Origin of the sequence: Marinobacter sp. (genome assembly GCF_040882185.1) — a bacterium.
GTDB lineage: Bacteria > Pseudomonadota > Gammaproteobacteria > Pseudomonadales > Oleiphilaceae > Marinobacter.
Window position 1 is genome coordinate 173015 of the sequence record NZ_JBBEBW010000032.1, and the last position, 55741, is coordinate 228755.

Here is a 55741-nt window from a genome sequence, read left to right on the forward strand (position 1 = left end):
ACTCACAAGCCTGACCGATGACGATGGGGCCGGCACCCAGGATAAGAACGCTTTTGATGTCGGTACGCTTTGGCATTTCGTTGTAAACCTGTCAGCAAACTATAAATTCATGCAGCGCATAACGCGGCTGTGGAATGGTGGAAGACCCGCAATCAGGCCGCTCGCTCTTCCATCAGTCGGACAAACTCGTCAAACAGGGGCGCGACGTCGTGGGGCCCCGGGCTTGCTTCCGGATGGCCCTGGAAACTGAAGGCGGGCTTGTCCTTACGCCGGATGCCCTGCAGGGTGCCATCAAACAGTGACTTGTAGGTAGCTTCCAGATTGTCTGGCAAGCTGGTTTCGTCCACTGCAAAGCCGTGGTTCTGACTGGTGATCATTACTTCACCAGTGGCGAGGTTCTGAACCGGATGGTTGGCACCGTGATGTCCATGTCCCATCTTGAGCGTTTTGCCACCACTCGCCAGGGCTAATAGCTGATGGCCGAGACAGATACCAAACACAGGAATTTCGGTTTCGAGCACTTCCTTGATTGCCTGGATGGCGTAATCGCATGGCTCCGGATCACCGGGCCCGTTCGACAGGAAGATACCGTCCGGCGACATCGCCAGAACATCTGCTGCAGGCGTCGTGGCTGGAACAATGGTGACGTCGCAGCCGCGGGATGCAAGCATGCGCAAGATATTGAACTTGATACCGTAATCCCAGGCCACCACTTTGAAGCGCGTTTGTTGCCCAAGGCCATAGCCGGAATCCAGATCCCATTCGGTCTGGTCCCATTTCCATACCCTGTTCGCACTGACTTCTTTTGCCAGATCCATGCCTTTGAGGCCCGGAAAATCCTTAGCTAATTCGAGCGCCCGCTCGGCTGTCGCGCCTGCCCCCGCCACAATGGCACCACTCTGGGAACCCTTGTCCCGCAGAATGCGGGTCAACCGACGAGTATCAATATCGGCGATGCCGACAACATTGGCATCACGCAGGTATTGATCAAGCGTACTGGTGGAGCGCCAGCTGCTGGCCAACAACGGCAGATCCCGAATAACCAGACCAGCGGCCTGGATACGATCAGACTCGACGTCTTCCTCGTTAACTCCGGTGTTGCCGATGTGGGGATAGGTCAGGGTAACGATCTGGCGCGAATAGGATGGGTCGGTCAGGATTTCCTGATACCCGGTCATGGCAGTATTGAAGACAACCTCGCCGCTGGTTTCTCCGTCAGCGCCTATGGCGATACCGTAAAACAGGCTGCCGTCTGCGAGTGCAAGGATTGCTGGTGTGCTCAAGGCTTGTATCCTCATCGAGTGGCGTATCGTCAGTTCCGAATCGAGCCCCGCAAAACAGCGGACTCCAACGTCACGAACAGGAACGCAAGCGCAAATTCAGGTCGCAAAAAAGCGAGAGGGGTACTGAAACCTCTCTCGCTTCTTCGATGCTAGCTTTTCAGGCTACGCTTGGTGCAGTTAAACCGCCTTATTGTAGGAAAATGGGCGGTCTGTGTCCACGGCTAATGTCCTGTTCAACAACAGGGCTACTTCAGCGAAAGCACATCCTGCATGTCGTAGAGGCCTGCCGGCTTGTCTGCCAGCCACTGAGCGGCGCGCACCGCACCTTTGGCGAAGGTCATCCGACTGCTTGCCTTGTGGGTGATTTCAATCCGCTCACCGATACCTGCAAACAGCACGGTATGATCACCGACAACATCCCCGGCCCGGACAGTTTCAAAACCTATTTCCGTTCGCGAACGCTCGCCGGTGAAGCCCTCACGACCATAAACCGCACAGGTCTTGAGGTCCCGGCCTAGCGCATCTGCAACAACCTCTCCCATGCGAACCGCCGTGCCGGAAGGCGCATCTTTTTTGTGGCGGTGATGGGTTTCGATGATTTCAACATCGTAATCGTCACCCAGGGCTTCGGCCGCTGTTTTTAACAGATTCAGCGCGACATTGACTCCGACACTCATATTAGGAGCAAACACAACCGGAACGGTCTCACTTGCGGCCCCAAGCTGAAGCTTTTCAGACTCGGTCAGGCCGGTGGTGCCAATCACCATCTGCTTACCATGCTCTTGGCAGAAGGAGAGATTCTCCAGAGTCAGGTCCGGGAACGTAAAATCGATGAGAACATCAAAATCGTCGACCGCTTCAGAAAGCTTGCCAACCAGTGCCACTCCGAGCCTACCCACACCGGCCACTTCCCCTGCGTCGGCGCCAATCAATGAGCTGTCCGGATTTACGATGGCAGCTCCCAGGGTAACGTCAGTTGCATCCTGAACCGCTTCTATCAGGACTTTGCCCATGCGACCTGCAGCTCCGGTTATCGCTACCCTCATGTTGACCATCCTCAGAACTTCATTTCATCGAAAAAACTTTTAACACCTTCAAACCAGGAAGTCTTCTTGGGCCCATGCTGGCTACCATTTCCGTCATCCAGCGTTTCCTGGAATTCCCCGAGCAATTCTTTCTGGCGCTTGGTCAGATTTACAGGCGTTTCCACCATAACCCGACACAACAAATCGCCCGCCGGGCCACCGCGCACTGGCGCTACACCTTTATTTCTCAGGCGGAAAAGCTTTCCGGTCTGGGTCTCTGTCGGTATCTTCAGCTTGACCCGGCCATCGAGTGTGGGCACTTCAAGCTCACCGCCCAGAGCGGCATCTACAATGCTGATCGGCACTTCACAGTACAGATTTCGACCATCCCGGGTGAATATGGAGTGCTCACGTACCGCGACTTGCACATAAAGATCCCCAGCCGGGCCACCCTCTACGCCCATTTCGCCTTCACCTGTGAGCCGAATACGATCACCTGTGTCGACGCCCGGCGGCACTTTTACAGAAAGCGTTTTCTGTTCCTCGATCCGGCCAGCGCCGCGACAGACCTTACAGGGATTCTTGATGATCTGGCCGGAACCCCGACAGGTCGGACAGGCCTGCTGGACCGTGAAGAAACCCTGCTGCATCCGCACCTGCCCCATACCATTACAGGTACTGCAGCTCTCCGGACGGGAGCCCTTCTCCGCTCCGGAGCCATCACAGGTATTGCACTCAACATGACCCGGCACGCGAATCTTGACGGTGGTTCCCTTGACGGCCTCTTCCAGATCGAGCTCCAGAGTATAGCGAAGATCCGCTCCGCGGGTCGTACGCCCACGACCGCCGCCGCCAAAGATATCACCGAACACATCACCAAAAATGTCCGAGAAACTACCCCCGGCTCCACCGAAACCTCCAGCGCCACCGGCCTGGCCATCCACACCCGCATGGCCGAACTGGTCATAGGCGCCGCGCTTCGAAGAATCCGAGAGCACCTCGTAAGCCTCACTGGCTTCCTTGAACTTGTTTACGGCGTCCACGTCGTCGGGATTTCGGTCCGGGTGATACTTCATTGCAAGCTTACGATACGCTCGCTTTACTTCCTTCTCATCCGCATCCCGGGCTACACCCAGAATTTCGTAGTAATCGCGCTTGGCCATGCTATAAACCCTGTTTTTTTGTGCCGGCAGCGGGGAGCCGGAACATCATCATTCTGATTCGAAGACGAAGCAGGGTTTCCCTGCCTCACTGGATCCCCTGCGGGCATCCTTTAAAACGCGGAAAACGCGGGGAGGACTCCCCGCGTTTTTCCAGACTGACAACCGCCTCGTTTAGCGCTTGTCTTCGTCTTTTACTTCTTCGAACTCAGCATCAACGGCGTCGTCTTTAGTCTCAGCCTGTTCCGCACCCTGGCCCTCAGCACTTTGTGCCTGCTCGGCCTGGTCCGCGTACATTTTCTGAGCCATTTCAGAGGACGCTTCAGTGAGCTTCTGAGTCTTGGCTTCGATAGCTTCCTTGTCGGTGCCAGTCAAAGCTTCTTCCAGGTCCTTGATCGCCGCTTCAATTGTTTCCCTCTCTTCCGCACTGACTTTGTCACCCGCTTCGGTCAGCGTCTTACGAACGCTGTGGACCATAGCGTCGCCCTGGTTGCGAACAGTGACCAACTCTTCGAATTTACGGTCTTCATCCGCATTCGCCTCAGCATCGCGAACCATTTTCTCGATCTCTTCATCATTGAGACCAGAAGATGCCTTGATGACAATCGACTGCTCTTTGCCAGTTGCCTTGTCTTTTGCAGACACGTTCAGGATACCGTTGGCATCAATATCGAAGGTGACTTCGATCTGCGGAACCCCACGGGAAGCTGGCGGAATATCGGCCAGGTCAAAGCGCCCCAGAGATTTATTCTGGGTAGCTTGCTTACGCTCACCCTGCACTACGTGGATGGTGACCGCAGTCTGATTATCATCAGCAGTAGAGAAAGTCTGCGACTTCTTGGTCGGAATCGTGGTGTTCTTTTCGATTAGCGGGGTTGCAACACCACCCATGGTCTCGATACCCAGGGTCAATGGTGTCACGTCCAGCAGCAGAACATCCTTGACGTCACCTGAAAGCACAGCGGCCTGAATTGCAGCACCTACTGCTACGGCTTCATCAGGGTTAACGTCTTTACGGGCTTCCTTACCGAAGAAGGCTTTTACCTTTTCCTGCACCATCGGCATCCGCGTTTGGCCGCCGACCAGAATCACTTCCTCAATTTCGCTGTTCTTCATGCCAGCGTCTTCCAGCGCCACCTTACAAGGCGCCAGGCTACGTTCGACCAGCTCTTCAACCAGTGATTCAAGCTTGGCACGGGTCAGCTTAACATTCATGTGCTTCGGACCGCTGGCATCAGCTGTGACATACGGCAGATTGACGTCGGTTTGCTGGCTGCTTGAAAGCTCGATTTTCGCCTTTTCAGCCGCTTCCTTCAGACGCTGCATTGCCAGGGAATCACCACGCAGATCGATCCCACTGTCTTTCTTGAACTGGTCGGCGAGGTATTCGATGATTTTCATATCGAAGTCTTCGCCACCCAGGAAGGTGTCGCCATTCGTGGCCAACACTTCAAACTGGTGCTCGCCATCGACATCGGCGATTTCGATAATCGAAATATCGAAGGTACCACCGCCCAGGTCATAGACAGCCACTGTTCGATCACCGCTCTTCTTGTCCATACCGTAGGCAAGGGCAGCAGCGGTAGGCTCGTTGATGATGCGCTTCACATCCAGCCCGGCGATCCGACCAGCGTCTTTGGTGGCCTGACGCTGGCTGTCGTTGAAGTAAGCAGGAACGGTAATGACCGCTTCCGTCACTTTCTCGCCCAGATAATCTTCTGCTGTCTTCTTCATCTTCTTGAGAATTTCAGCAGACACCTGCGGCGGCGCCATTTTCTCGCCCTTCACCTCAACCCACGCATCGCCATTATCAGCCTTGGATATCTTGTAAGGCACCATCTTGATATCTTTTTGCACAACGCTGTCTTCAAAACGACGGCCGATAAGACGCTTGATGGCATAAAGTGTGTTGTGAGGGTTGGTCACCGCCTGACGCTTGGCTGATTGCCCGACCAGTATCTCGCCATCTTCGGTATAAGCAACAATGGACGGCGTGGTACGATCACCTTCCGCGTTTTCAATAACTTTGACCTTGTCTCCATCCATGATGGCAACACAGGAGTTGGTTGTACCCAGGTCAATACCGATAATCTTGCTCATTGATTCACTCCAATTCGTTGTTCAATCTGGTTTTGGGCTTACGATTTATTCTGTTCAGCTTGTGCGCCGTTTAGTGCATATATTGGCGCCGCATTTGGCTTTTCAAGCCTGCTCATCGATTTTTGGTGCATCCTGAGCCTTTGCGACCACTACCATTGCTGGTCGTACCAGCCGCTCATTCAGGGTGTAACCCTTCTGAACTACGGCTACTACACTGTTGGGCTCAGCATTGGGTGAAGGCACCATGGACATGGCTTCGTGCAACTGGGGATCAAACGGCTCTCCGACCGGATCAATCTGAGCAACATTGAATTTCCTGAGACTGTTCATGAACAGATTGAGCGTCATCTCAGCGCCTTCACGGATCGTTGCGACCAACTCGCTGTCCACTTCCTTGCCTTCTGTATTTTCAACAGCTTTCTCGAGACTGTCGGCAACCGGCAATAGCTCCTTGACGAACTTCTCGACTGCAAATTTATGCGCCTTCTCAACGTCGATCTCGGCCCGGCGACGCACATTCTGCATTTCGGCATGAGTCCGGAGCATCTGTTCCTGATACTCCTGCACCTGACCTCGCAGAGCCTCAACTTCGTCTTTCGTCAGCTCAGTCGGCTCTTCCTGTTGCCCGGGCTGCTGCTTGGGCGACTGTTCGGGCTGGTCCACTGGCTGTTCGTTGATGGCGTCTCTCAGCTCTTTCTCCGGATCGTCGTGGCGATTTTCGTCCGCGCTCATGAATTACTCCTGCTCAAATCATGTTGAACCGGCGACCGCCGGCCATCTTTAATAACTTGGTGTCGGATATGGGGCCGGTTAGTCCGGTTTCAACCTCATACAAATCACAAAGCGATGATTTGCAAACATGGAAAACACTGTATATATTCACATATACTGTACGTAAAAACAGTGCTGTTACTAAAACGACGAGCACGATGCACACCGAAGGAGAACGGCATGCTCACACAACTGACGGTATCCAACTACGCCATCGCAGAACGGGTCGAACTGCAGTTCAGTGGAGGCATGACGGCTCTCACCGGCGAAACCGGCGCGGGTAAATCCATAGTGCTGGACGCGCTGGGGTTGGTGATGGGTGGTCGCGCGGATGCTGGCGCGGTGCGGCACGGGGCCAAACGAGCTGACATTACGGCCAGTTTTGATGTCACCCATATTCCTGAGGCCATCGGCTGGTTGTGTCAGAACGATCTTGATGATGATGCCCACTGCATTCTTCGTCGTGTGATCAGCAAAGACGGTCGCTCGCGCGCCTACATTAATGGTCAGCCCTGCCCGCTTAGTCACTTGCGGGAACTGGGCAGCAACTTGATGGACATACATAGCCAACATCAGCACCAGTCACTGCTTCAGAAAGACACGCACCGCAAGCTGCTTGATGAATTCGCCGGAGCTGAGGCCCTGGCGCCAGCTGTTAAAGCCGCCTGGAAAGACTGGCACAAGACCCGTAGCCGCCTCACCCAACGCCAGCACAATGCCGATGAAGCCGAAGCGCGATTACAATTGCTCCGGTACCAGGTTGAAGAACTTGATCGCCTTGCGCTTGAAGTAGATGAACAAACCCGTCTCGAAGAAGAACAGGCCCAACTAAGTCATGCTAATGATGTACTGCAACGGAGCCAGCAGGCGGCCCTGCTCTGCACCGAAGATGAAACCAATGCCGCCCACATGGTCAGGCAGGCGCTGACCCAACTGGAGCAGTTGCCGGTAGAGGTAGCCGCCTTGTCAGAAACCCTTCAGATGCTGAATGAAGCCTACATTCAATTAACTGAAGCGGGTGACAACCTCCGCCATTTTATCGAAGACTATGATGCCGACCCCCAACGCCTCGCAGATGTGGAGGAGCGTTTGAGTGCGATCTACCAGATGGCCCGGAAGCATCGTATTCATCCCGAGGAATTGCCTGAACTTCACCAACACCTGTCAGAGGAGCTTGCTTCGCTTGACCAGGGTGAGGGTAGCATCGAAAAACTGGAAGAAGAGCTGGCGGGGCAGCTCGATGCCTATCGTGAATTGGCCAATGAACTATCAGCTCTTCGACATAGCGCGGCTGGTGAACTTGACCAAAAAATAGCGGCTGAACTGGTTCAGCTAAACATGCCAGCTGTTCAGTTTATCACTCATCTGAACACGCAGACGGATGCCGATCCTTCACCCCAGGGCTACGAGGATATCGAGTTTCTGGTCAGCGCTAACCCCGGCCAACCAGCAAGACCGCTCGCCAAGGTAGCCTCGGGTGGCGAACTTTCGCGCATCAGCCTGGCCATTCAGGTTGTGGTGGCACAAACATCTACCACCCCGACCCTGGTATTTGATGAAGTGGACGTGGGCATTGGCGGCGGCACAGCCGAAGTCGTGGGTCGGCTGCTGCGTACCTTGGGGTCAGGCGGCCAAGTGCTTTGCGTCACCCACCTACCGCAAGTCGCAGCCCAGTGTCATCAGCACCTGTTTGTCAGCAAGTTTACGGAAAAAGATGCCACGTTCTCCAAAATCGAAACTCTGGATGACACTGGTCGCATAACGGAAGTTGCCAGGATGCTGGGCGGCGTAGACATGACTGAGCAAACCATTGCCCATGCCCAGGAAATGTTTAGCAAGGGCCAGGCAACCCATCACTAAACGATTCGATTTCACTTTCCCCTCTCGACCCTGAGAGATTTTCGGGTAGGCCTTCGGGCCTACCCTTTTTTTGGTGGTTTTTATAACGCTGATACAGGCAGGGCTCAGGACTTTCGGGGCTTAACGTAAAGAATCAGGCTGTGGTCAACAATCTCAAAGCCGTGCTCTTCTGCAATTTTCTGTTGACGCTCTTCAATCACCGGATCACAGAATTCCACGACTTTCCCGGTCTGCATGCACACCATATGGTCGTGGTGATCATCACCCGCCATCTCAAATACCGCGTGCCCACCTTCGAAATTGTGACGAAGAACCAGTCCTGCCGCCTCAAATTGAGTCAACACCCGGTAAACAGTGGCCAGACCAACATCGTCACCCTGCTCCAGAAGCCTCTTGTAGACATCTTCGGCACTGAGGTGATGATTATCGGAGTTTTCCAGAATATTGAAAATCTTCACCCTGGGCAGCGTTACCTTCAGACCTACCTTGCGTAATTCGACGTTTTCAGATGACATGATGCTATTCGCTCTTTGGTGTACCCTTGGCTTCCGGTATCATAGCGATCACTAAAGCCGGTTAACCCGTGTCACACCTGCCCTTGGCAGGCGATTCAAAGATAGAGGATTTTCCCCACTGATGCAAAAGCTTGCGACACTTCTGCTTACCGCCATTGTTCTCGCTGGCTGCTCCTTCCCTGGCGTATATAAAATCAATGTGCAACAAGGCACTATCCTGTCTGAGGACGAGCTCACCCAGCTCGAAAAAGGCATGACACGGCAGCAGGTTCGGTCAGTACTGGGATCGCCTATTATGCTGAATCCGGTCGACCCGAGCCGTGAGTACTACACGTACACGTTCCAACGGAGTGGTGGTGAAATCAAAGAACAACAGGTGATCGTTTACTATGAGAACGATACCTTCATCAATTACGAAGCCCAACTGCTTGAAGAGACGCCCGCCTACTGAGAAGCGTCAGGCTTTTTTCTTGCTCGGTTTAAACGCGCCTGCTTGGGGTCAATCTTCAGCGGCCGATAAAGCTCTACCCGGTCGCCGTCCCTGAGCTCATGGGCTTTCGGGGCCTTTACCACTTTGCCAAAAATGCCCATATCCACGGTCTCAAGATCAATTTCAGGGAAAACCGAAACAATACCGGATTGCATCGCAGCCTCGAATGCGGTGGCTCCCTCATGAACCTCCACTCTGAGTATCTGCTGTTTCTCCGGTTTTGCGTAAGCCACTTCGACTAGCATTGCTTTTCACCTGCCCGAAAACGTTACTTATACAGTTCATCTGCACGGCGACAGAAAGCATCTACCATGGTATTTGCCGCTTGGCTAAATACCGGGCCAAAAGTCATCCGTGAAAGTGCACCGGAAAACTCAAACTCCAACTGCAATATTACCTTGCAGGCGTCATCCGCCAACGAGTGAAAATGCCAGGTTCCCCGAAGGCTCTGAAAGGGCCCATCAACAAGTTTCATTTTGATCGTCTTCGGAGCCATGAGCTGGTTCTTGGTAGTCAGCCGCTGCCGAATGCCGCCACGGGCAACTTCGAGCGAAGCGGTAATTTCAGAGTCATCCTGTTGATGAACCTCGGTAGAGGCGCACCACGGCAGGAACTCCGGGTAACGGGGAATATCATTTACCAGCGCATACATCCGCTCGGCGGAGTGCATGACCAATGCACTTTTATCAATCTGATGGGCCATAGAGGGCTGGTTTTCCTGTACAAGGGCAATATAAGAGCAGCGAGCGTTCATTATCACACGCTATGGTAGAGCAATTCATCCCCCGGTTCTGTTTCACCCCGGTCACCATTCCGATCCATTTGGGGCGACAAAGGAGGTAAGTCCGGCACCAGGGGAACCGGCACGGGCGGCTGTGGCAAGCCTGGGATTATAGGCTCCAGCGACGGCATAGCGGGAGGAGCATCCTTGTCGAGAGAGGAGTCCGATGAACCACGCTCGGAGGAACCGCACCAGAAAGCCGTCTTATTCTCTTCGCACATCGCCCTAAAAGACGATACGCCATAGGAGGCACCGATATAGACAATCACCAGAGGCAATATCAGTCGAATCACCCAGAACCAGACTGCTGATAGCAGTGCAGGAGTTTTCCCGATCAGCGAAAGAGCGTTAGCCCTTCCCAACTGCCAACCCACAAACAGCGCAATAGCGATACTGACCAAAGGAATCAACAGACCGCTAGCCAGCAGTTCCACCCAGCGAAAAATGGTGCCTCCAGCCCAAGTGAGATCTGACCAGATATTAAACGAGTAAAGGGTCCCAAGCCCCGCCAGCCATGCCAACACACCCATCAGAAACGCTGACCAACCTCTGGGCGCCCCTATCCATTCCTGAAACCAGCCAATAACCGGCTCCAGTAAGGCAAGAGTCGACGTCCAGGCGACCAGCAAAACAGCAACGAACATGACCGTAGCCACGAATTGCCCAAAAAGAACATTCGAAAGGCTGCCCGGAAGTGCCAGAAACACCAACCCGAACCCCTGCCCCGTCTCGTCGGCACCGCCCTGGAATACCAACGCGTAGATAACGAGACCGGCCATAATCGCGATCAACGTATCCATAAGGACCACCGCGATTACGGAGCGCTTGAGTGGGGCGTCAGAAGGCATATAGGAGCCAAAGACCACCCATACGCCCATACCTAGCCCCAGCGTATAGAAGGCATGTGCCAAAGCCATCTGGAGACTGTTCCAGCTCAACTGGCCGGACCGCAGACCGAGCATATGATCAGCCGCCAGACTAAGCTCGCCATAAAAATAGCTATATACCAGCAATGCAAGCAACAGCATGAAGAACGTCGGCATAATCACCCGGAACGCGCGCTCTAACCCATCCGTCACCCCCTGCATCGAGACCACGATAACCAGTACAAGGAACAGCACATGCCATGCCATGAAATCCCGGTATTGCGACGGATTTTCCACCAGGTCTGAGAGAATCAGACTGATTTCGGCATCGGACGCACCCACGAAAAACCCCAGCGCACCGAAAAATACATACGCAAGACAGATGCCGCCTATGACAGCAGTAAAGGACAACACCAGAAAACCGGAGAGAATGCTGAACCGGCCCGCCCACATCCAGCACCGGGAAGCCTGGGTAGAACGAATAAGGCCATCAAGTGACAGCACTAACCCATGGCGGGCGCTTCGGCCCAGAGCAGTTTCCGTCAGCATCAGCGGGAGGGTAACCAGCAGCAGGCATGCAATGTACATCAACACGAACCAACCGCCGCCATTGGCGCTGGCCAGATACGGAAACTTCCAAAGATTACTGAGGCCAACCGTGGCACCGGTGGCCGCCCAGAAAAACGTCGAGCGCCTGGTCCAGGAACCGATCACCGTATTGTAGGGAGTAGGCATCCAACATCCTGAGTCTTTAGAAGATGACATTGTAGCCGAAAGGGGCGGACGCGTTAATTAACCTGTATAGCCGATTTCGTGACCACGCCGGTAGTACTGCGCTACAATGCGCGGCTTTCACACGGCCAATTTACGAATCCCCTCGGGATTCCGCAACTCCAGATCAGGCATCCATGAGTAAAAAGAAACCGGGCGCGTCCAGCGGCACCATTGCCCTGAACAAAAAAGCCAAACACGAATATCACATCGAAGAGCGCTTTGAAGCGGGCGTGGTATTGCTTGGCTGGGAAGTTAAATCCCTGCGCGCTGGCAAAGGGCAACTGACCGATGCCTATATACTGCTGAAAGACGGTGAAGCTTTTCTGCTGGGCGCGCATTTCATGCCATTGACCACCGCATCGACTCATGTCATCGCAGACCCCACCCGCACCCGAAAACTGTTGCTCCATGCCCGGGAACTGGGACGTCTGATCGGCCAGGTGAACCAGACCGGCCATACCTGCATTCCGCTGGCGCTCTATTGGAAAAAAAACAAAGTTAAATGCGAGATTGCCCTGGTAAAAGGCAAGAAGCAATTCGACAAGAGAGCCACTGAGAAAGAACGCGACTGGAACCGCCAGAAGCAGCGCATCATGCGTGACGCAAACGCCACCGGCTGAAATCTGTAGCGAATACGGCCTCTTTCCCGCTCCCGCTGTCAGGCCTATACTGATCTGCTTGGGTGGGGGCGCGTTTTCCTGCCGTAGCCGACTCGTCAAAACGCACGGCTCACCCTCTCGCACATGGACAGAAGAGAGGGCCTGATGATTTCACCAAACCCTGAATCGCTCAAATACACCAAAATGTCTGCCGTTGATCGATCATGGCTTCGAATGGAATGCACTGAAAATCCGATGATGATTTCGGCGGTGCTGATTTTCGAGCAGCCCATCGCGATGTCGCGATTGCGCCAGGTGCTTGGTGAACGCTTTCTGAGATTCCGGCGCTTCCGCCAGCGAATCTACCAGAAAGGCGACAAAGTCCACTGGCAAGACGACCCGCTGTTTGATCTCGACAACCATGTTCACCGTGTCGCCTTGCCGGGCAAAGCTAACAAACAGAGCCTCCAGCGCCTCACCAGCGATCTCAACAGTACGCCACTGGACTTCAACCATCCGCTCTGGCAGATCCACTACATTGACAATTATGAGGGCGGCTGCGCATTGCTGGTCCGTATCCATCACTGCATTGCCGACGGTATATCCCTGGTCCGTGTAATGCTTTCCCTGACGGATAGCAGCCCGGAGGCCAGTGATGCGCGAGTATTCAGACTGCCATCCCTGACACCACCGGTGATCAATAAGAGCTCCTCGCTCCAGCGGGCGGTCTCACAGGTATCTGACCTGAGTCGCACAGCCTTGGGCCAGTTGGCTCTGCTCGGTCAATCCATCCGGAAAGACGCCCGCTACCCCATAAAACTGGCAGACACTGCTGGCAAGATCGCGATGGAATGTTTCAAGCTGTTATTCCTCCCCAGCGAACCACAAACCGGCCTGACCTTGCCCTTATCCGGGCGTAAGCGCGTCGCCTGGGCCGACCCGCTGAGCCTGGCGGAAGTCAAAGTGTGCGCGCGAGCCCTGAAAGGAACAGTGAACGACGTTCTGATGGCCTGCGCCACCGGTGCACTCCACAAACACTTCAAGGAGACCGGCGAGACAATACCGGAGAGTGGCTTACGGGTAGCGGTGCCCTTCAATCTTCGATCCTTGCGCCAGCCCATCGAAACCCTCGGCAACCAGTTTGGCCTTGTATTGCTAACGTTACCCGTGGATGTGGACTGCCCCCTGATGCGATTCCGCCAGGTTCAGGAGCACATGAACCGCCTCAAACGCTCTTATCAAGCACAGGTAACATACAGTCTGCTTGACCTTTTCGGACGGGGCCCCGACATACTTGAACGCAGGGCGCTCAAACTACTCAGCCAGAAAGCCTCGGCGGTACTGACCAACGTGCCCGGTCCCAAGAAACCCGTCTATCTGGCGGGAGCCAGACTCAAACAGCCAATGTTCTGGGTGCCCCAAACCGGCAGCATCGGTATCGGTATGAGCATCTTCAGCTACGCCGGCACAGTGCAGTTCGGCATGACCATCGACAAAAACATCAAGGCCAACCCCGACGAACTCATGGTTTATTTCCGGGAAAGCTTCCATGACCTCCAGGACCGGGCGCTACAGCACCAGCAGCAAAACCGCCAGCAGGCTAAAGAAAATACCGGCCAAGCCTCCATTTTATAGGTGTAAGACGCAGGCTTCAGCCAAAAACAAAGCGGGTTATCCCTTGAAGTGAACGCAACCGGACGCATATACTGCAGCTAAGGGGACGACATGGCTTCGACGCTGGTTGCAAACCCTTGGGTGCATGTCGAGATGGCAGCCAATCTCGTTAATCCAAAGCTGCAAACAAATAGTCGCAAACGACGAAAACTACGCACTAGCAGCGTAAGCTGCTAGTCGTCCTGACCGAGGCGCCTGTAACTCGGAAGCTACATCTCAGGACGTCATCGCTTACAGGCTGCTTCGCTATCCAGAGTTCACTGGCTAGCGACTAAGATTTAAAGAACTCGCCTCTTACACCCTGACCTTCGGGTCGTTTGAGGTTAAATCAATAGAAGGAAGCTAAGCATGTAGATCTTAAGGCAGAGTACTGGCGGACGCGGGTTCAATTCCCGCCGTCTCCACCAACCAAGAGTTTCAGGAGGTCCAGCGAGATCCACTGAAACGCCCTAAAGCCCCGGAAACGGGGCTTTTTTATGCCTACCTAATCCATATTGATCCATTGGCATCCACGTTCACTTGTGGGTAACACCGTGGCCAGCGTAATTCGTTGCTCATACAGAGCCTCCAGCACAGTGCCCACGTAGCTCTTGCCAAAGACTCTAACCGGCTCCTTGAAGCGAAAGTGGGTATCGCCGGAGCTTTCCTGTTCAGGCGCCAGCAGATTTCCCGCAAATCGATTCGCTGCCACTTCGTTGGTGCTATGACTATGGAACTCGTCTCCGTCGACAAGGCTCTCGCGGTGAGGTAGCAGGTAGATGCCCCAGCTCATGCATCATTGTGAAGGCCTGCGCACCTTCGGATTGCTGTTTCTTGATGATGACCGGAAAGCTGTCATTGATTCTTTTCTTCAAACGGCGGCCACTGCCGGGCTGCATGCACAATACGCAGCACGCGTACAATATTGCCAGTCAGGTCATAAACCAGAATATAGTTCTGATGCGCAACCAACTCGCGTGTGTCTGCCACGCGCCCCGCCCGACCAAGATCCGGATGATCGACCAGGTGTGCAACTTTCTCTGAAAATAACTCATCCAGGACCAACGCGGCGGAAGGATTATCAGCCTCAATGAAATCATAAATATCGTCGCGGTCTTGTATTGCCTCCGGCGTCCAGAACAATTCCATCACTCAGAGGTTTCAGAACGACGTCGCGTCGCTGCTCGACGGGCCGCAAATCTGGCTTCTACCTCGGCGGCTGGCACCAGGTTGCCAGCATTCGCTGAATCCAGGCCAGCTTGTACCTGGCGGCGAAACCAGGCGTCATGTTCAGCCACTTCTTGCTGTTGTTGTATAAACTCACGCATGAAGTCTCGAAGCAGCTGAGCCCCACTACGGTCCCGGGATTTGGCGGCCTGGGTAAACTGGCTTTTCAAAGCATCATCGACACGGAAGGTAAACGTGGCTTCACTCATGGTTCATCCTCATGTGTTACAACATTAGTGCAAAGTAACACCTTGGTTGTTTTCCGTCCACTACTTCCATAAAGTTGCAAGGGCGCTTAGCTACGTTGATAGGTTCTGATCATGCACCATAATCCTTTGCGCATACCCAAAAAGGAGTTGCAATGCCTGGCCCGGACTTCACCGAAGTTGAGCGCTCCTTTATTCAATGAACTGAAGCAAGAAGGCTGGGATTACATTGAGGACGCTCTGGATTCCCCTTCCGTCACCCATCGCGAGACCTTTGCCCAGGTCATCAAGGAGCCTCTGCTTCGTCGCCGGCTACAGACATAATGCTGGCTGCTGTCCAGTTGCAAGTTGGCCTGATACAGGTCGCGTGGAGTTTTTCGAATTCGCGCTGAAACTGCAGAAAATAAAGATACCGATACCTTTATCTACGCACCCAACTGTCCCAATCGGGCAGCCTCCACGATTTCAATCCAGTAACCATCCACATCCTTGATGAAGGCTACGTCGCGCATTTTGCCCTGCTCCGGGCGCTTCACATAGGTTAGGTTATTGGCATCAAACCAGGCGATGGCGGCATCTAGGTCAGGTACCGAGAAGCAAATGTGACCAAAACCCTGCGGTTGGGCATTGCCGTCGTGGTAGGCAAAATTGTCCTCGGTCTCGGTTCCCCAGTTGTGGGTAAACTCGAGAATCCCGGTCTGGCTGAAGGTCCAGACGGTTCGGTCGCTTTGGGCTTCAGGGACGTTCTGATCTGGCTGTACTTTGGTGAGGAAATAAAGTGAGAACTGCATCTCTTCGAAATCGAGCCGGCGCAGTACGGTCATGCCCATCACGTGGGTGTAGAACGCCAGGGATTTCTCAGGGTCTTTAATGCGGAGCATTGTGTGATTGAGGCGAAACCCCTCCGACTCTTTGGTGGGTGTTTGAACCCCGGGGTAATTCTCACCAGTGAAGCCCATGATTTAAGTCCTCTATTGTTTGGCAATGTGATTCGAAGTAACGAGTTAGACTGTCCCCTGCTTGAGCATCTGGCCCATCTTTTCGGCCTGTCTCAACGCCAGCGCCACAATGGTCAACGTTGGGTTTTCCGCCGCCGAGGTGGTGAACTGGCTACCGTCGGAAATGAACAGGTTGGCAATGTCGTGGCTCTGGCCAACACCGTTACAGACTCCGTCCGGTGCCTTCTCGCTCATACGGCAGGAACCGAGATTATGGGTTGATGGGTACGGAGGCGTGCGAATAGTCTCCAGCGCATCAACGGCGTTATAGATCGCTTCGCCTCGTTCAAACGCGTGTTCACGCATGGCGATATCGTTCTCGTGATCATCATAGTGCACGTTGGCCACGGGCATACCGAAGGCATCATTGATATCAGTATTCAGCGTGATGCGGTTGGTTTCACGAGGCATGTCCTCCCCCACCAGCCACATACCGGCCATATGATCGTACTGATCCATGGCGTGGGTGAAATCACGCCCCCAAGCACCAGGGTTCAGGAACGCGGCCATGAACGGCAGCCCCAGCGAGAGGGTTTCTATCTCGTAGCCACCGACAAATCCACGGGCTGGATTATGATGGGCCTCATCCTGAATGATCCCGGCCATGGTGGTACCACGGTACATATGGACCGGTTTCTCGAAGGTAGCGTATACGGAGCCTGTCATATGCCGCATATAGTTGCGTCCAACCTGACCGGAACTGTTTGCAAGACCGTCCGGAAACATGCCCGAGGCGGAGTTCAGAAGCAGTCTGGGCGTCTCGATGGAGTTGCCTGCAACGGCCACCACCCGGGCTTTCTGGCGCTGCTCCTTGCCCTCCTTGTCGAAATAGACCACGGCGGTCACCCGACCTTCGTTGTTGTGTTCAATCCGGGCAACGTGGGATTCGGGGCGCAGCTCCATATGCCCGGTCGCAATGCCTTCCGGTAGTTCGGTATAGAGCGTTGACCACTTGGCACCAAAACGGCAACCCTGGAAGCAGAACCCTCGTTGCTGGCAAGCCAGTCGGCCATCGCGGGGCTGGCTGTTTATCGCCATATGGCCAGTGTTACAGCTATAGCCCAGCTTCTCGGCACCGGCATGCATTACCTTGAAGTTGTTGTTGCCAGCTAAGCCACCGATGTCGTTGGTACGGGTTACTCCCATCCGGTTTTCGGCATTGGCGTAGTATGGTGCCAGCTCATCGTAACTGATCGGCCAGTCCAGCAGATTGGCGCCCTTCACGGCACCGTAAGTGGTCAGCGCCTTGAATTCATAGGGCTGCAATCTCAAGCTCGCTCCCGCCCAGTGGATGGTGGTTCCGCCCACCGCTTTCACGATCCAGGCGGGCAGACCGGCGAAGTCTTTGGCGAGGCGGAAGCTACCGGAAGTAGTGCGCGGATCAAGCCAGGCGAGCTGGCCAAAGGAGGCCCACTCATCGGCCAGAAAGTCAGCGGTCGTGTGCAACGCGCCAGCTTCCAGAACCACAGTATTGATGCCCTGTTGAGCGAGGCCGTTTGCCAGGGTTCCGCCGCCGGCGCCAGATCCGATGACAACCACAACGCTGTCGTCATCGTGAGAAAAGGTCTTTTGTTGTTCGGTCAGTGACATGGGTCTCTCCAGACTGCATTTTTATAAGAGTTATTGATGAGAGTGGCCGGAATTCAGGTAGGTTTGATTCCGCTATCTACTGCGCTCGGATTCGGTAACCAATCGAGATCATCGAACCCTGCGTGCAGGTAGCCGCCGTCACCCGCCGCACCTTCGTAACCGAAATGTGCGAATGCCAACTCGTTGTTATAAAGCGATACCACCGCAGTGCTCCGAATGGTTCCGAAGAACGGGGTTCCGACCATGGATTCCACGTGGCGGAATTGTTCACCGACTTCGAGCCCGGCCCAGTTGCCTCCGGCACGGCGGTTCAGTTCTTCCACACCCTCTGATAACAGCGCGTGAACGGCGCGATCAGCCGATGCTTTATCCAGATCCCGGACCACAAAAGCGTAAACGGCATCCTCCAATGAGTCGTGGGGGAAGATGTGCCGGGTAACCTTGAGAATGGTTTCGCCCTCGGCGGTGGTAAGACTGTTCAGGGGCATGGACCAGGCCCTGGACGGGGCCAGTAAGGCTATCGCGCCATTGCTGAAAGCCAGGGTACCGATAAGGACGTTTCTGCTGTTTCTGAGAAAACTTCTACGGGATAGTGACATGTGCACTCCTGCAAGGCCTGCGCAAGTCTGTCTGCACATCTTGACGGCTTCAGCCCTGATTTGTTGTTGTGGTTGTGGCGTTTTCTTCTGGAGTGATTTCAGAGTAGACAGGGACAACCAACGCCGGGTAGGAAAATTTTTGGTTTTCTTAATTCCAATAAATGGAATACTGATACAGTTGAATGGGTCTACGTTTGAGGGTCCACGTTTGGGGGTCTACGTTTGGAGAGCTACCATGCACGATCGTTTCCGACTACTGAAGATTTTTGCCACCACGGCCCAATGCACCAGCTTCAGAGACGCGGCTTTCCAGCTGGGGACCTCTCCACAGACCATCAGTCGAGCTGTAAAAGAGCTTGAGGACCAACTTGGCGAGCTGCTGTTCCACCGCAGTACCCGGCAGATACAGATCACACAGTTTGGTGCGCGGTTCCTGCAGGAGGCGAACAGTCCGATTGCTGAGCTGGAAATGCTCTTCGAACACTCACGACCTTCCAGAGCCGAACTTTACGCCGGGAGGGTTGGCATAACCGCGCCCCATTCCGTGGGGCGCAGTCACGTCCTGCCCCTGATCGAACCGCTCATCCGTGAGGCACCTGAATGCCTCATAGACCTTCGACTTGAAGATGAGGTGACGGACACCGTCGGTGCGCAGATCGACATCGGCATCCGTGTCGGCGCACTTCGGGATAATCGTTTTGTTGCCCGTCAGGCGGCCCAGGTGCCTCTGATGGTGGTGGCAACCCCAGAATTGGTCCGCCAGGTTGGCGAGCCCCGATTAGTCGCAGATCTTATCCGTAAACCGGTTTCTGGCCGGGTGGACCGGAACTCCGGGAGAATCTGGCCCTGGCGGTTTAATGGCTTTACCCACGCACCGCCATCGCCCCGCTTTGTTTCCGATGACCCGGAAACAGAATTCCAAGCGGTTCTTAACGGCTGGGTGTTTGGTCAGATTGCGGCCTTCCTCGTCATTCCCTACATCCGCGAAGGACTGCTTGTTCCGGTTCTGCGACAGTTCGAGCCGCCCCCGCTGCCATTGTATGTTTACCGGCCACAGCGCGGGCCGGTTCCTCCCAGAGTCAGAAAGGTGTTCGACACCCTCACAGAGAGCTTCGCTGACGAGGAGCGATTCCCCACCCGGGTGTGATTAGCTCAGAAAGCTGCCAACGCTGGCGCATGGCATATTCACTCTTTGAAATAGACCACCTGATGGGTCGTTGCCAGCAGCGTGCCGTCATTGCTCCACACTTCAGCGCTCTGATCAGAGAAGCCTTTGCCAAAGTGGTTGGCCCAGGCAACACCCAGTATGTGGTCGGTGCCCACGGCAGCCAGTTGCTGCTGATCGGCATGAAAATAGGTGGTCAGGGAGACAGTGCCAATGGGTACCAGCTTCGGGCGACGGATGTAGATGCGGGGGAAGAACGCATCACACAGCGCCGCGAGGGATACGAAATCCAACGGACGGGGCGGTTCGTCGCGCATCCATAGGCGGCTTTGAGACGGTTCATTTTTGTTGGGCTCCCCAAACAACTCGCCGTCAATAAATCGCATGTCATAGTTGCGAGTCCACGGGGGACGCCCTGCCTTCTCAAAAAACGTCAGGTCGGATGCCAGCGGCACCTCCGGCAGGTTTGCTTCTGTCGACGTCCAGGTTTCACGGCGGCGAGCCGTCACTGCGGTAGCGAAAGCCACGACCTCACCTTCCTGCATCATCTCCACCCACCAGTGCTGGCTGCTCCGGTTGGTCCGCAAGGGCCTGGCACGGACCTCGAAATTGCCATCAGCGACTGGAGCCGCGAAGTTCACTGTGAGTGCGAGCGGCTCACCAAGAAGCTGCTGATGACATAACACGGCCTTGAGAAGGGTCGCCCCGGTAGTACCACCAAACGGACCCACCATATTGGCGTAGGCGGAACTGGTCGCCCCCTGCCAGACCCCTTGTTCCAGCGGTTTCAAGTTGACTGATTGATCCAGCGGGTGAACGGATGCTTCGTTATTTGTCATGACTGCCTCGTTACCGAATTGTCTGCCGACGAGTAACCGGACTCACGTCCGGTATTCGACCTTGACGATTATAGTTGCATATACAATACTTGTAACTACAAATACTACGCGGAGGCTTCCATGAAGGTCAAACATCCGGAATCCGAAAGGCCTGAAACCGACAAGCCAAAGCCCAAGGGTTGCACCAACTATCGCATAAGACAGTTAATGCGCCAGGTGTCGCAACATTACGATACCGAGCTGGCCCGGGCGGGGCTTAAAGGCACCCAGTACGCGCTGATGGGGCATCTTATCCAATTGGGTCCCGTGCGTCCCGGCGAACTGGCGAAGGTGTTGAAGATGGATGCCTCCACGCTAACGCGCAACCTCAGACCCCTACTGGATGCCGGCTGGCTCACCCAGGCTCCCGGACCGGATCGCCGCAGCCAGACAGTATGCATTACCGACGCCGGCCGCGAGAAATGGGCCGAAGCAAAAGCACACTGGAAGCGGGCCCAGCGGCATATTAACGACATACTTGGCCAGGAAAGGGTCGTAGCGCTGCATACATTGATCGATGAATCCCTGGATCTGCTCCAACCCCATGAGCCGGGAGCGCCACACTTATGACAGCCCCTGCCCGTGCAGCTCCCGCACCCGCCATGACCCGAACCGAGCAAATGCTGAACCGACCGGCGCTGCCGCTGATTCTGACCATGGCCGCGCCAAATGCCGTCGCCTTCCTCGTCCAGGGTACAGTGAGCATGACCGAGGTCTGGTTTATCGGTCATCTGGGTACCGAAGCCCTGGCGGCCATCGCCCTGATGTTTCCGGCACTGATGCTCATGCAGATGCTCTCCAACGGAGCCATCGGTGGTGCCCTCAGTAGTTCCGTGGCGCGAGCCCTGGGTCGTGATCGCAAGGACCAGGCCGAGGCATTGATCTGGCATGGATTGGTGATTGCCCTGGCCGCAGGTACTTTGTTCTGGCTGATCTGGTGGTTCGGCGGCCCCGCCCTTTTGCAACAGTTAGACGTTGCCCCCTTGGTCAAAACAGAAGCCATTCTTTATGGTCACATCCTGTTTGCCGGCGGTATGACGTTGTGGTTGATGGGGACTGTCGCTGCGATTTATCGGGGCATGGGGGAAATGCGATCTCCGGCAGTGGTGATGGTACTGGGCTCTTTTGTGCAGATACCACTTTCTGGAGCGTTGATTCTGGGTTGGGCCGGGTTGCCAAAGCTGGGGGTTGCCGGCGCTGCGGTATCGGTGGTGCTTAGCATGGGGCTGACGGCCCTGGTGCTTATTGGCGGACTGGTTCGCGGTCGCCAGATATTGCAACTCCGGCGCTCGGCCTTCCAGTTACAAAAGGCACTCTTTGCGGACATTTTTCGGGTGGGTGCTTTGTCATCCCTGTCTCCGGTGCTGACGGTTCTGGCCATCGCCACGGTGAACGTGATAGTCAGCAGCTTCGGAGCCACCGCCCTGGCGGGCTACGGCATTGCGGCTCGCCTGGAGTTTCTGTTGATTCCACTGGTATTCGGCATTGGTGCAGCCATGACCGCCATTATTGGAACCAATGTGGGCGCTGGCCGTATCGCCCGGGCAGAACAGGTGGGTTGGACCGGAGGTGCGCTCGCTGCAGGGCTAACCGGCAGCATAGGCCTGGTACTCGCCCTGGCCCCTCATCTCTGGGCTGGCCTGTTTACCGACGACCCGGAAACCTTCGCAGCCGGTGCAAGATTCCTGCAGATTGTCGGTCCGTTCTTCCTGTTCCAGGGGTTGGGGCTGGCGCTTTATTTCGGTTCTCAGGGCGCTGGCGAAATCCGGTGGCCGATCTTTGCAGCGCTGGTCCGATTCGTGGTGGCTATTGGCGGAGCCTCATTGGCCGCCTATGGGTTCGGTTATGGGCTGGATATGGTCTACGCCTGCATCGCAGCCGGCATGCTGCTGTTCGGGGTCATTACCGCTGGTGCCATCCGGCTCGGGGCGTGGCGATCACCAGGCCCCAGGGCTCTTGCGGCCAATGAGCATTAAGTCAGGTCCGGGGATTGCCACCTACCCGATTTACCCTCTGACCAACTTCAAAACCCGATCCAGCATCGGATCCCGCCCCTCTTCCCGACCTTTTCTGCCCAGAAACTGCAACCGGATATGCGGGGGGATGCCGACGTCTTCGTATATCTGGCCGTCGTACGACCGGTAGATTTCGTTGGACAGGGTGAGGTGCCAACCATTCGGGAGGTGTCGCTCCAGCGTGTCGGAGAGTATGCCCTGGGTGGGCTCCCCGATCAGGGTCAGGCGTGGGTGCTGGAGTAACGCCAGCACAAAGATTTCGGCAGCGCTGGCCGTGAGCTCGCTGGTCAGAACGTACAGATTTCCCCGGTACGTTTCGGCGTTGGGTGGGGTAACGTGTATTTTTTGCTGGCCTGTGAAACCGTTTCCGTGGCGTGCGGATTTACTGAATGCGAGTCGCTTTCTATCCATCAGATGGGAGGCAAAGCGCAAAGCCACTCCGTCGTACCCACCGCCATTGCCCCGGATATCAACCACAAGGTTAGGCAGATCGCCGAGCTCTGCCAGCACAGTTTTCATGACCGCCGCCGTAACCTTGAGATCATCCGCGGGGTGACCTATCTTGCCGCTTTGTCCCGCCATGGCACGGATGTTCAGGTAACCAGTGGTGGCGCTGAGCTGACCCCAGTCAACCGTGTGATTGGCGCCATGACGAACACCTCCCCCGAGATAATCGTCCTGAATGAGATCGTGAAGCCGCTCCCTGAGTTCGCCGAGATAATTCGCAATTCCACGGTCATCGTGGGCGCCTTCCAGCTCTGACTCCAAGCGTTTGTAGAGCGCTGGCCGTGCACCCGCGCTGTAATGTCCCCAGGGGGTATACAGGCGAATATGACCGTCTCGGAGCGGGCGCAGCATGGCCGCCATATTGGCGAACAGGGTTTCCCGTGGACAGCTAGGGTCTATGCGGGGACGGAACGTATGGTATGACTGGTCCCATACAACGCCTTTGAGCTCAAAGAGCGCATAGTGTTCAGCGAATGTGTGCCAGAAGAGGTCGAAGTTGTACTCGGGATCGTTACTCTCCTTATTACGCTCATCAAAAGCGGTAGGCGGGAGCGCCTTCAAACGACGAAAACCTATTCGTGTCACACCCGTCGCACGATGTGCGCTGAATGACTGCTTTCGGGGTGATATCTGCACATCTTCAAAATACAGCGCGAGCTCCGCCTGGGTACCAGAATAGAGCTTCCGGCAACTGACAGCGGTCTCTTCAAAAAATACGTAGCGCCCACCCTCGATGAGCAGGATTTTCCCATACCCCTGTGATCGCCACACGCCTTGAAGCTGACTGAAACTTTCAGCAGCTTTGGTCGCTTCGTTCGGGTTTGCGAATGTCATAAATCAGTCACCCCGCGCCACTACGCTCAAAAGCTGCACACGCCCTCTGATTAGCATAGCATCCGGTTTTCAAAGCGCCTTATCCTCGCTGCCACCCGGGGCCAGCATTGCCGTTATGTAACTGCTTCTGCCGTGCGGCATGGGACCGCTTAATGATAACTTTACGGGTGTCACTGCGTTGACCACGTAAACTCGGAATTGAGCAGGAACTGGCCATGAGCACTTCGAACGACCTGACAAATATGGAACAGTTACTTGACCGTATCCGGAGTTCTGCGGAAGACAGGGACCGGGTATCCGTAGGTGACATTCTCGACGCCGTCGGCAAACGGTCTTTTGGGCCGATAGTTCTCGTGGCTGGGCTTATTACGCTGGCACCGCTGATTGGAGATATACCCGGGATCCCTACCCTGCTTGGCCTGGTGGTTGTGCTCACCCTGGGGCAACTGATGTTTCGTCGGCGTCATATTTGGTTACCAAACTGGATAACCGCTCGCAACATCCAGCGTGACAAGCTCACCAAAGGCCTGGACTGGCTCCATAAACCCGCTCGCAAACTGGATAAGCTCACCCGGCCACGCCTAATATTCCTGGTGGAAGGCCCGGGGCTCTACGTGATGGCCGCTCTGTGTATGGCTGTCGCGCTGGCCATGCCCGCGATGGAAGTGATCCCATTCAGTGCCAATGGCGGTGGCCTTGCGCTGATGGCATTCGGCCTGGCTATTATCTCGGGCGATGGTCTCGTAGCGCTCATCGCGACTATCGTCACGGCGGGTACCGGCTGGGTGATATTCAGCAACCTACTCGGTTGAGGCTTTCTTCTCTGACGTACCTTCCAGACGAAGTTCACTCAAAAACACACTTTGTGCCGCTGGCAGATCAGACACAAAAAGGCCCAGCCGGCTAAGGTTTGCCATATCCATCAGGCGGTCCGCAGGGGCTGACTCGATTGCGGACAACTCAATCCGGTAGATATTCCGGCCCGGGTCCACCAGGAGCCTGATATTGAAACGGTCATCGAAGGCATTGTCACTACGATCATGCACTGTGTCGTTTACGCGGAGCGTCATCTCGATCGGCGCGGTATCAGGATTATGGAGCTCAAAGACCAATTGCTGGTATCCCCGCCAATCTCGCGGCATGTTGTTGAGAAAGGCTCCTGAGTACTTCCCGGTCCCCAGTCTAACTTCCAGGCTTTGACCGGAGTTTCCCCCGAACGCAGGCATCCGGGCTACATCACCACTCCAGTAGTGAGTTGGCTGGGGCTGGTTAATATCAAAAACCACCGGTAGTTGTCGGGCCATCTGGTACCGTTGAAAACCGACTTCGGCGACGGGAACCACCTGAAACACCAATAACGTTGTGACGACTACCCTCAGGGGCCAAAGTGCAGCCGTTGGGGGCCACCTCCCCCGCCCTTGGGTCGGCCTGCGCCAAACCATAACCAGCCAGGCGCCAATCATATTGCGAAGTACGTCCTGCCAATCGAGATCCCGGCCTAGCCCATTTTGCACCAGTTCGATGACAGCACCTGTCAACAGGATGGCAGCACTCAGCCCCAACCACTGGCGCCAGCCGCCCACACCAAAGACAACCTGCCATGTCAGAACCGCCAGGCCAAAAAAAATCAAATGCCCAAGATTCCAGACTGAGCGATGTAATGGGCTCGAGGCCCAGTCCGGTCCGCCGATAAAAAACAACGGGAACAACACGCATAATGCCAAACCGAGAACAATCGGATTGTTTGCAAACCTGAATGTCATTAATGAAGCTTCCTAAAAAAACCCCAAACCGAGGTTTGGGGTTTTTGATCGTTCCGGAATGCCCAACTCACTCATCGAGGGAATCAACACCCGAACTTGCCTGAAGCTCCATCGGCGGCACCCGGTCGGCCCCCCAGCTACGGTACACGTGGCCTATAACCCGCTGGAGTTCGTCCTCCGTAACGATTGCCAGTTCGCCACGTTCAAGAGGGTCAAAGTGAAATATGTAAAGCCTCGAGGCGAACTGCTCAAAGGGCAAGGATGCCTCACCGAACCTCTCACCGTAACCCGAGGTACTGACCACCACGTCATCCCCCCAATTCTGACCACTGTCGTTATTCGGGTTGAAGAAGTACACCCGCATTACCTCCTGGGGGTCCAGGGATACGCGCAAGACAGTGATCGCGTGCCAGCCGATAAACCGTGCAGCGCTATCAGTTACCGCAATACCCGCAGGCTGCGGGTGGATCAGCGGTTGATTACCGTTGTAGTAAGGGTGATAGCTGGCATAGAAATGGCGCAGGAAATCCTCAAGGCCATCCAGTTGCCCGGTGGCAACATCCACGTTGATCCTGAATCCACGTCCCGACCACCAACCGTGGAATTCCGGATTCACCCAGCGGTGGGGGTCCCCTTCCCGGCCAATACATCGGCGACCCATCTCGGCATAGATGCGATCCAGATGTGGCACAACGAGCAGGGAGACCGGGTCCAGATCTATAGGCAGATTCGCCGCCACGCCTGAAAGGCTCTCCCTGGACGAGATTGGCTGTCCCTCAAAATGGATGATGATCTCATCGTCCCGGGCGGCCCAGACCACCATCTGTAACAGATAATCCGGATCGTTATAGGCCCACATCGACATCGCCCGCGCTGACTGACAGGTAGGGTTGTTGCCCTGCCCCACGCCCAGCGGCTGACCCAGCATACACAACACCCCTTCCATCAGGCGCGCACGGGGCGAAGGGTTATCTCCGTAGGCCAGGTTCAACCGCTCACAGGAATAATCAGATAGCGGCAAAGCCACTTGCCGCCAGAGTGCTGGAGCCACCGGCGGCTGATAAAGAATGCCCCGTTCCAACATAAGCGCCAGACCGTATATGCCCTGAGCTGTACGGGGGTGAATACTTTCCTCGACAATCGCCTGAACCAGGTCGTCGTAGCACAACAGGCAATCGCGACCCGTGCTTGAAAGTCCAAGCGCCTCAGCAAGCAAGTGAGTGCTGTGCCCCAGCAAATGCCGGATCAGGACCGCATGGTAAGGCGACACCAGGCCAGTATCATGCATGGCTCGGGCGAAACCGGTGGCTTCATACTGGAGAGCTCCAGCATCCATGGATTCAAGACGTTCACGATAAAGGTCGACACCGGGATCTTCGCGGCACGCCTGAGTAGTACCGTACAAGCTGCTGATCAGGCGGTCGGCGCCCTGTCCGCTGGAACCCAGTTCAATATCCGGATTAGCCCGACAGACTGCTATCTGGGTGACCATCTGTTTGATGCTGTCGACCTGAATCGGCCGCTGCTGAAGGATACGCCAGATCTCGTCGATCAGCTGGTCGATAACATGTTCATAACCGATTCGTTCTGCCAGATGCTTGACGAGCGATTGGCTAAGCGTTGCCAGACGACCCTGAATCTCACGGGCTTCCTCGCTGGGAGTACCAAATAAGAGCTCAAGGTTGATGGCCAGCACTTGGGTCAGGTAATGGTGCGCCTGCTCCACCGACATGGAAGGATGCTCGTAATCGCCCATAGCAATTGCGAGCAGTCGCAATTCGCTGACTGCCTCTATCACAACGGTGTCAGCCTGAGGGCTTTTCAGGGAAAAGGGTGTGAGTGAAGGCACCAGAAACTGGGGATTTGCCCAGTCGGAGCCCTGAAAAATTCCGGACTCTTCGAACTGTCGGGCGCGCTGCTCGATTAACGAGCAGCCACCCTCTTGCATCAAAACGCGCTTGGTTGCTTGAAATACGCGGCCCACTTTCATGGGTTTGGCAAAATCCGGCGCTTCCGCCAGCGACTGCAAGGCCTCATCCAATCGTTTGGATAGGCTTTCCAGCTTGCCGGTATCAGCGCTACTATTAGCCTCTGAGTAACTCAAGCTGACTCCTCGTATCGGGTTGCGGCAACGACGAACTGCTTACCGCTGCCCTTTATTATACATAGAAATCGAGGTCTTCCTGACGCTTAAGCAAGTCGCGCATCACATGAGGCTCCTCACCGAAGAAGTATATCAAACCCCAGTGCGTACCAAATGCTGTTCGCTTGGTTACCGTCTCTTCAACCGGCGGTGTCAGTTCATGGGACTCGAAGTATTCATGATCTTCGGTCTCCGCTGGAATTTCCAGCTTACTGACGACCCGACGACGAGGATAGACCCCGAAACAGCCAGCAACCCCTTTGGCGTCGACCACTTCTTTCGGGAAGAAATTGGTGATTTCTTCCTCTGTAGTCTTTGGATCGAATGCCATGATCATACCTTGATAGGCGTTAAACCCATAGGCACGCTCTAACAGCTCAAACACCTTGAACCCGGGCGGACGATAAGCCACCTCACCAAAGTACATTTCACCATCGCTGGTGACAAAGTATTCTGGATGAATAAAGCCAAACTCAATATCAAAGGTCTTGATCAGCTTCTCGATCTGCCGGGTGATAGCCTCCCGGTATTGTTCGAGTTCGGGCGTCGCCGGTACAAAGACCGAATAGCCGAGAGTGACATACTCGGAGATATTGAGGAACCGGATTTTGCCATTGTGAACCCAGGCTTCAACCGCAAACTCCCAACCATCAAGATGCGACTCCATCAACACCGGAAATTCTTCTTCCGGAATGCTATCGACTTCATCCGGGGTGCGAATAACCCGGTGACCAAGGCAGCCAGCTTTATCGAAGGCCTTGAGGTGAATCGGATCGTTCGGGTCACCATCCAGCTTAAGTAGGGTCTGATTGACTCGCTTCAGGAACCGGATCACGTCACCCTTGTCGTGCGCTTCCTCAAAAATACCGACCCGGATACCGCCCAGTTGAGCTCGACGCTTCATGAGCGCCTTGTCGCGAAGCAACATGGCCTGACCGAAAAGACGAGGGTTATCCATCAACACCGAGTTGATGGCGCCAGCCCACTCAACGGTCTCCTCGAACAGCGGAATCGACACATCCACACCCATATCCTGCAGGGTTTGGGCAATCTCCATTGAGCGGTCGTTCAGGCGTTCAAAATTCCAGGGCACGTAGGGAATATCATGCTCTTTGCAATAGGTCTCAGCCCAGTCCGGCGCCACAACCACATAGCGTCGATCAAACCGTTCAGCTGCCTCAACAGCATTCAGACTCCAACCCAAAAGTGCGACATAACCTTTGTTCGGATCCCGGTTTACAGTCTCTCGCTTAGCCATTCAAAGTACCTCTTGCTGCGACATGTTTCGTTACAAAGGTACACGTTTCTGCCCTGTATTAGAAATCCAAAACCTGGGCCTGGACCATGGAAAAGCCCTGAAAGCCATGCAGCATCAGAGCTATAGCAACAACCAAACAAATTCGTTTAGCGACTAGTTTGAGCTGCTAACTGGTCCTACCAGTGAGTCCTAAAGTGCTCAGAGTTCGCGCTCGAATATCTCTCAGCAAGGCTTCGTCGTCCACAAGGGACTTGCCATAGGATGGCACCATGGTTTTCATTCGCTCCTGCCAGGCGGAATCTTTCATGCGCTCAGGGAAGCACCGTTCGATTACGTCAATCATGGCATGAGCTGCGGTGGAGGCACCGGGAGAAGCGCCCAGAAGAGCGGCGAGCGTGCCGTCTTTCGCGGCGACAATTTCAGTACCAAACTCAAGCTTGCCATCCCCATCGGGGCCTTCCTTGATAATCTGCACCCGCTGACCCGCGGTCTGTAGCTTCCAGTCCTTTTCGTCAGCGTCGGGATAAAAGTTTTTCAGAGCGTCAACGCGGTCTTCGTGGGACTGAAAAACCTCACCAATCAGATAACGCGTCAGGTCCATGTTGCTCTTGCCTGCAGACATCATCGAGCGCAGGTTATTGGTCTTGACCGAGCCAAATAAATCGAACATCGAACCCTGTTTCAAGAAGCGGGTAGTAAAACCGGCGTAAGGACCAAACAGCAATGCCGGCTTACCATTGATAATCCGCGTATCCAGGTGAGGGACGGACATCGGCGGCGCGCCTACTGGCGCCTTACCGTAAACCTTGGAGCGGTGTTGTTTAACAATCTCAGGTTTCTGACATACCAGCCACTGGCCGCTAACCGGGAACCCTCCGTAACCATGGGACTCGTCGATACCGGATTTCTGTAACAATGGCAGAGCGCCACCGCCGGCACCAAGGAATACGAAGCCAGCTTCCAGTTTTGTGGTCACCCCGGACTTCTCATCCCGCACCCTGACCTTCCAGCGACCGTTATCTCGCTGGGCTATGGAGCGTACCGGGTGGCCCAGCATTAACTCGAAGTTGGGCTTGCTTTGCAGGTATTCCACCATGCTCCGGGTCAGGGAACCAAAATCCACGTCGGAACCGTGTTCAACCCTGGTAGCGGCAACCGGTTGCATCGGGTCCCGGTGATTAACCACCAGCGGCATCCATTCTTTCAATTGCTCCGGCGAGTCAGAGAAGCTCATCTCGCGGAACAGGTGATGGGCGCTGAGCTTTTCGTAACGCTTACGCAGAAACTCGACGTTATCCTCGCCCCAGACAAAACTCTGATGAGGCGTCTGGTTGATAAATGATGAAGGCTTAGGCAGCATGCCCTGCTCCACCATGTACGACCATAATTGCAGCGACACTTCGAACGACGCGTTGATCGTCAGCGCCCGCTGGATCTCGACATCACCTTCCTCGGTTTCGGGGGTGTAGTTGAGCTCACAGTAACCAGCATGCCCGGTGCCTGCGTTGTTCCATCCATCGGTGCTCTCATGGGCAACGTGATCAAGACGTTCTACCATGATGATGTCCAGGGACGGATCGAGCTGCCTGAGCATCGTGCCGAGGGTGGCGCTCATGACGCCACCGCCGACCAGCACTATATCTGCTTGTCTAGCGGACATTAGTTTCTCACTTTAGCAAGTTGGAAATCGGGCCGATTATCCCGCTTTTCTTTCGATTAATAAAATGCCTTTAACATATGAATGAAAGCCGGACAGTTAAACCGCAACCACACTAGTGTCCCGACCGGCTAATGGGTTAATCAACTGAGCCGCTGGAGTTATAGCGACGAGTAGCCTCCCAAGCCTTACTTTCGCAAACTACCTGAGGTATTTTGTCTTCCTTTTCACTGCTTGCACCGTGGGTTACACAGGAGTTTTCTGCTCCGCCCGCTTATTAACTGAGGTTCTACGATGACAATGGCTTTTCTGGCAATTCTCGGCGGGCTTGTACTGCTGGTCTGGAGTGCTGACCGGTTCGTGGAGGGGGCAGCTGCCACCGCCAAGCACGCAGGGATGCCCCCGTTGTTGATTGGTATGGTGGTCATTGGGTTCGGTACATCTGCGCCGGAAATGGTGGTGTCTGCCATGGCAGCTTCCGATGGCAACCCTGGTCTTGCGCTCGGTAACGCCTACGGCTCGAACATAACCAACATCGCGCTGATTATTGGTTTGGTGGCGTTAATCAGTCCGATCAACGTGCACTCTCAGGTTTTGCGTAAAGAACTTCCCCTGCTGTTTGCGATCTCGTTACTGGCTGGCTGGCAATTGCTGGACGGCGAGCTCAGCCGAATAGACGCCTGGGTTCTATTGGGTGCTTTTGCGGTGGTGATGGGCTGGTCGATCATCCAGGGCATGCGCAAAGGCCCTGACGCGCTGGCAGGCGACGTTGACAACGAGATGATTGCCCACCCCATGGCGCTAAACAAGGCACTGATGTGGCTGGTTATAGGGCTGGTACTGTTGGTGGTGAGTTCCCGCGCACTGGTCTGGGGAGCCGTAACCGTGGCTCAAAGCCTCGGGGTAAGCGATCTGGTCATTGGCCTGACGGTCGTAGCCATTGGCACCTCCCTGCCCGAGCTTGCCTCATCACTCATGGCCATCAAAAAAGGCGAACACGACCTGGCTCTGGGAAACATCCTGGGCTCCGGCATATTCAATACTTTGGCAGTTGTGGGTATCGCTGCAGCGATCCACCCTTTGGCGGTCGAATCTGCGGTGCTGTATCGGGACTGGACATTGATGACAGCCCTGACCGTTGCTCTGTTCATCATGGGTTTCGGTTTCGCTGGACGACAAGGCCGCATTAATCGTCTTGAGGGTTCAGCGCTGATGATGGTTTATGCCCTGTATACCGGTTATCTGATATCTACCGTTATTCCTTGACGGTTGACAGAGAAGGCCGTCAGCCAGTGCTTCGGCTGACGGCCGGTGGTTCAGGTTACAGGCTCCGGGGAGAGGTTTTCTGCAAGGGCTGCCAGTAAATCACTCCGCCAATCCGGTCGCTGTTTTCTCCCTCAATCCGAACATTAATGTGCCAGCGCTCCAACTCCTGGGGTTGGCTGCCATGGTGTGGCGCTGACTCAAGGCTGAGCCTTGGGTCCATCCATCCGAAGCTTCGGGTTTCTGACACCCGAAGCCATCCCTCGTCGGGAGCAGCCTTGTTGTCAGTGGACTGCATTACGCGCCAGGTAGCACTGCCGGTATTGGCGAGCACGCCCTCGCTGTCAAACCGGAGAAACGGTTCGCCGTCGAGACCCGACACCACAAGCTCTCGACTACCCTGGTAGCTGACCATGATGCCTTGGGGTACACCGTCCAGCAGAATCACCTGCAGACCAGAGATATCTGGCAATTCTGCAAGTTGCGCCATAATCACTCCGTCCGGGACGTTGTCGATTTCATCTGCGCCATGAGCCAAGGCTCCAGCACTGTACATGACTGCAATATTCAGGGCGGCGAACAGCAAGAGCATCCCTGCTCCCCTGCGATAGACGACGTCCATCGCTTAAAACCCGAACACGCCGAACACACTCTGCACCAGCCCGCCGTCATCGCTTGAGCTTTCGTTGGTGGAGGTATCGGTTGTGTCAGGTTCGGCATTTGCCGTTGCGGTTTCTTCGCCAGCGTCTGTCGTAGTGTCGCTGGCCGCCATTGCCATGCATTCCAGACCGTTATTGATCACAGTAATGGATGCAGAAACGGACGGAACACGACCGATCTCACTGTCTTTACTGACAAACAGCATGTACTTGCCAGCAGGCACCACACTGTGGCGCCCAGGCATTTTCAATGTCAATGTATTACCATTTTGTGCCGCAATCGGCAGCTCGATGGCACGCTGATCACCGTCGATCAGGTGCGTCATCACTGTCCGGCGGATCAGCAATACCTTGTCTACCGACGGATCATCTACCTGAACGGTAAACGTGTCTCCTACCGTCAGTGAGTTCGGCGCGTTCAGGATTTCAGGGCGGTCGTCACGCTCTGCATAGGGCGGGGTGTAGATCTCGAAACTGGGGTCCCGCCCATCATTGGGTGAGAACCCGAAATCCTCGAGATTGATACTGGACAGATAAGCGGTGTTGATCGGCGCATGGCCCCCGATCAGGACACGGCCGTCAGGCATCAGAATCGCCGTGTTATGGTAGGTACGGGGACGCTTCGAAGCCGCCATCTCAGTCCAGATGCCAGTTTGTGGATCGAACCGTTCAGCTGTCTGGATCGGGCTATCCAGACCCGGCCCTACCACCCCGTCGCGGTTACCGCCATTGAAGACCATGACGCTACCATCAGGCATCACAACATTGGTGCCATACCAGCGGGGCTGATTCAGCGGGGCCGTGAGGCGGGATTCATAGCCAACTTCATCGCCGTCAGTGGTAACGGTGTCAATACGGCTCTGGGCGACCGGCAAATATCCACCCGGACTTGTCAGAACCGCATAGCTCGGCACACCACCTGCCGTCAGAATTTCGACGTCGTTGTACTCGCCATTTGCATCGGGCCTGAGGGGCAGCATGGTAGACGAGGTCGACCCGCGCATACCGCCAGCCACTGCCATTTTGAGCTGATCGGCATCGACGTTGAAATCATCGAATGCCGTCAGTAATTCGGTCGGACTGCTGAGCAAATCGCCCACCAGACCACCGACCTGATCAAGCGACAGATTGGTGACGTTCAATGTGCTGGTTAACTGTCCCAGACCCACCTCATCCAGACGCAACGGCAAACCGGCATAGCCGATATCGTTCCAGCGCTGGCTGTCGGGGTTATAGGTCGCGACGATGTTCCATAAAGCCTGGTCATACCCCTGGCCAAACGGGTTGAAGGCCTGGCCGCCCGCGTTATAGAGCACATGGCCATTGGGCAACAGGTGCAGCCGCGGGTACAACGGTAAGGTCCGATCTGCAGTGGACGGATTCTGAGTCCAGACTCCGGCACACGGATCATAGGTCTCAGTCTGGACGACATTACGGCCGCTGTTTAACGGGTCTTCCGGATAGACAGGTTTGAGTAGTTTGGTGACACCGCTGGCGACAAAGATTTTGCTATTGGGCAGCGTCACCATGGAGGGGTACCAACGGCCATAATTCATATCGCCGCTTTGGGTCCAGGTGTTGGTTTTCGGATCAAAGATACGGGAGTTCTTGATGCCCTCCAGCTCCGCCACGCCCAGGGGAAGGCCGTCAATACCCGGTTCTGAATAATAATCGGTGCCACCCACAGCCATCACGCGACCATCTGCCAGACCCACCACGTCCGAGCAAAACAGTGCCCCGTCATTTTTCGCCGTATTGTCTGCAGTATCGATCAAACCATCGAGTTCGGTACCGTTAAGCAAGGTTTCGCTGTCGTTGCCGTCCGGGTTGGCGCCTGCACGAAGAGGGTTCGGTTTGAGCCATTCAGCAGCGTCATTCTCGCCCAACGAAAGTACACGGCTCTGGTCGTTGACCGAAACCTCACCAAACTCTGCAACAATTGACAGCTCGACGTTTTCGGTCCCCTCTAGAGCATTCAGATAAAGAATGCGCCCATCTTCCAGCAATGCCATGGTGCCAGCTGCCGGTTTGCACTCGTCCAGACCTTCGCCGTTTACCACACATTTTTCGTCGGTTTCCACAACCTCACCATCCACTACGATAGTGGGTTCCGAGAACGGATCACTGAACGAGCCTTTCGGCGAGTCAGCGAAGGCCAAGGTGGAAAAGACCGCTACGGGTAGCCCCAGTGCCAGACGTGTGGCTATCGATATTTTTGTTCTCATCACTGTCTCTCCGGTTATCTGAGCCGTTGTTATTGTGGGCCCATGAAAATCGTTGAATGGACTGGCGAATAACTCCGCCACAGGAGGAACGCCCGGCGAACCGAAAAAGATGCAGTCGAGAGGGGTTATTTTCTAAAAATGGCCATCCATGGCTTTGTCGGGCATCCAACCCTCAATGAAACCGTCAGGGATGACGGGCACAACTACAATGCAGACCCCTGCAGTGTGCCGTCGGAACATGACGATCTGATGACACTTCGAATCAGATGTGTGCTGGCCGGAAGTCCAGTGCTACAGAATTGAGGCAATAACGCTGACCAGTCGGTGGTGGCCCGTCAGGAAACACATGGCCAAGATGGCTGTCACACCGGGGGCAACGCACTTCAATGCGGGTCATGCCGAGACTGGTATCCTCGATCGCGTGAATGTGATCGGAATCAAAAGGCTGGAAAAAGCTGGGCCAGCCAGTTCCCGAGTCAAATTTGGCATCAGAGCGAAACAGGGGCAAATCGCACAGGCGACAGTGGTATACGCCGTCTTTTTTATTGTCGAGCAACGTGCCACAGAACGGCCGTTCAGTGCCATGGTCAAGCAACACCGTACGCTCTTCCGGGGTCAGCTTCTCTGCGAGGCGTTCAATTTCCACTGGACTCAGGGATTGAAGGTCATAACCGGATGCAGATGTGCTCATAGAGGCCTCCTCAGGCTATGAATGATCGGAATATTCCGGCTTCAGCCGGTCGGGAAATCCTTTGATGAGTTTATCCAGTTTGGGGGTCGCAACCGCCATCACATAAGGCTGGTAGGGATTCCGGGCGGCAAAGTTCTGGTGATAATCTTCCGCCGGGTAAAACGCCTCCAGGGGCTCCAGAGTAGTGGCTATGGGTACCGGGTAGAGCTCTGCATTGTCGAGTTGCTGGATGTAAGCCCCAGCTACCCGCTTTTGCTCATCGCTCTCATAGAAAATAACGGAACGATACTGGGTGCCGCGGTCATTACCCTGACGGTTAAGCTGAGTCGGGTCATGTGCTACCGAGAAGAACACTTTCAGCAACTCGCCAAAACTGACTTCAGCCGGATGGTAATGTACCTCAATGACTTCCGCGTGGCCGGTTTGGCCTGAACACACGCTGTCATAATTTGCGGTCTCGGCAGCGCCACCGGCATAGCCGGAAACCACCCTGCTGACGCCATTGATTGCCAGGTACACAGCCTCCACACACCAGAAACAGCCACCTCCCAGTACCAGGCGTTGCTCACGTCCTGAATCGGGTTCGGGCAAGTCGATTTCCGGGCCCGGAAACCGGCTCCTCGGGACGGTCATGCCGGGAAGGTCACAGGATGTGCTCATAAATGTCCTCTTAACTTAGTTAATTCACTCCCTCCATTCTGGAAGTTCGATACCGCATTTGCCAGCCCTTATTTGACGGCAAAGCTATAACAGCCATGCTCCCACCACAGCGCAAGCCGGTGCCATTAGCCAAACAGGTACACGCCACAATGCAAGCGCAGTCCATATAACCAACACCAGCGCTAAGGCCTCAGGAGATTTCACTGCCGATATCCAGACCGGATCATAGAGCGCAGACAATAACAGGCCCACTACTCCCGCACTGACCCCGGCCAGAAAATATCGCGCCCCCGGATGCTGCCGAACATACGTCCAGAGCGGCAGACCGGCGAAAACCAGCAGGGTGCCCGGCAGAAAGACCGCCACCACCGCAAGCAGCCCCCCAAAAAAGCCAGCCTCTGCTGTGCCCAGAAAAGCCGAGAAGCTGAACAGGGGGCCCGGCATCGCCTGCACTACGCCGTAGCCCGCCAGAAAGGTATCAGGCGGCATCGCCCCAGAGGCCACAAACGATGATTCAAGCCAGGGCAGAACCACATGACCGCCGCCAAAAACCAGGGCACCTGAGCGATACAGTTCGGCACCAATCCAGGCTAGGCTGCCACTCGCGAACGGCAGGAAAGACGCCGCCAGCAGGAGCAAAAATGCCAACGCAAATGCCAGGGGCCTGCGGCCCTCAAGAGGCATCGACAGTGCCCCTTTGTCAGCACCTATGTCGTTCTTCAAGCCCAGGCCAACAATCCCTGCTGCAATCAGGGCAAGCACCTGCACCCACACCGACCCCACGAGCAAGAGCACCGCTGCAACAGCCAACGCTATGGTCAGGCGCGGGGCATCGGGGCACAGGGTTTTCCCCATCTGCCAGACGGCCTGTGCGACGACGGCCACCACGAACAATTTGAGGCCCTCCACCCATCCGCCGTTGCCAGCTTCCGGCCAGACCGAAAGACCAGCGGCGAATAATCCCATTAAAAACGCCGAGGGTAAGGTGAAGGCCAGCCACGCCAGCGCCGCACCGCGGTAGCCTCGCTGCAGAAACCCCACAGCCAGACCCACCTGGCTGGAGGCGGGGCCCGGCAGCAACTGACACAAGGCTACTATCTCGCCGTAAGCTGCATCCGACAGCCATCGTCTGCGCCGGACAAACTCATCGTGGAAGAACCCGAGGTGCGCCGCTGGACCGCCGAACGAAGTCAAGCCCAGGCGGAGGAAGATCAAAAACAGTTCTGGCAATGTCGGGCGGTCTTCATCTCGAGTGGAGGCCATAACCTTTCCTGAAAATTACAGTTTATGTCGTGATAGTTGCGACTTTCTCAGAGCAAACCATACTAAGGGAGCTACTTTCGACACCTCAATACCAACCGCTAACAACATCAGATCACTATGACGGCACAGGCTCACTCCTCCACAACGAAGGACGAATTGCTGGAATACCGTTTAAGCCTCCGCCTGGGACCGGTGCACGCCCGCCAGCGGCTGCGTATAGAGCAGGAGGCCGAAGCGCTGATATTCGGCCAGGACCACCACTCCTTTCATCTTGAAAACTGGAGTGCCTCCCACCACTGGATAAAAGGCTGCCTCTGGATTTCCGGCATGCTGAAACGCGGCCAGCGTAACAGCCGAAAACTCAAAACTGCCCATAATTCTTTCTGCCTGCCCAACTTGCCGGAGGCGTTTGAAGGGCTTCGCATCCTGCACCTTACCGACCTACATGTCGATATGGATGCAGCCAACCTGCAGGCCGTCATAGACCACATCGACCCGCTGGAGTATGACCTGTGTGTGTTAACGGGAGATTACAGAAAGCAGACCTGGGGGGCCATTGACGACGCCCTCGCAGGCATGAAAAAACTCCGGTCAGCCATCCAGGGGCGCGCTATCGCGGTACTTGGCAATCACGACAGCATTCGCATGCTGCCCGGGCTGGAGGATATGGGCTACCAGATTCTGCTGAATGAGCACGCCTGGTTTGAGCGAGATGGTGACACCCTATACATTGCGGGTGTTGATGATGCCCACTTTTACAAAGCTCATAACCTCCATAAGGCTGGCGACCAGATTCCCCACGGCTCCACCACCATTCTGCTCAGTCACACCCCGGAGATCTGGCGGGAGGCGGGTTATGCTGGGTATGACGTGTTTCTTTGTGGCCATACCCATGGCGGCCAGATCTGCCTGCCCGGAGGCATCCCTGTCACACTGGATTCAGATTGCCCCCGGTCTCTGGGGCGGGGGGCATGGCGGCGCAATGGGATGCAGGGTTACACCTCGCCGGGTTCCGGTACGTCGGTGGTCAATGTACGGCTGAACTGCCCACCGGAGGTAACGCTCCACACGCTCACCCGAGGGCCTGGCTGAATTAATGGGGTTGCTTGCGAATACCGAGGCGATGCATCAGAGGTGACAACACCATATTGGCGATCACGAACAGAATGGTCACCGTCAACAGTACACCCCAGCCAAGGCCCAGCCATAAAGCTGCAAACCCCATGGGAAGCAGGGCTTCCGGAATCTGGTCCAGCCCTGGGACCCGGGCACTGGGGAGCAGCCCGAACCGACGTTTGAGAAAACTACTGAGCAGATCTCCCGTAAGTGCCAGCAAACCGAAGACCGCACCAAACACTAACCCTGCCCCCGCCAGACCACTAACCAGGGCACTGGCAAGCACACCCGAAAGGAGACCCCGCCAGGTTTTATTGGCACCGAACACGCGTCGCCGGTCAAACCAGTTATGGCCGCCATCAATCGGATAATTCCAGCGTTGATGAAGAAATTTACGCGCGATGACCGGGGCGCCGTTGGCAACGATCAATAACACCAACAGTAATAGCGCAAGCATGATCTCTCCCGGTCAGCCCGCCGTGGTGACCGGGCTCAGCCCAGGCCACCCCGTGTCAACTTGAGCGGATCAAGCAGAACTTCCAGTTGCGACCGGCTGAGATCACAACGCTCTTCAGCCACATCAATAATCGGCCGCCCGCTTTTGTAGGCTTCCTTGGCGATGTCCGCAGCCAGGGCATAGCCGATTTCCGGATTAAGCGCAGTCACCAGAACCGGATTTTTTCCCACCACTGCATCGAGATGGGCAGAATTGACTGTAAACCCGGTGATGGCTTTATCCGCAAGCAGGCGGGTAGCGTTGGACAACAGGCTGGTCATATCGATCAGGTTGGCCCCCACCAGTGGCAGCATGACATTAAGCTGGAAATTGCCCGACTGCCCCGCGATAGCCACCGCGCTGTCCAACCCCGAAACCTGGGCAGAAACCATCGCCACCGACTCCGGAATTACCGGGTTAACCTTACCTGGCATGATACTACTGCCCGGTTGCAGGGCCGGCAGGCTGATTTCCGACAGGCCGTGAATCGGGCCGCTATTCATCCAGCGTAAATCATTGGCAATCTTGGTCAACACAATGCCCACACCACGCAACTGGGCCGACATAGCGACTGGCGCATCTACCGCGCTCTGGCCGACAAACTTATGTTCCAGTGAGCGGAAATGGTAACCGGTATTACTCGATAACGCCTCAACAAACCGGCGGGCAAAATTCTCATGGGCGTTCACCCCGGTGCCGACAGCAGTGCCACCCTGGGGCAGCGAAAGCAGCTCTTCGCAGGCATGGTCTATGCGTTTCTCCGCAGCACGCAATTGCTCTCGCCAGGTTCGCAGTTCCTGGCCAAGGGTTACCGGCATGGCATCCATCAGGTGGGTGCGGCCGGTTTTTACCTGCTCTGAAAACAGCGCTTCCCGTTCGTAGAGCATGCCCTGCAGGTGCGTTAGTGCCGGGAGCAACTGTTTATGAACCTGGGTAACCACACTGAGATGAATCGCCGTGGGTATCACGTCATTCGAGCTTTGGCTCATGTTTACGTGGTCATTAGGGTTAATCGCCTGACCCGCCTTTTCCGCCAACCTCGCTATAACTTCGTTGACGTTCATATTAGTGCTGGTGCCGGAGCCAGTCTGATAGCGGTCCACCGGGAACTGATCGCGGTGGGCGCCATCAAGCAGCAGGTCGCAGGCATCGACAATCGCCCCCCGCTGGGGTTCATCCAGCAAACCAAGGGCCTTATTGGCTTCGGCCGCGGCGCGCTTGATCCGGACCACTGCGTCAATGAACGCGGGCGGCATGGGCAATCCGCTGACCGGGAAGTTATCCACGGCCCGCTGAGTCTGAGCGCCCCAGAGTGCTGCTGCAGGCACATGGACATCTCCCAGACTGTCCTGCTCTATTCTGAAATCACTTGTGGCTGTTTCATTGCTCATGGCTGTTTCTCCTGTGCGAAACGACATTCGGCTTACCAACCAATACGCAGCGCAAGACTATACGTCTCTGTACCACAGGTGCCGACTTGGCGTCAGCTATGTTTCAGCCTGACATGGTCACAGACACCGGTGACCTGTTCAAAGTTGATGATCAGCGTATGCACGGTATTGGTGTATGAATCATGCAGGTAGAACTTGAACCGTCGTTGCTTTTCGCCTTGCAGAAAACTGTCGTACTCCTTCACCAGTTCCCGGACATCACCGCCCTGATCCTTCGTCCAGGTTGCGTTGAATGGCCCCAGCACTGCGCCGCCGGCCAGACATACCGTTACTTCATGATTGGTTAAGGCATTTTCCGAATTCAGCATATAGATCCCTCGCGAACAGAAAGGTCGTAGTGACACATTCAGTGTAGACCCGATTGCAGAGAATTAAGCGAGAATCAATAACCGGCATACCCGGGATAATCTTCAAGCGCCCGAAGACAATCTGACAGAAAACCGGCAGGATCAGGCAGCACAGCCTCGTCAGACACTACACCAAACTGGACCTGGCCCGCATAACTGACAATGCTGATACCGAGACCAATCTCGCCAGCCTGGGGCACCCAATACATCTGTTCAGTGATCCGGCAACCTGCCAGATATCGTGGTTCCGGGGTGCCGGGTACGTTTGAGACGACGGCACTGGCTTTGCGACACAGCAATTCTGTGAAAGACTGACGCACGGGTGATGGCAGCAGACCGGCCGTGCTGGTAAGACCCCAGGCGATGCCCGGCTGCCAACTCTTCTTGAGCTTCCGGGTTTCGTGTTTCACTCGGTACAGCCGTTCAAGCGCACTTTCCCCGTCCACTGGCAATGGGACAAACACCGTTCCGAAGTAGTTCCCGAGGGTACCAGGGTCCGGTTCTATACCGTCAGGAAGACTCCCGCGAATATCCACCGGTACAGCGGCGTGAAGCACAGCGTCATCCAGATCGAGATCCGCGGTTTCGAGCTGCTTGCGAACCGCTCCGGACACACAGGCCAACAGCACATCATTGATGGTACAGCCGGTCGCTTTGGCCGCTGAACGAAAACTCGACAATGCCACTGGCGCGCTCCAGCGACAGCTTCTTCGCCCCAGCAACGGCGCCTTCAGAGGCGAATCGGTATCTTCTGGTTCTATCAGAAACTGGCTGAGTTCGTTAACCAGACGTAGACCGGTCATGGCCGCACGCTCAACAGGGTGCCGGACGTCGGGTGCGGTACCCAGGTCCCCGACCGAGCCGGTGTGGCGAGTTTCCACCTCGGTGTTCAGTGAGCGCAGCCAGGCCTGGGCTGCCCGGCCCCAACGCCCAGAATCCGGTCGCTCGGTAGCACCGTAAAACACCGGCGCCTGTTGTGGCGAGCGGGTGCATATCCGCTCAAATACGCCCATCAGGGCCACACCATCGCCGTAACAATGGTGAATGCGCAGTAACAATGCTGACCCGCCTTCGGCATTGGGCAACAGCCAGAACTTCCAGCGCGGACGATAATCAGGCAACGGTTGGTTCAGGCGCGCCGACACCCACGCCTGTAGCTGAGCCTCGTCAAAAGCGTCAGGTACCGTTTCGATATGGTGATGCAGTGCAAAAGTCGGGTCGGGTTCCCACCACCAACCCGGCACACGCTGCACCGGCATGAACCGGAATCGCTCCCAGGCCATCCAGTAGATTCTGAGAAAGTCGGTCAGCCGCTCAGTGGTCAGCGCCTCTACCCGCATCAGCACCGTGATGGTCATCGGGTTGTTGGGTCGCTCCAGCGCCAACCAGGCCGAATCTACGGGTAAGAGCAAATAGGATTCCTCGTGACTCAAGGCCTGACTACTCCGGCTGATAGAGAAGAGAGTGAAAAGCGACCCAGCATTGTGCCAGACAAGCACTGATGGCTCCACACGGCTCGAAAAACAAAAAATTACACACGTGTGAGGTTCAGCGCTTATACTCAAAAAGAATGAGATTACGCATTATTTAACATTTGTCGGAACACGATTGCGGTGGGTTGCCATAATCAACGTTGCCACGGCCAACTCATATAACTGTCGAAAAACGATACGAAGGACGGTACTGAACGAATAAACAAGAATCAGGGCTACGCAGAACGCAGGTAGCCTTTGGGAGAGCGCTCATGAAAGCAAGCCATGTTCGAAAGTTGAGCAAGCCGATCGACAGTACTTATTCGGAGATGTTTTCCGGCCGGGTCTACCGGGTCGGAAGAGGCGCGGTATCGGTGCGTAACCACAGCGGAAAGGCCGAGCAAACCGTCATCGGTGTTCATGGGTTTCTGGAAAACCACTGCTATTTCACTCAGGCTTACGAATCTCCTAACACGGAGCTGGTGCTTCTGACCTGCAGCAATTATCACATTCCGGTCAACGGCGTGAACCTTGAAGCCCCGGAATGGGAAGTGCCAATCAAGTATCTCGAAGCCACCATAGAATATGACGCCTGCATACTGAACCTGGCACTGGCGAACCTTCCCAGTACCGACAACATCCGGGTACACGGGCACTCCCGGGGTGGCGCAGTGATTCTGGAAGCGGTCGCCCAACGCCCGGAGCTGTTCGAGAACGTCGAAATTGTGCTGGAAGCACCCGTGTTACCCAAAGCCAGGTTGCATGCACTGGTCACAACGCTACTTGAGCCCGTCAGCCACGGCATGTGGCCATGGCTGATCCGCCTGATTAACAGTGCCCCCTCCTCAGCCTATGGCCAAACCTTTTTTGGCAAGATGAACCCCCGCAAAAAACAATTGCTGGCCAAGATGTTTTCCGCCACCCAAGACCATCTCACGATTGTTCGTAATCTTGAAAACCTGATGGCCTGGATGGAGCGTACTGATACGTCGGTGTTCGAGAATGTCCGTCACGGCACCTTTCTGATTCCCCAGATTGATCGTATTCTTGATCGAACTGCAATGCTGGCCAGCGCCCGCAAGAGCCCCACCACTATGCGAATTATCGAAACGCAAGCCCCCAGCCACTTTATTACACTCGATAGCAAAGAGTGGATCCCCGGCTTCGAACATCTGCAGGCCGCCGCTCAGGGCTAACCCCGGGCTGCCATCGCGGCTCAGGCTCCGGTAAACTGTCAGGCTTCATCGACACGATCCGCGGAGGCCCACCTGGCATGTTTCGTAAACGCCTGGTTGCGACACCTGTAAACAGCGAGAGCGCCAGAGAACTCCAGTCCCGACTGCTTGCCTATCATGATTTTCGTTACTGGAAGGCTACCCAACCGCTGGCGGAATATCAGCCTGCACTCGCCTTATGGCAAAGCGAGCGGCTCAAAACGACCCATGCCGACCTTTATCGTCACCCGTCCTACCATCACGGCCTGGCCTTTCTGCTCAGCGATTTGTATACACCGGTTGCAGACAACCGCCGGGACGACGACATCGACAGGGTATTCCCCAAGATGGTCAAGTGGCTGCCCGACTCGTTGCTGGACACATTTGCAGGCATGGTTGAGCTCAACCATCTCACCCAGCAACTCGACCTTAGCTTGCTGGAGCAGCTCATCGAAAACCGTGCTGACCTCGACAATCTTCAACCGGAATCATACTGCGCGGCCTTTCGTGCCGTAGGGAATGTCGATTCCAGAGAGCGTCAGATCAGTCTGATTGCACAGGTTGGCAGCCAGTTGAACCGCTATGTCAAAAGTCGAAGCGTGGGTTGGTTACTCGGTATGAGCCGGGGCCCCGCCGACATGGCGGGGCTGGAAGATTTGCACGCATTCCTGCACCGGGGCTACAGCGCGTTTCAGGCGATGGATCGCGTCGATGTGCTGATCAACGAAGTGGTAGCCCGGGAGCGCCAAGTGGTGGCACAGATCCTGGCAGGGGACCAAGAACCTTTCAGTGTCTCCGGGCGTCAGCGCCTCTGAGATGGCCTAAGCTCGACCAACGAGCTGATCCAGTTGACTGTTGATTTCCTGCTCGATGCGGGCCTTGAAGGGGCGCAACATAAGGCCGAGCTCAAGATGCACATGAATGGTGTCCGGGCTCAAATCCATATGGCCTTTGACGCCACTGCGTTTGAAACGGAGTAAATCACCTTCCCATGTGTAATCCACATCAAACTGTTCAGACAGGTCCCTGGCCAGGGTTTCGGCGGCGTCACGAGCATGGGACTCATCAAGCGTATGGTTGCGGCGAACATCAATGGTAGACATATTGGGCATTCCCGGTCAGTAAAGTTCACGACAGTTTAAGAAAATGATGGCCAAGCGCAAATATAAAACCAAACCCCTTGATTTGGGGAATGTGCTTGTAGCCAGCCCCGTGACCGTTAGAATACAGGGTTCAGACTCAATCAGGATCACCACATGACCCAACAACACACGCCCAGCCCGACCCCGGGCGAGCAGCCGCCCCGGGACGATACCACGCACTTCGGTTTTCGCTCTGTTGCCAAGGACCAGAAGGCTGGCCAGGTGGCAGACGTGTTCCATTCCGTGGCAGGTAAGTACGACCTGATGAACGACCTGATGTCCATGGGCATCCACCGGCTCTGGAAACGTTTCACTATTGAGCTCAGCGGCGTCCGCCCCGGCCACCGGGTACTCGACATCGCCGGCGGTACCGGTGACCTGACCATGAAGTTTTCGGATCTGGTCGGCTCCGGGGGCCAGGTTGTACTCGCCGACATTAACGCATCAATGCTTCAGGTAGGTCGTGGGCGTCTGATGGACCGGGGTTACGCCGGCAATATCGAATACGTGCAAGCCGATGCCGAACATCTGCCCTTCCCGGAGAACAGCTTCAATGCGGTCAGCATCGCGTTCGGCCTCCGGAATGTGACGGACAAGGATCAGGCCCTGAGGGATATGACCCGGGTATTGAAGCCCGGTGGCAAACTGATGGTGCTGGAGTTTTCAAAACCCACCAATCCATTGCTGAGCAAGGCCTACGATCTTTACTCGTTTAACGCCTTGCCACTGATGGGTCAGTTGATTGCGGGTGATTCCGCCAGTTATCAGTACCTGGCGGAATCTATCCGCATGCACCCGGATCAGGACACCCTTAAAAACATGATGGAAGCCGCTGGCCTGGTCAACTGCAAGTACTACAACATGACAGGCGGCGTCGTGGCATTGCACGTGGGAATCAAGCCCTGATGTATCCTGGGCCAACCCTGCAGGCAGCGCTGACCCGGATTATCGAAGGAGCCATTAATACGGCGCTCGATTTGGACCCGGCCGGGCGCGCGACTATGCTTGAGGTTCTGGCCCAACCGGTTCAGTTCTCGGTTACTGAACCCGCGCCACTGACACTGACCCTCAGCGCGGTCGGTCAACAGGTCCGCGTTGGCAGTAGCGCTGTCGGCGAACCTGCGCTGCACCTGTCGGGCCAGCCGCTGGCCTTTGTCGCCCTGGCTCTGGGGGACAACAGTGTATTTGCCAGCGGGCGACTGACGGTAGCAGGCGATACCGCGACAGCGCATCAGTTCCAGCGTGCCCTTGACCAACTCGATCCTGACTGGGAAGGTGCGCTCGCCCGACACATAGGAGATATCCCGGCTCACTTTATCGGCCAGCGTCTGCGCGGAGCGATACGATGGAGCAAATCGGCATCTTCGGTACTCAACGCCAACGTGGAAGAATATATCCACGAAGAAAGCCGGAGCCTGCCTGGGCGACGTGAGCTGGAGGCCACTTTCGGGGATATTGACCAGTTGAGCCTGCAGGTCGAACGTCTTGAAGCGCGCATTGAACAGCTCAGCCAAAAGGCCGGCTCACCCGACCCCGCCGATTCATCACCGGAGCACTCGTGACTCGCCTGCAACGCCTCTTTCGAATTGCCTGGGTATTCTGCAAATACCGGCTCGATACTTTTTTACCGATGGCGGAGCTGCCTGCGGTGCTGAAAGTGCTTTTCCTGCTGGCGCCGTGGCATCTGTTTGTGCAACCGAAACTGGACCGTGGCGACAGGTTGCGTCTGGCTCTCCAGGAACTGGGGCCGATTTTCGTCAAATTCGGCCAGATACTGTCAACCCGACGCGACCTACTACCCGACGATATGGCGCTCTCTCTGCAACAGCTCCAGGACCGCGTACCACCCTTTCCGGGCGAGCAGGCCCAGGCAATTATCGAGCGCGCTCTGGGGGCGTCTGTCGAGGAATTGTTTGCAGAATTTGACCCGGCACCGATGGCGTCGGCCTCAGTCGCACAGGTCCATGCCGCCACGCTAAAAGACGGTCGCAGGGTGGTCGTCAAGGTCATCCGCCCTGCCATCGAGCGCACCATCCGTCAGGACATCGCGCTGATGTATTTCATGGCGAACGGGCTTGAACGGTACTGGTCAGAAGGTCCCAGGCTGCGGCCAATGGATGTGGTGCGGGACTACGAAACCACCATCTACGATGAGCTCGACCTGCAAAGGGAGGCCGCCAACGCCAGCCAGCTGAGGCGAAATTTCGAAGGCTCATCCCTGATCTATATCCCGTCCATCGACTGGGACTATACCCGCAAGTCGGTGCTGGTCATGGAGCGCATCCAGGGCATTCCGGTGGCCGATGTTGATGCCCTAAATGCTGCCGGCGTCAATATGAAAGTACTGGCAGAGAAAGGCGTAGAGATTTTTTTCACCCAGGTTTTCAGGGACAGCTTTTTTCACGCCGATATGCACCCCGGCAATATCTTTGTGGATGCCACCTACCCCAATGATCCCAGATATATAGCCATTGATTTCGGAATCGTGGGCACTCTGGCACCGGATGACCAGAGCTATCTTGCTCGCAACCTGCTTGCTTTCTTCAAACGCGATTATCGCCAGGTGGCGCAACTGCACATCCAATCTGGATGGGTGCCCCCGGAAACCCGGGTGAACGAATTTGAAGCCGCAATACGCACCGTCTGTGAGCCTATTTTCGAGCGTCCGCTGAAGGATATTTCCTTCGGCCAGTTTCTACTGCGTCTGTTCCAGACCGCCCGCCGCTTCGAAATGGAAGTCCAGCCCCAGTTGGTACTGTTGCAGAAAACCCTGCTCAACGTGGAAGGACTGGGGCGCCAACTGTATCCAGACCTTGATCTCTGGAGCACGGCCCAGCCATTCCTTGAGAACTGGATGCGCAAGCGCATTGGACCTTCCGGCCTGATACAATCGTTGCAGTCACATCTGCCTGCTTGGCTGGAACAGTCGCCGGAAATGCCGCAACTGGTGCACGATGCATTGGTTCAGATACGCAGCGCGCAGCCCTCTGGTGTGCCCAGCGAGGCCGTGCTGACCCAGCTTCGGGACCAGCAGAACCGGGTCAACAAGCGCTGGCGGTACACCGCGCTGGCAGCCGTACTCGTTTGTGTTGCCTGGCTGACGACTCAGGATGACATATGGACACTGGCCCGGGAATTGCCTGCCCAAGGCTGGCTGATGCTGGGAGCAGCGGCCGTTCTGGTTTTCCGGGGCACGCGCTGAACATTTTTAACTGGTAAAAGGCTCAGGATTCACAGAAATGCAAGATTCATCACCTACTGTTGAACCCCTCGACTGGCTCGACGCCGTTCGCTGGAACAATGACGACCTTGTCCCTGCCATCGCCCAGGATGCCACTACCGGTGACATCCTGATGATGGCCTGGATGAACCGCGAGTCCCTGGCGCTGACGGCAGCCGAGGGCCAGGCGGTGTATTGGTCACGGTCAAGGGGCAAACTCTGGCGCAAGGGCGAGTCATCCGGTCACGGCCAGACAATCGTCGAAATCCGGCTGGATTGCGACGAAGATGTCGTGTTGCTGAAAGTAGAACAGGCGGGCGGCATTGCCTGCCACACCGGACGCAAGAGTTGTTTCTATCGCCGCCTTGAGGATGGAACCTGGGTCAGTGTTGACCCGGTGCTGCGGGATCCGGATGAAATTTATGGCGCCAACCATGGAGGCGGCCACCATGAGTGACGTACTGGAAAGATTGGCCCAGGTGCTGGAGGCTCGTAAGGAAGCGGACCCGGACAGCTCTTATGTCGCCAGCCTGCATGCGAAGGGTCTGAACAAGATTCTTGAGAAGGTGGGCGAAGAATGCATCGAGACGGTCATTGCCGCAAAAGATGTACAGCAGTCGGGGGAGACAGACGATGTCGTCTATGAAACCGCCGACCTCTGGTTCCATAGCCTGGTGATGCTGTCGCATCTTGGCCTCGGACCTGACGATGTACTGAAGGAACTCTCCCGTCGCTTCGATTTATCGGGGCACGACGAGAAAGCAGCACGAGAAAACACCTAACGTCACTGGCACAGATTTTCGGTTCCGGGCTACAGTGGCGTACAATCAAACTGACACTATGTTCTTGTTGATGAGGACCCGTTTATGGGCATCAGTATCTGGCAACTGTTAATCGTACTTGGCATTGTAATTCTGCTGTTCGGAACCAAGAAACTCCGCAACATTGGTACAGACCTGGGTGGCGCTATTCGTGGATTCAAAAAATCCATGGGTGATGATGACACCACCAAGGACGATGCCAACGCCAACATCGAGAGCAAGTCCGACGCACAGGTTTACGAAGCTACGGCCGAAAAGACCGAAGACAAGCCTCGCACCTGAGTACGGCCTGAATGTTCGATATCGGCTTTCTCGAACTCCTGATATGCGGCGTTATAGCGCTGCTGGTTCTCGGCCCCGAACGGCTGCCCACAGCAGCCCGCGCGGCGGGCCGGTGGATTGGCAAAACCCGCCGCATGGTGGGTCAGTTCACTTCGGAACTGGATCGTCAGCTCAAGGCCGACGAGCTTAAGGAGGAACTGCGTAAAGCGGGCGATATTGGCCTGGATGACGTCCAGAAGAATGTTCGCGGCGCTCTGGACGAAGCCAAAAAGTACGAACACATGATTCTGCCCGACGACAAGACAAAACCGCCCCGACCCGCGCCAGCGATACGGCGGCAGGCTTCGCCCCAGGCCACAGCGACTAGTGAGGCCTCTGCCACTGATGCCGCTACAGCATCGCCGGCCAGGACTGAAATGCCGATTGAGACACCATCCACGCCCCCCCAGGATAAACCGCCGGATAACCATTCATGACCGCTATACCCCCCGACCATAAAACGTCGGAGTCGACACCGGAAGAACATCAGGAGATGTCGCTGGTCGAGCACCTGCTTGAACTGAGAAACCGACTGCTCAAGATTGTGCTTGCAGTAGTGATCTGTTTTGCCGTCGTCTACCCGTTCGCAAACGAGCTCTACCTCTGGATGTCACAACCCCTACGGGATTTGTTGCCGGAAGGGCAGATGATGATCGCCACCGATGTCACCTCGCCATTCTTCGCGCCCCTGAAGCTGGCACTGGTGGTGGCAGTGTTCGCAGCGATTCCCTATATCCTGTACCAGATCTGGAGCTTTATTGCCCCCGGTCTCTACAAACATGAAAAAAAGCTGGCCTTCCCGCTATTGGCCACGTCGGTGGTACTGTTCTATTTGGGTGCCGCGTTTGCCTATTATGTTGTTTTCCCGCTGGTGTTCGGCTTCTTCACCGCCATCGGCCCCGAAGGGATTGTCGAGCTACCGGATATCAACAGTTATCTGAATTTCGTGCTGAAGATGTTCTTCGCTTTCGGGGTCGCTTTTGAAATACCCATCGCGACAATATTGCTGATTCTCTCCGGCGCCACCACTGCCAGCGATCTCGCAGCCAAGCGGCCCTACGTGGTGGTTGGATGTTTTGTCATCGGCATGGTGCTGACACCGCCGGATATCATTTCCCAGACCTTGCTGGCGGTACCTATGTGGATTCTGTTCGAGCTGGGCATTCTGTTTGGCCGTTTTGTCCAGCGCCGGGCACCTGCAGAAGATGCTGAAATGGCTGGCGAATGAATCTGGCGTTGCTGTTTGAAGACGACTTCACCGGGCCTGATCAGGTTCGCCTGACGGGACGCAGACGGGACCACCTGGCGACCATCATCAAGGCCAGTGAAGGGGATTCCATCCCGGTGGGGAGGGCCAATGGACTGATAGGCGCCGGCAAGGTACTTCATCAGACAGAGGATTACATCGATCTCCAGGTCGCGTTCAGCCAGCGACCTCCTATTGCATTACCGCTCACTCTAATAATGGCCATGCCCCGCCCGAAAATGTTTCGTCGGGTACTTCAGACCTGTGCCACGCTCGGGGTAAAGGAGATCTGGCTGATCAACGCTTACAAAGTGGAGAAAAGTTTCTGGCAGACCCCTCTGCTGACAGGTGCCAGCATTCGTGAACACCTGACCCTTGGTCTTGAACAGGCTCGCGATACCGTGATGCCAGAAGTGCATGTCCGCAAACTGTTCAAGCCCTTTGTCGAGGACGAGTTGCCCGCTTTACTGGCGGGCCGAAAAGCCCTGGTGGCGCATCCTGGCACTTCGACTCCCTGCCCCACGCATTTACGGGAACCCACCGCTCTGTGTATCGGCCCGGAAGGTGGTTTCATACCCTATGAGGTGGATAAGCTGGTCTCTGCCGGTTGCGAAGCAGTGCATCTGGGCGCTCGTATTCTGAGAGTAGAGACTGCGGTGCCGGTATTGGTAACTCGCCTGTTTGATCCCTGCCTATAGGTCTTCTCTAAGCCGAACGCTTCTGATCGGTTCGTTTCTGCCACCAGGACAGCAACGGCGTTAATATCGCCACCAGAATGGCACCCGCAATCAGGCCCACAAGGCCATCCGCCAGAATCGGTAACACGGTCTCCGTGAAGCCACCGAAATTGCCTGAAAAGTCTTGGATCGCCTGGTAGATGGGAGGAATGCCGTGGGTCAGAATGCCGCCACCTACCAGAAACATCGCTATCGTCCCGAGTATCGACAGAGTTTTCATCATATGAGGCGCCACCCATAGAATGCCCCGCCCCAATGATTGCTGGAATTGACTGTCACGCTGGCTGAGGTACAGGCCGCCATCGTCCAGTTTCACGATCCCGGCTACCAGACCATATACGCCGATGGTGATAAACAGGGCCACCACCGCAAGCACCAGAAACTGCATGCCAATGGCCTCAGTACTGACCGTACCCAGAGTGATGGCAATAATTTCCGCAGAGAGAATGAAATCGGTACGGATGGCCCCTTTTATCTTTTCCTTCTCAAGCGCCTTCATATCGGCATCAGGGTCTGCAAGCGCCTTTTTCAGGTTATCTTTGCGGGCCTTGGCTTCCCCGGCATGCAAAAATTTATGAACAAGTTTTTCAAAGCCTTCGTAGCAAAGAAACGCGCCTCCCAGCATCAGCAAGGGTGTCACCAACCAGGGCACAAAAAAACTGATGGCCAGGGCAGCCGGAACCAGAATCAGCTTATTGAGGAATGACCCCTTGGCGACTGCCCAGACCACTGGCAATTCCCGGGCTGGTTTGACTCCGCTGACCTGCTGAGCATTCAGCGCCAGATCGTCTCCCAGAACACCGGCGGTTTTCTTCGCCGCAACCTTGGTCATAACAGAGACGTCGTCAAGAACGGTGGCGATATCGTCAATCAGCAGTAACAGGCTACTTCCGGCCATGGTTTTCAATCCCTCTTGGTTTGATAAGCACTATCTATCACTTGTTGACCTATCACTCGTTGACGATCCTATCCGTGACGATTCAACCCTTGCGATTCAACCCCATGGCTTCAGCCGCCAGTCGATTCTTGAGCGGGCTGATCCGGTCCAGCCAGCGCATGCCTGTGTTGCGCAGCCATCGTAGCGGCAATTCATCTCGCGCAAACAGTTGCTTGAAACCTTCCATAGTCACCATCATGGCCAGATTATCGCCTTTGCGGCGTCGTTGATAGCGGGCCAGAACCTGTTGATCGTCTGGCCTCAGACCCAATCGGCGCGATCTGGCCAGTTCCTCGAGCAGCACTGCCACGTCACTGTATCCCAGATTGGCACCCTGGCCTGCCAACGGGTGAATCGTATGGGCCGCATCCCCCACCAGAGCCACACCGGGCCGAACATAATCTTTGGCATGACGTTGGCGCAGTGGAAAAGCAAAGCGTTTTGATACCGCGTGAATGTCCCCCAACTGCTGCTCAATAGCTTTTTCCAGGGCGCTGATAAATTCTCCGTCATCCAGAGCCATCAGCCGCCGGGCTGCGGCCGTGTCCTGAGACCAGACGATTGAGCAGAAATGGTGGCTCCCTGACTCGCTCTGCAGTGGCAGGAAGGCCAACGGACCGGTGGTTGAAAAGCGCTGCCAGGCGGTGAATTGATGGGCTTGCGATGTTTCCACCGTGCAAACAATGGCCTGCTGATCGTAATCCCATTCCCGGGTCGGCAGACCTACCCACTGTCGCAGGCGGGAAGTACCGCCATCGGCTGCCACCACCAGTGTGGCGCTGATCTTGCGACCATCTTCGAGCCGGATACCGCGCTGAACGCCCTGCTCCCACCAGCCCGTAACCCGGGTGTTATCGAAGATCTCCGCGTCACTTTGCGCAAGGCCAAGAAAGAGTGCCTGCACAAGGTGACGATTCTCGACAATCGTGCCCAACGCCCGCACCTGAAGCTCGGCCGCCTCGAAGTGGATACGCCCGGTACCGTCTGCGTCCCATACCGTCATGGCCTGATAAGGGCAATGACGATGGCGGTCGACGTGGGCCCATACACCCAGACTCTCCAATAAGGTCTGGCTGGCAACAGAAATAGCGCTTACCCGAGGTTCGAAATCATGAACCGTATTCGCAGGTGCTATATCTTCCATGATCGAAGCTGCGCTGGCACTTTCAACCAGGGCAGTTTTCCAGCCCTGTTGGGACAGCCCCAATGCCAGCGCTGAACCGGTCATACCGCCACCCACTACCAGAATGTCAAAGCTTTGGGTGTCACTCATGGTGGGCGTTCCCTGACGGTGTTGCTCCGGAAGCCCGGATCACGGCGCGGCGCCCCCCCATACCCATGGCCTTGCGGCCAAACCAGCGCTTGGCACCGGGTACCAGTCCCAGACCTACCAGACCCAAATCCCGTGCCGCCGCAATGGCGGGTAGCCGGTGGCCAAACAGCTGGATAAGCGAGTCGGAGAATTGCACCGTTTGTCGCCAATCACTGCGATGATTTTCCTGATAACGCCGCAGCAGCCGCAAATCACCTAACGCGATGTTCTGCTCTGAGGCTAACCGGAATTGCTCTACCAGGGCCATCAGCCCACGCAGGGCCAGATTGAACCCCTGCCCCGCCACCGGATGAAGCGTATGGGCTGCATTCCCCACCAGCACGACACCAGGCTGCACAGATTCGTGGACGGTGGTCAACGTCAGGGGATAATGGCTGCATTGGCCGATCCGGGTAAAACGTCCCAGCCGCCAACCAAAGCGCTGCTGTAGCTGCTGGCATTTGCCCGCCTCATCAAGGGCGAGCAGTTGCTCGAGAGCGACATCATCAAGGGTCCAGACCAGTGCTGCGGTGTCGCCAGCGTGCTTACCAGAGCTTTGCGGCAACAGAGCCATCGGGCCCTCGTCCGTAAACCGTTCATAGGCTGTGAATTGATGATGCTCGGACGTGGTGACATTCGCCACCAGGGCATTCTGGCCATAACTCTGCTGATCAACTCTGAAACCAAGCTTTTCACGCAACCCTGAGCGGCCGCCATCAGCAACCACCAGGCATTGCGCCGAGAGTTCACTTTCGCTCTCACCGTTGCGCAGGTTAACCGTAATACCATGGGGGCGCTGGCTCATGCCCACCACTTCCGCAGGTGCCTGCCAACAGATGTCAGTCTGCTGCAATTCCCGCATCAGACTGAGCCCCATCCAGCGATTATCCGCCACATAACCCAGAGCCTCCTGGCCATGATCTTCCGCATGCAAATGGGTGGCGCCGAAACGGCCGCGGTCGGACACGTGAATATGACGAATGGGCGTCACGTATTCTGCCAACCGCGGCCATACCCCCAACTCTTCAAAGATCAGTCGCGAACCCCAGGCCAGAGCAGTAGAGCGGGCGTCATAGCTGGGCTGGTAACTTTCCGGCAACGCATCAGGTGCCAAGGGAAAAGCTTCCACCACGGTAATGCGCAACTGCGGCAACACCTTCGCAAGGGTCAGCGCCAGTGTGGCGCCAGCCAGGCCACCACCGGCTATCACAATGTCGGTGTCGAGGCCGGCACCGTGTTCAATCGCCGAAGCAGTCATGGTCAGCCCGCCATCAAGGCTTCGATCTCATCAATGGTCTTGGGCACAGCATTGGTCAAAACACGGCAACCTTCCTTGGTTACCACCACATCGTCTTCAATCCGGATACCGATACCGCGCCATTTCTCGTCAACATGGATGTTGTCCGGAGCGATATAAAGGCCGGGCTCTACGGTCAGAGCCATTCCAGGTTCCAGTTGACGCCAGGCGCCTCCTATCTTGTAATCACCCACATCGTGGACGTCCATACCTAACCAATGCCCGGTACGGTGCATGAAAAACGGCTTGTACGCCTCTTCCTCGATGGCCTCTTCAACAGTGCCTTTAAGCAAACCAAGTTCGATGAGGCCCTGTACCAGCACATGCAATGCTGCTTCATGAGGCTTGTTCCAGTGGTTGTCCGGATGCACCGCATCGATGGCGGCGTATTGGGCGGCCAGGACCACTTCATAGAGCGCACGCTGTTCCGGGCTGAACTTGCCGCTGATCGGGAAGGTTCGGGTAATGTCGGAGGCATAGCATTCCAGTTCGCAGCCCGCGTCAATCAATACCAGATCACCTTTCGTCAGGGGAGCGCTGTTCTCAATATAGTGCAGGATGCAACCATTAGTGCCGCTGCCCACAATGGAAGGATAAGCCGTGGAACGTGCGCCGTGCTCCATGAAGGTGTGAATCAGCTCCGCTTCAAGATTGTATTCGAAACCGCCTTTGCGGGCTCGCTTCATAGCCCGGCAATGGGCTTCAGCGCTGATCTCGCCCGCTTTCGCTATGACCTTGATCTCATTGGCGCTCTTGAAAAGCCGGAGGTCGTGCAGCATATGTTCCAGAGCCACGAACTCACCGGGGGGCTGGGCGCCGGAACGCACTTTACTGCGAATAACGTTTACCCAGTCCATGATTTGGGCGTCGAAAGCATGGTCCTTGCCCAGTGGGTAATAAAGCCGGCTCCGGCCTTCAATCATGCCAGGCAGAATATCGTCGATATCACCAATCGGAAAGGCATCGTCCAACCCATATTGCTCGATGGCACCATCAGGCCCAACCAGAAAACCGTCCCAAAGCTCTTTCTCGGGGTTGCGCTCTTTACAGAACAGCACCGATTCCCCATGTTCCCGACCCGGAATCAGCACCAAAACAGCCTCCGGCTCACCAAACCCGGTCAGATACTGGAAA

Annotated in this window: 59 protein-coding genes and 1 other RNA gene (2 of these 60 cut by a window edge); 23 read left to right on the forward strand and 37 right to left on the reverse strand. The window is 55.7% G+C overall.

All coding sequences use genetic code 11. The features are described 5' to 3' along the window. From carB to grpE, 6 genes are all read right to left on the reverse strand, one after another. A protein-coding gene (gene carB / locus WEB64_RS15830; protein WP_368060520.1) for a carbamoyl-phosphate synthase large subunit crosses the window boundary here: on the reverse strand, positions 1–76 show its beginning. 3140 nt of this gene lie to the left of the window's left edge; only the first 76 of its 3216 coding nucleotides appear in the window; it begins with the start codon at positions 74–76; its stop codon lies beyond the left edge, outside the window. A 76-nt stretch (positions 77–152) separates the two neighbouring features. Next, positions 153–1283 carry a glutamine-hydrolyzing carbamoyl-phosphate synthase small subunit gene (gene carA, locus WEB64_RS15835; RefSeq protein WP_368060518.1) on the reverse strand — a complete coding sequence of 377 codons (1131 nt, stop codon included), beginning with the start codon at positions 1281–1283 and terminating at the stop codon, positions 153–155. Positions 1284–1528: 245 nt separating this feature from the next. Continuing rightward, a complete protein-coding gene (dapB, locus tag WEB64_RS15840; RefSeq protein WP_368060516.1) occupies positions 1529–2329 on the reverse strand; it encodes a 4-hydroxy-tetrahydrodipicolinate reductase in 801 nt (266 codons plus the stop codon). Between the two features lie 11 nt (positions 2330–2340). Then, positions 2341–3471 carry a molecular chaperone DnaJ gene (dnaJ, locus tag WEB64_RS15845; protein ID WP_368060514.1) on the reverse strand — a complete coding sequence of 377 codons (1131 nt, stop codon included), beginning with the start codon at positions 3469–3471 and terminating at the stop codon, positions 2341–2343. A gap of 171 nt (positions 3472–3642) precedes the next feature. Continuing rightward, complete coding sequence (gene dnaK, locus WEB64_RS15850) at positions 3643–5568, reverse strand: molecular chaperone DnaK (RefSeq protein ID WP_368060512.1); 1926 nt, start codon at positions 5566–5568, stop codon at positions 3643–3645. A gap of 102 nt (positions 5569–5670) precedes the next feature. Continuing rightward, entirely contained in the window at positions 5671–6300 is a 630-nt protein-coding gene (grpE, locus tag WEB64_RS15855; RefSeq protein WP_368060510.1) for a nucleotide exchange factor GrpE, read from the reverse strand. Positions 6301–6519: 219 nt separating this feature from the next. Between grpE and recN the strand changes: the two genes are divergently transcribed. Beyond that, the gene (gene recN, locus WEB64_RS15860; protein ID WP_368060508.1) at positions 6520–8199 is read left to right on the forward strand and encodes a DNA repair protein RecN; all 1680 of its coding nucleotides are present in this window, start codon (positions 6520–6522) and stop codon (positions 8197–8199) included. A gap of 104 nt (positions 8200–8303) precedes the next feature. Here the strand turns inward: recN and fur are convergent, their stop codons facing one another. Continuing rightward, positions 8304–8714 (reverse strand): ferric iron uptake transcriptional regulator, encoded by a 411-nt coding sequence (gene fur, locus WEB64_RS15865; protein WP_368060506.1) that lies wholly within the window; start codon positions 8712–8714, stop codon positions 8304–8306. Between the two features lie 121 nt (positions 8715–8835). Here fur and WEB64_RS15870 point away from each other — a divergent pair, with 121 nt between their 5' ends. Next, positions 8836–9165 carry an outer membrane protein assembly factor BamE gene (locus WEB64_RS15870; RefSeq protein WP_368060504.1) on the forward strand — a complete coding sequence of 110 codons (330 nt, stop codon included), beginning with the start codon at positions 8836–8838 and terminating at the stop codon, positions 9163–9165. Here WEB64_RS15870 and WEB64_RS15875 read toward each other — a convergent pair. Genes WEB64_RS15875 through WEB64_RS15885 form a run of 3 tightly spaced genes read right to left on the reverse strand, consistent with a single transcriptional unit; the run spans position 9159 to position 11586 of the window. After that, the gene (locus WEB64_RS15875) at positions 9159–9449 is read right to left on the reverse strand and encodes an RnfH family protein (protein WP_368060502.1); all 291 of its coding nucleotides are present in this window, start codon (positions 9447–9449) and stop codon (positions 9159–9161) included. The genes WEB64_RS15870 and WEB64_RS15875 overlap by 7 nt on opposite strands. Positions 9450–9472: 23 nt before the next feature. Beyond that, positions 9473–9907, reverse strand: coding sequence for a type II toxin-antitoxin system RatA family toxin (locus tag WEB64_RS15880; protein WP_368060500.1), 435 nt, complete (start codon positions 9905–9907; stop codon positions 9473–9475). Positions 9908–9960: 53 nt separating this feature from the next. Continuing rightward, positions 9961–11586, reverse strand: coding sequence for a sodium-dependent transporter (locus WEB64_RS15885; protein WP_368060498.1), 1626 nt, complete (start codon positions 11584–11586; stop codon positions 9961–9963). A gap of 173 nt (positions 11587–11759) precedes the next feature. On the opposite strand from WEB64_RS15885, the gene smpB reads away from it, so the two are divergent. The 3 genes from smpB (at position 11760) to ssrA (ending at position 14305) form a co-directional block, all read left to right on the forward strand. Continuing rightward, entirely contained in the window at positions 11760–12245 is a 486-nt protein-coding gene (gene smpB, locus WEB64_RS15890) for an SsrA-binding protein SmpB (RefSeq protein ID WP_368060496.1), read from the forward strand. A 144-nt stretch (positions 12246–12389) separates the two neighbouring features. Next, positions 12390–13859 (forward strand): wax ester/triacylglycerol synthase family O-acyltransferase, encoded by a 1470-nt coding sequence (locus tag WEB64_RS15895; RefSeq protein ID WP_368060493.1) that lies wholly within the window; start codon positions 12390–12392, stop codon positions 13857–13859. An 81-nt stretch (positions 13860–13940) separates the two neighbouring features. Next, positions 13941–14305: a transfer-messenger RNA gene (gene ssrA / locus WEB64_RS15900) on the forward strand. 77 nt (positions 14306–14382) lie between these two features. On the opposite strand, the gene WEB64_RS15905 is transcribed toward ssrA, so the two are convergent. From WEB64_RS15905 to WEB64_RS15920, 4 genes are read right to left on the reverse strand one after another with little or no spacing between them, the layout of a single operon-like run. Then, on the reverse strand, positions 14383–14670 hold the full coding sequence (locus WEB64_RS15905) for a hypothetical protein (RefSeq protein WP_368060491.1): 288 nt from the start codon (positions 14668–14670) through the stop codon (positions 14383–14385). Further along, on the reverse strand, positions 14606–14776 hold the full coding sequence (locus WEB64_RS15910) for an ImmA/IrrE family metallo-endopeptidase (RefSeq protein ID WP_368060489.1): 171 nt from the start codon (positions 14774–14776) through the stop codon (positions 14606–14608). Before WEB64_RS15910 ends, WEB64_RS15905 begins: the two co-directional genes overlap by 65 nt. Next, complete coding sequence (locus WEB64_RS15915; protein ID WP_368060825.1) at positions 14733–15026, reverse strand: type II toxin-antitoxin system RelE/ParE family toxin; 294 nt, start codon at positions 15024–15026, stop codon at positions 14733–14735. The genes WEB64_RS15910 and WEB64_RS15915 overlap by 44 nt, the downstream gene beginning before the upstream one ends. After that, positions 15026–15313 carry a CopG family ribbon-helix-helix protein gene (locus WEB64_RS15920; protein ID WP_368060487.1) on the reverse strand — a complete coding sequence of 96 codons (288 nt, stop codon included), beginning with the start codon at positions 15311–15313 and terminating at the stop codon, positions 15026–15028. Before WEB64_RS15920 ends, WEB64_RS15915 begins: the two co-directional genes overlap by 1 nt. A gap of 111 nt (positions 15314–15424) precedes the next feature. Between WEB64_RS15920 and WEB64_RS15925 the strand changes: the two genes are divergently transcribed. Then, on the forward strand, positions 15425–15634 hold the full coding sequence (locus tag WEB64_RS15925; RefSeq protein WP_368060485.1) for a hypothetical protein: 210 nt from the start codon (positions 15425–15427) through the stop codon (positions 15632–15634). Positions 15635–15735: 101 nt separating this feature from the next. On the opposite strand, the gene gloA is transcribed toward WEB64_RS15925, so the two are convergent. Genes gloA through WEB64_RS15940 form a run of 3 tightly spaced genes read right to left on the reverse strand, consistent with a single transcriptional unit; the run spans position 15736 to position 18497 of the window. Further along, the gene (gloA, locus tag WEB64_RS15930; protein WP_368060483.1) at positions 15736–16269 is read right to left on the reverse strand and encodes a lactoylglutathione lyase; all 534 of its coding nucleotides are present in this window, start codon (positions 16267–16269) and stop codon (positions 15736–15738) included. 45 nt (positions 16270–16314) lie between these two features. After that, positions 16315–17898 (reverse strand): GMC family oxidoreductase, encoded by a 1584-nt coding sequence (locus tag WEB64_RS15935; protein ID WP_368060481.1) that lies wholly within the window; start codon positions 17896–17898, stop codon positions 16315–16317. A 53-nt stretch (positions 17899–17951) separates the two neighbouring features. Then, a complete protein-coding gene (locus WEB64_RS15940; protein WP_368060479.1) occupies positions 17952–18497 on the reverse strand; it encodes a tat (twin-arginine translocation) pathway signal sequence in 546 nt (181 codons plus the stop codon). 235 nt (positions 18498–18732) lie between these two features. Here WEB64_RS15940 and WEB64_RS15945 point away from each other — a divergent pair, with 235 nt between their 5' ends. Continuing rightward, positions 18733–19644, forward strand: coding sequence for a LysR family transcriptional regulator (locus tag WEB64_RS15945; protein WP_368060477.1), 912 nt, complete (start codon positions 18733–18735; stop codon positions 19642–19644). 38 nt (positions 19645–19682) lie between these two features. Here WEB64_RS15945 and WEB64_RS15950 read toward each other — a convergent pair whose 3' ends face one another. After that, on the reverse strand, positions 19683–20501 hold the full coding sequence (locus tag WEB64_RS15950) for an acyl-CoA thioesterase (RefSeq protein ID WP_368060475.1): 819 nt from the start codon (positions 20499–20501) through the stop codon (positions 19683–19685). A gap of 120 nt (positions 20502–20621) precedes the next feature. Between WEB64_RS15950 and WEB64_RS15955 the strand changes: the two genes are divergently transcribed. Both WEB64_RS15955 and WEB64_RS15960 read left to right on the forward strand, forming a co-directional pair. After that, entirely contained in the window at positions 20622–21110 is a 489-nt protein-coding gene (locus tag WEB64_RS15955; protein ID WP_368060473.1) for a MarR family winged helix-turn-helix transcriptional regulator, read from the forward strand. Continuing rightward, a complete protein-coding gene (locus WEB64_RS15960) occupies positions 21107–22516 on the forward strand; it encodes an MATE family efflux transporter (protein ID WP_368060471.1) in 1410 nt (469 codons plus the stop codon). Before WEB64_RS15955 ends, WEB64_RS15960 begins: the two co-directional genes overlap by 4 nt. Before the next feature lie 30 nt (positions 22517–22546). On the opposite strand, the gene WEB64_RS15965 is transcribed toward WEB64_RS15960, so the two are convergent. Then, on the reverse strand, positions 22547–23896 hold the full coding sequence (locus tag WEB64_RS15965; protein WP_368060469.1) for a S41 family peptidase: 1350 nt from the start codon (positions 23894–23896) through the stop codon (positions 22547–22549). Positions 23897–24111: 215 nt separating this feature from the next. Here WEB64_RS15965 and WEB64_RS15970 point away from each other — a divergent pair, with 215 nt between their 5' ends. Then, positions 24112–24708: an exopolysaccharide biosynthesis protein gene (locus tag WEB64_RS15970; RefSeq protein ID WP_368060467.1), complete on the forward strand. Its 597-nt coding sequence runs from the start codon at positions 24112–24114 to the stop codon at positions 24706–24708. Here WEB64_RS15970 and WEB64_RS15975 read toward each other — a convergent pair. The 4 genes from WEB64_RS15975 to mqo all read right to left on the reverse strand — a co-directional run bounded on the left by WEB64_RS15975 (position 24697) and on the right by mqo (position 30720). After that, complete coding sequence (locus tag WEB64_RS15975; protein ID WP_368060465.1) at positions 24697–25659, reverse strand: succinyl-CoA synthetase subunit beta; 963 nt, start codon at positions 25657–25659, stop codon at positions 24697–24699. The two genes, WEB64_RS15970 and WEB64_RS15975, sit on opposite strands and share 12 nt — an antisense overlap. A 67-nt stretch (positions 25660–25726) precedes the next feature. Further along, the gene (locus tag WEB64_RS15980; protein WP_368060463.1) at positions 25727–27763 is read right to left on the reverse strand and encodes a hypothetical protein; all 2037 of its coding nucleotides are present in this window, start codon (positions 27761–27763) and stop codon (positions 25727–25729) included. Between the two features lie 55 nt (positions 27764–27818). Further along, on the reverse strand, positions 27819–29060 hold the full coding sequence (locus tag WEB64_RS15985) for an acetyl-CoA carboxylase biotin carboxylase subunit family protein (RefSeq protein ID WP_368060461.1): 1242 nt from the start codon (positions 29058–29060) through the stop codon (positions 27819–27821). A gap of 166 nt (positions 29061–29226) precedes the next feature. After that, positions 29227–30720: a malate dehydrogenase (quinone) gene (gene mqo, locus WEB64_RS15990; protein WP_368060459.1), complete on the reverse strand. Its 1494-nt coding sequence runs from the start codon at positions 30718–30720 to the stop codon at positions 29227–29229. 291 nt (positions 30721–31011) lie between these two features. Here mqo and WEB64_RS15995 point away from each other — a divergent pair, with 291 nt between their 5' ends. Further along, positions 31012–31983 carry a calcium/sodium antiporter gene (locus WEB64_RS15995; protein WP_368060457.1) on the forward strand — a complete coding sequence of 324 codons (972 nt, stop codon included), beginning with the start codon at positions 31012–31014 and terminating at the stop codon, positions 31981–31983. 55 nt (positions 31984–32038) lie between these two features. On the opposite strand, the gene WEB64_RS16000 is transcribed toward WEB64_RS15995, so the two are convergent. The 5 genes from WEB64_RS16000 to chrA all read right to left on the reverse strand — a co-directional run bounded on the left by WEB64_RS16000 (position 32039) and on the right by chrA (position 37478). Beyond that, on the reverse strand, positions 32039–32572 hold the full coding sequence (locus tag WEB64_RS16000; protein WP_368060455.1) for a hypothetical protein: 534 nt from the start codon (positions 32570–32572) through the stop codon (positions 32039–32041). 33 nt (positions 32573–32605) lie between these two features. Then, positions 32606–34864, reverse strand: a complete 2259-nt coding sequence (locus tag WEB64_RS16005; RefSeq protein WP_368060453.1) for a galactose oxidase-like domain-containing protein — start codon at positions 34862–34864, stop codon at positions 32606–32608. A 262-nt stretch (positions 34865–35126) separates the two neighbouring features. Then, positions 35127–35555, reverse strand: coding sequence for a peptide-methionine (R)-S-oxide reductase MsrB (gene msrB / locus WEB64_RS16010; protein ID WP_368060451.1), 429 nt, complete (start codon positions 35553–35555; stop codon positions 35127–35129). Between the two features lie 15 nt (positions 35556–35570). Further along, on the reverse strand, positions 35571–36215 hold the full coding sequence (gene msrA / locus WEB64_RS16015; protein ID WP_368060449.1) for a peptide-methionine (S)-S-oxide reductase MsrA: 645 nt from the start codon (positions 36213–36215) through the stop codon (positions 35571–35573). An 84-nt stretch (positions 36216–36299) separates the two neighbouring features. Continuing rightward, positions 36300–37478 carry a chromate efflux transporter gene (gene chrA, locus WEB64_RS16020; protein ID WP_368060447.1) on the reverse strand — a complete coding sequence of 393 codons (1179 nt, stop codon included), beginning with the start codon at positions 37476–37478 and terminating at the stop codon, positions 36300–36302. 117 nt (positions 37479–37595) lie between these two features. Between chrA and WEB64_RS16025 the strand changes: the two genes are divergently transcribed. Continuing rightward, positions 37596–38570 carry a metallophosphoesterase gene (locus WEB64_RS16025; protein ID WP_368060445.1) on the forward strand — a complete coding sequence of 325 codons (975 nt, stop codon included), beginning with the start codon at positions 37596–37598 and terminating at the stop codon, positions 38568–38570. A gap of 1 nt (position 38571) precedes the next feature. Here WEB64_RS16025 and WEB64_RS16030 read toward each other — a convergent pair whose 3' ends face one another. The 4 genes from WEB64_RS16030 to WEB64_RS16045 all read right to left on the reverse strand — a co-directional run bounded on the left by WEB64_RS16030 (position 38572) and on the right by WEB64_RS16045 (position 42300). Beyond that, a complete protein-coding gene (locus WEB64_RS16030; RefSeq protein ID WP_368060443.1) occupies positions 38572–39051 on the reverse strand; it encodes a CDP-archaeol synthase in 480 nt (159 codons plus the stop codon). A 35-nt stretch (positions 39052–39086) separates the two neighbouring features. Beyond that, entirely contained in the window at positions 39087–40481 is a 1395-nt protein-coding gene (locus tag WEB64_RS16035; protein WP_368060441.1) for a class II fumarate hydratase, read from the reverse strand. A gap of 92 nt (positions 40482–40573) precedes the next feature. Further along, a complete protein-coding gene (locus tag WEB64_RS16040) occupies positions 40574–40849 on the reverse strand; it encodes a hypothetical protein (RefSeq protein ID WP_368060439.1) in 276 nt (91 codons plus the stop codon). A gap of 74 nt (positions 40850–40923) precedes the next feature. After that, a complete protein-coding gene (locus tag WEB64_RS16045; RefSeq protein WP_368060437.1) occupies positions 40924–42300 on the reverse strand; it encodes a wax ester/triacylglycerol synthase family O-acyltransferase in 1377 nt (458 codons plus the stop codon). A 332-nt stretch (positions 42301–42632) separates the two neighbouring features. Between WEB64_RS16045 and WEB64_RS16050 the strand changes: the two genes are divergently transcribed. Further along, the gene (locus WEB64_RS16050) at positions 42633–43556 is read left to right on the forward strand and encodes an alpha/beta fold hydrolase (protein WP_368060435.1); all 924 of its coding nucleotides are present in this window, start codon (positions 42633–42635) and stop codon (positions 43554–43556) included. 77 nt (positions 43557–43633) lie between these two features. Further along, a complete protein-coding gene (locus WEB64_RS16055) occupies positions 43634–44389 on the forward strand; it encodes a hypothetical protein (protein ID WP_368060433.1) in 756 nt (251 codons plus the stop codon). Between the two features lie 6 nt (positions 44390–44395). Here the strand turns inward: WEB64_RS16055 and WEB64_RS16060 are convergent, their stop codons facing one another. Continuing rightward, the gene (locus tag WEB64_RS16060; protein WP_368060431.1) at positions 44396–44677 is read right to left on the reverse strand and encodes a polyhydroxyalkanoic acid system family protein; all 282 of its coding nucleotides are present in this window, start codon (positions 44675–44677) and stop codon (positions 44396–44398) included. A gap of 153 nt (positions 44678–44830) precedes the next feature. Between WEB64_RS16060 and ubiE the strand changes: the two genes are divergently transcribed. The 9 genes from ubiE to WEB64_RS16105 all read left to right on the forward strand — a co-directional run bounded on the left by ubiE (position 44831) and on the right by WEB64_RS16105 (position 51022). Next, the gene (ubiE, locus tag WEB64_RS16065; RefSeq protein WP_368060429.1) at positions 44831–45622 is read left to right on the forward strand and encodes a bifunctional demethylmenaquinone methyltransferase/2-methoxy-6-polyprenyl-1,4-benzoquinol methylase UbiE; all 792 of its coding nucleotides are present in this window, start codon (positions 44831–44833) and stop codon (positions 45620–45622) included. After that, complete coding sequence (locus tag WEB64_RS16070; RefSeq protein ID WP_368060427.1) at positions 45622–46278, forward strand: SCP2 domain-containing protein; 657 nt, start codon at positions 45622–45624, stop codon at positions 46276–46278. The genes ubiE and WEB64_RS16070 overlap by 1 nt, the downstream gene beginning before the upstream one ends. Continuing rightward, positions 46275–47918, forward strand: a complete 1644-nt coding sequence (gene ubiB / locus WEB64_RS16075; protein WP_368060425.1) for a ubiquinone biosynthesis regulatory protein kinase UbiB — start codon at positions 46275–46277, stop codon at positions 47916–47918. Before WEB64_RS16070 ends, ubiB begins: the two co-directional genes overlap by 4 nt. Before the next feature lie 37 nt (positions 47919–47955). Next, positions 47956–48393, forward strand: a complete 438-nt coding sequence (gene hisI / locus WEB64_RS16080) for a phosphoribosyl-AMP cyclohydrolase (protein ID WP_368060423.1) — start codon at positions 47956–47958, stop codon at positions 48391–48393. Further along, a complete protein-coding gene (locus WEB64_RS16085; protein ID WP_368060421.1) occupies positions 48386–48718 on the forward strand; it encodes a phosphoribosyl-ATP diphosphatase in 333 nt (110 codons plus the stop codon). Before hisI ends, WEB64_RS16085 begins: the two co-directional genes overlap by 8 nt. Positions 48719–48802: 84 nt before the next feature. After that, entirely contained in the window at positions 48803–49039 is a 237-nt protein-coding gene (tatA, locus tag WEB64_RS16090; protein WP_368060419.1) for a twin-arginine translocase TatA/TatE family subunit, read from the forward strand. An 11-nt stretch (positions 49040–49050) separates the two neighbouring features. Beyond that, positions 49051–49515, forward strand: coding sequence for a Sec-independent protein translocase protein TatB (gene tatB, locus WEB64_RS16095; RefSeq protein WP_368060417.1), 465 nt, complete (start codon positions 49051–49053; stop codon positions 49513–49515). Continuing rightward, positions 49512–50306: a twin-arginine translocase subunit TatC gene (gene tatC, locus WEB64_RS16100; RefSeq protein WP_368060415.1), complete on the forward strand. Its 795-nt coding sequence runs from the start codon at positions 49512–49514 to the stop codon at positions 50304–50306. The genes tatB and tatC overlap by 4 nt, the downstream gene beginning before the upstream one ends. Continuing rightward, positions 50303–51022, forward strand: a complete 720-nt coding sequence (locus WEB64_RS16105; protein ID WP_368060413.1) for a 16S rRNA (uracil(1498)-N(3))-methyltransferase — start codon at positions 50303–50305, stop codon at positions 51020–51022. Before tatC ends, WEB64_RS16105 begins: the two co-directional genes overlap by 4 nt. 7 nt (positions 51023–51029) lie before the next feature. Here WEB64_RS16105 and WEB64_RS16110 read toward each other — a convergent pair whose 3' ends face one another. From WEB64_RS16110 to pepP, 4 genes are all read right to left on the reverse strand, one after another. After that, positions 51030–51959: a DUF808 domain-containing protein gene (locus tag WEB64_RS16110; RefSeq protein ID WP_368060411.1), complete on the reverse strand. Its 930-nt coding sequence runs from the start codon at positions 51957–51959 to the stop codon at positions 51030–51032. A gap of 82 nt (positions 51960–52041) precedes the next feature. After that, positions 52042–53271, reverse strand: coding sequence for an FAD-dependent monooxygenase (locus WEB64_RS16115; RefSeq protein WP_368060409.1), 1230 nt, complete (start codon positions 53269–53271; stop codon positions 52042–52044). Then, on the reverse strand, positions 53264–54568 hold the full coding sequence (gene ubiH, locus WEB64_RS16120; RefSeq protein WP_368060407.1) for a 2-octaprenyl-6-methoxyphenyl hydroxylase: 1305 nt from the start codon (positions 54566–54568) through the stop codon (positions 53264–53266). The genes WEB64_RS16115 and ubiH overlap by 8 nt, the downstream gene beginning before the upstream one ends. A 2-nt stretch (positions 54569–54570) precedes the next feature. Continuing rightward, on the reverse strand, positions 54571–55741 hold the 3' portion of the coding sequence (gene pepP, locus WEB64_RS16125; RefSeq protein WP_368060405.1) for a Xaa-Pro aminopeptidase. It continues 149 nt past the right edge of the window; 1171 of the gene's 1320 nt are visible here — the last part of the coding sequence; its start codon lies beyond the right edge, outside the window; the stop codon is at positions 54571–54573.

Bases quoted from the DNA above. Each gene is read 5' to 3' on its own strand.
- WEB64_RS15970 (WP_368060467.1), top strand. From the start codon at position 24,112: ATGAGCACTTCGAACGACCTGACAAATATGGAACAGTTACTTGACCGT.
- WEB64_RS15985 (WP_368060461.1), bottom strand. From the start codon at position 29,060: ATGGCTAAGCGAGAGACTGTAAACCGGGATCCGAACAAAGGTTATGTC.
- WEB64_RS15935 (WP_368060481.1), bottom strand. From the start codon at position 17,898: ATGTCACTGACCGAACAACAAAAGACCTTTTCTCACGATGACGACAGC.
- ubiE (WP_368060429.1), top strand. From the start codon at position 44,831: ATGACCCAACAACACACGCCCAGCCCGACCCCGGGCGAGCAGCCGCCC.
- smpB (WP_368060496.1), top strand. From the start codon at position 11,760: ATGAGTAAAAAGAAACCGGGCGCGTCCAGCGGCACCATTGCCCTGAAC.
- WEB64_RS15915 (WP_368060825.1), bottom strand. From the start codon at position 15,026: ATGGAATTGTTCTGGACGCCGGAGGCAATACAAGACCGCGACGATATT.
- WEB64_RS16085 (WP_368060421.1), top strand. From the start codon at position 48,386: ATGAGTGACGTACTGGAAAGATTGGCCCAGGTGCTGGAGGCTCGTAAG.
- WEB64_RS15960 (WP_368060471.1), top strand. From the start codon at position 21,107: ATGACAGCCCCTGCCCGTGCAGCTCCCGCACCCGCCATGACCCGAACC.
- WEB64_RS15925 (WP_368060485.1), top strand. From the start codon at position 15,425: ATGCACCATAATCCTTTGCGCATACCCAAAAAGGAGTTGCAATGCCTG.
- msrA (WP_368060449.1), bottom strand. From the start codon at position 36,215: ATGAGCACATCCTGTGACCTTCCCGGCATGACCGTCCCGAGGAGCCGG.
- WEB64_RS16110 (WP_368060411.1), bottom strand. From the start codon at position 51,959: ATGGCCGGAAGTAGCCTGTTACTGCTGATTGACGATATCGCCACCGTT.
- WEB64_RS16105 (WP_368060413.1), top strand. From the start codon at position 50,303: ATGAATCTGGCGTTGCTGTTTGAAGACGACTTCACCGGGCCTGATCAG.
- WEB64_RS15910 (WP_368060489.1), bottom strand. From the start codon at position 14,776: ATGCAGCCCGGCAGTGGCCGCCGTTTGAAGAAAAGAATCAATGACAGC.
- recN (WP_368060508.1), top strand. From the start codon at position 6,520: ATGCTCACACAACTGACGGTATCCAACTACGCCATCGCAGAACGGGTC.
- grpE (WP_368060510.1), bottom strand. From the start codon at position 6,300: ATGAGCGCGGACGAAAATCGCCACGACGATCCGGAGAAAGAGCTGAGA.
- WEB64_RS15950 (WP_368060475.1), bottom strand. From the start codon at position 20,501: ATGACAAATAACGAAGCATCCGTTCACCCGCTGGATCAATCAGTCAAC.
- WEB64_RS15895 (WP_368060493.1), top strand. From the start codon at position 12,390: ATGATTTCACCAAACCCTGAATCGCTCAAATACACCAAAATGTCTGCC.
- tatC (WP_368060415.1), top strand. From the start codon at position 49,512: ATGACCGCTATACCCCCCGACCATAAAACGTCGGAGTCGACACCGGAA.
- tatB (WP_368060417.1), top strand. From the start codon at position 49,051: ATGTTCGATATCGGCTTTCTCGAACTCCTGATATGCGGCGTTATAGCG.
- WEB64_RS15885 (WP_368060498.1), bottom strand. From the start codon at position 11,586: ATGCCTACTCCCTACAATACGGTGATCGGTTCCTGGACCAGGCGCTCG.
- WEB64_RS16070 (WP_368060427.1), top strand. From the start codon at position 45,622: ATGTATCCTGGGCCAACCCTGCAGGCAGCGCTGACCCGGATTATCGAA.
- WEB64_RS16115 (WP_368060409.1), bottom strand. From the start codon at position 53,271: ATGAGTGACACCCAAAGCTTTGACATTCTGGTAGTGGGTGGCGGTATG.
- WEB64_RS16055 (WP_368060433.1), top strand. From the start codon at position 43,634: ATGTTTCGTAAACGCCTGGTTGCGACACCTGTAAACAGCGAGAGCGCC.
- WEB64_RS15870 (WP_368060504.1), top strand. From the start codon at position 8,836: ATGCAAAAGCTTGCGACACTTCTGCTTACCGCCATTGTTCTCGCTGGC.
- WEB64_RS16035 (WP_368060441.1), bottom strand. From the start codon at position 40,481: ATGAGCAATGAAACAGCCACAAGTGATTTCAGAATAGAGCAGGACAGT.
- mqo (WP_368060459.1), bottom strand. From the start codon at position 30,720: ATGTCCGCTAGACAAGCAGATATAGTGCTGGTCGGCGGTGGCGTCATG.
- WEB64_RS15875 (WP_368060502.1), bottom strand. From the start codon at position 9,449: ATGCTAGTCGAAGTGGCTTACGCAAAACCGGAGAAACAGCAGATACTC.
- WEB64_RS16050 (WP_368060435.1), top strand. From the start codon at position 42,633: ATGAAAGCAAGCCATGTTCGAAAGTTGAGCAAGCCGATCGACAGTACT.
- tatA (WP_368060419.1), top strand. From the start codon at position 48,803: ATGGGCATCAGTATCTGGCAACTGTTAATCGTACTTGGCATTGTAATT.
- WEB64_RS15965 (WP_368060469.1), bottom strand. From the start codon at position 23,896: ATGACATTCGCAAACCCGAACGAAGCGACCAAAGCTGCTGAAAGTTTC.
- WEB64_RS16040 (WP_368060439.1), bottom strand. From the start codon at position 40,849: ATGCTGAATTCGGAAAATGCCTTAACCAATCATGAAGTAACGGTATGT.
- dnaK (WP_368060512.1), bottom strand. From the start codon at position 5,568: ATGAGCAAGATTATCGGTATTGACCTGGGTACAACCAACTCCTGTGTT.
- hisI (WP_368060423.1), top strand. From the start codon at position 47,956: ATGCAAGATTCATCACCTACTGTTGAACCCCTCGACTGGCTCGACGCC.
- ubiH (WP_368060407.1), bottom strand. From the start codon at position 54,568: ATGACTGCTTCGGCGATTGAACACGGTGCCGGCCTCGACACCGACATT.
- WEB64_RS16060 (WP_368060431.1), bottom strand. From the start codon at position 44,677: ATGTCTACCATTGATGTTCGCCGCAACCATACGCTTGATGAGTCCCAT.
- WEB64_RS15880 (WP_368060500.1), bottom strand. From the start codon at position 9,907: ATGGCCCATCAGATTGATAAAAGTGCATTGGTCATGCACTCCGCCGAG.
- gloA (WP_368060483.1), bottom strand. From the start codon at position 16,269: ATGGGCTTCACTGGTGAGAATTACCCCGGGGTTCAAACACCCACCAAA.
- WEB64_RS15940 (WP_368060479.1), bottom strand. From the start codon at position 18,497: ATGTCACTATCCCGTAGAAGTTTTCTCAGAAACAGCAGAAACGTCCTT.
- WEB64_RS15905 (WP_368060491.1), bottom strand. From the start codon at position 14,670: ATGAGCTGGGGCATCTACCTGCTACCTCACCGCGAGAGCCTTGTCGAC.
- WEB64_RS16025 (WP_368060445.1), top strand. From the start codon at position 37,596: ATGACGGCACAGGCTCACTCCTCCACAACGAAGGACGAATTGCTGGAA.
- WEB64_RS16005 (WP_368060453.1), bottom strand. From the start codon at position 34,864: ATGAGAACAAAAATATCGATAGCCACACGTCTGGCACTGGGGCTACCC.
- msrB (WP_368060451.1), bottom strand. From the start codon at position 35,555: ATGAGCACATCTGCATCCGGTTATGACCTTCAATCCCTGAGTCCAGTG.
- dapB (WP_368060516.1), bottom strand. From the start codon at position 2,329: ATGAGGGTAGCGATAACCGGAGCTGCAGGTCGCATGGGCAAAGTCCTG.
- WEB64_RS15995 (WP_368060457.1), top strand. From the start codon at position 31,012: ATGACAATGGCTTTTCTGGCAATTCTCGGCGGGCTTGTACTGCTGGTC.
- fur (WP_368060506.1), bottom strand. From the start codon at position 8,714: ATGTCATCTGAAAACGTCGAATTACGCAAGGTAGGTCTGAAGGTAACG.
- WEB64_RS15955 (WP_368060473.1), top strand. From the start codon at position 20,622: ATGAAGGTCAAACATCCGGAATCCGAAAGGCCTGAAACCGACAAGCCA.
- WEB64_RS15945 (WP_368060477.1), top strand. From the start codon at position 18,733: ATGCACGATCGTTTCCGACTACTGAAGATTTTTGCCACCACGGCCCAA.
- WEB64_RS15975 (WP_368060465.1), bottom strand. From the start codon at position 25,659: ATGACATTCAGGTTTGCAAACAATCCGATTGTTCTCGGTTTGGCATTA.
- WEB64_RS15920 (WP_368060487.1), bottom strand. From the start codon at position 15,313: ATGAGTGAAGCCACGTTTACCTTCCGTGTCGATGATGCTTTGAAAAGC.
- WEB64_RS16000 (WP_368060455.1), bottom strand. From the start codon at position 32,572: ATGCTCTTGCTGTTCGCCGCCCTGAATATTGCAGTCATGTACAGTGCT.
- chrA (WP_368060447.1), bottom strand. From the start codon at position 37,478: ATGGCCTCCACTCGAGATGAAGACCGCCCGACATTGCCAGAACTGTTT.
- WEB64_RS16030 (WP_368060443.1), bottom strand. From the start codon at position 39,051: ATGCTTGCGCTATTACTGTTGGTGTTATTGATCGTTGCCAACGGCGCC.
- dnaJ (WP_368060514.1), bottom strand. From the start codon at position 3,471: ATGGCCAAGCGCGATTACTACGAAATTCTGGGTGTAGCCCGGGATGCG.